Below are 44,268 nucleotides of genomic sequence, written 5' to 3' on the forward strand. Positions count from 1 at the left end.
TGCCCAACCCCAAGCAGCGGCTCGAGGGCTTCGCGCGGATCATCGGCTGCGAGTCGTGCGAGCGGACCCTGCGCACCCGGATGGTGTACCGCTACGTGCTGGACCGCCTTGCGGGCAAGGACAAGCTTGCTCGCAACCGGAAGGTCTCGCACCGCACGCTGAAGCTGTTCGAGCACGAGAACCGGGTCTTCGGTGCCGAGGTCGCCCGGGCCGGCGACGACCTGCAGGACGTCTGCGCGGCTGCCGGCGGGGGCGAGGCCTGTGAGGTGCTCGCGCGCTGGGACGGTCGTTCCGACATCGACAGCGTCGGCACGCACATCTTCCAGGAGTTCTGGAAGCGGGCGCAGAGCGTCACCGGGCTGTGGCAGGTCCCCTTCGACGCAGCCGACCCGGTCGGCACGCCGCGCGACCTCAACGAGGCCAACCCGTTGGTGGTGCAGGCGATGAGCGACGCGTTGGCGTTCCTCGAGGAGAAGGGCATCGCCCACGACGCGCCGTGGGGCTCGCTGCAGGTCGCCGGGGATGACGGCGCGCCGCCCATCCCGATCGGCGGCGGCGAGGGCTTCGCGGGCAACGCGAACGCCGTGTCCAGCAGGGGACCCTTGCCCGGCGCGAAGCGGGCGTACCCGGTCACCTACGGGTCGTCGCACATCCAGGCGGTGGCCTTCACCGACAGAGGCGTCGACGCCGACACGATCCTGACCTACGGGCAGTCGCTGAACCGGCGCTCACGCAACTCTCACGACCAGACCCGGCTGTTCAGCCAGGAGAAGTGGGTGGACTTCGCGTTCACGCCGGCGCAGATCCGGCGCGACCTGGTGCGCAGCTACCGGGTCTCCGGTCGCGGCTGAACCGATGCTTCGCCGGTGGTCTCCTGCTCCCAGCGGGCCCACCGGCGAAGCAGCTCGTCGCGCAGCTCCGGGTCGCACATGACCAGGTAGACCAGCCCGCAGGTCTCCGGTCCGCCCGCGCCGGGATGGCAGAGGGAACAGGGGTCGCCGATCCGGATCGGGCAGCGGGCCTCGTCGGTGGAAGCCATCGGCATCCCCCTTCGCAGACGTCGGGCGTCGCGGTGGTTCCCCCTGCAGTCAACTCGGCGCGCGCCGCGCGTGGCAGACACCACCGGCCCCTGGCCGCAGGGCCTTGGTCCCGAGGTCGGGGCCAGGTGGACGTGCACTCGCGGTGCTCCAGCGCGGCGAGCGCGCTCAGCGGCTCAGCGCCGTTCCGGCATCTGCACGTCGAAGTGGCCCCGGCGTCGCCGATCGGTCAGGCGGTCAGGGCGCGCTCGGCGTCCTCACGCTGGTAGCGACGCACCCGGTTGAGCTCTTCGCGCAGGTCGGGGTCCGACATCACGAGGTACACCAGGCCGCAGTCCTGAGGCCCGGTGGCGCCCGGCTGGCACAGGCTGCACGCGTCGCCGGGCCGGATCGGGCACTGGGCCTCCGGGAGGGTGCGGGTGCGGCTCATGGGCGGTCCTTCCTCGGTGCAGATGTCCACCTGGTCCAACCCCGATACCCCGCCCGGTGTTCCGGTCGGAGGTCCCGACCTCACCGGGACCTTGGTCCCGCGCGGACCGGGTTGCTCCGGAGGATCCGCCCGGACGGATCGTGGGGTCTCGAGCCGGCATGGCAGGCTGAGGGCATGGAACTGCGCGTCTTCACCGAACCCCAGCAGGGAGCCACCTACGACGACCTCCTCGCGGTCGCCCGCACCGCCGAGGACCTCGGCTACGGTGCGTTCTTCCGCTCCGACCACTACCTCGGCATGGGCACCGAGGGGCTGCCCGGACCCACCGACGCCTGGATCACGCTCGCGGGTCTCGCCCGCGACACCAGCAGCATCCGGCTCGGCACGCTGATGACCTCGGCGACCTTCCGCTACCCCGGGCCGCTGGCGATCTCGGTCGCCCAGGTGGACCAGATGAGCGGCGGGCGGGTCGAGCTCGGCATCGGCGCCGGGTGGTACGAAGCCGAGCACACCGCCTACGGCATCCCCTTCCCCGACACCCGCGAGCGCTTCGACCGGCTCGAGGAGTCGCTGGCGATCATCACCGGGCTGTGGACCACCCCGGAGGGTGAGCGGTTCGCCCACGACGGTGCGCACTACCAGCTCTCCGACTCGCCGGCGCTGCCCAAGCCGGTCCAGTCCCCGCGGCCGCCGGTGCTCATCGGCGGCAAGGGCAAGCGACGTACGCCGGCCCTGGCCGCCCGCTACGCCGACGAGTTCAACATCCCGTTCGAGAGCATCGAGGAGACCCGGGTGCTCTTCGAGCGGGTCCGTGAGGCCTGCTCGGCGGAGGGCCGTGAGCCGGCGACGGTGACCTACTCCAACGCGCTCGTGCTGTGCTGCGGGAAGGACGAGGCCGAGGTGGCGCGTCGCGCCGAGGCGATCGGGCGCGACGTCGACGAGCTCCGCGAGAACGGCCTGGCCGGCACCCCCGACGAGGTCGTCGACAAGATCGGGCGCTACGCCGAGGCCGGCTCGCAGCGCGTCTACCTGCAGCTGCTCGACCTGTCGGACCTCGACCACCTCGAGCTGGTCGCCGAGAAGGTCATGCCCCAGGTCTGACCGATCCGGGCCGTTCGTCCCCTCCGCGCCCGCCGTCGGGCACTGGGCGGCCACCTCCTCCGCGCGGTCGAATGGAGGTGGCGGGGGAGAACGACATCGAGGAGGGAAGATGGGCAAGCTCACCGGCAAGGTGGCCCTGGTCACCGGAGGGGCGCGAGGCATCGGTGCCGCGGTCACTCGGCTGTTCGCCGAGGAGGGCGCGAAGGTCGTGATCGCCGACGTGCTCACCCAGGAGGGTGAGGCACTGGCCGCGGAGGTCGTCGAGGCCGCGCGCTACGTCCACCTCGACGTCACCGACGAGACCCAGTGGCGGGAGGCGGTGGCCGTCGCGGAACGTGAGTTCGGACCGGTCGGCGTCCTGGTCAACAACGCCGGCATCGTCGACTTCGGCACGATCGAGCAGCAGGAGCCCAAGGCGTTCCAGCACGTCCTGGACGTGAACCTGGTCGGCCCGTGGCTGGGCATGCACGTGGCGGCTCAGTCGCTGCGCGAGGCCGGCGGCGGCGCGGTCGTCAACATCTCCTCGACCGCGGGCCTGATGGGCTACTCCAACCTCGGCGGTTACGTCGCCAGCAAGTGGGGCCTGCGCGGTCTCACGAAGACCGCCGCGCTGGAGATGGCCCCGGACAAGGTCCGCGTGTGCTCGGTGCATCCCGGTCCGATCCGCACACCGATGACGTCGCAGTTCGACGACTCGATGACCGCCGCCCAGCCGATCGCCCGGTTCGGTGAACCCGAGGAGGTCGCCCGGATGGTGCTGTTCGTGGCTGCGGATGCGACGTACTCCACCGGCACGGAGTTCGTGGTCGACGGTGGCGCGACCGTGGGCTCGCTCCTCGTCGAGGGTGCGGAGTAGTCGCCTGCGGATCTCGGGGGCGACCCCAGGGCGGCCGCGGGCGACCGGGGTGCCAGGCTTGGCGACCGTGACGTCCCGCTTCGATCCCGTGGCCGACCCTCGCCCGGCCGACCAGCCCTGGCCGGCGATGACTTGGCCGGTCGACCCCGAGGCCCGGCTCGCGGTCGGCCCGGTCGAGCTCCGGCTCGTCGACCCTGCGCGTGACGGTGCCGAGCTGTTCGCCGCGCTGGACCGCGAGCAGGTGTGGACGCACATCACCAGCCGGCCCGCCGCGGTCGAGGAGTACGTCGAGCACCTCGCCCGGTCGCTGGCGCTCGGCCGGCTGCCGTGGGTGGTCCGGCTGCGCGAGCCGGTGAACGGCCTGCCGGCGGGGAGCGTCGTTGGCACGTCGTCGTACCTCGAGGTGTCCGTCGCCGACGCCCGCCTCGAGATCGGCTCGACCGCCTACGCGCCCGCCGTGTGGGGGAGCGCGGTGAACCCGTCGGCGAAGCTGGCCCTGCTCGAGCACGCCTTCGAGGAGCTCCACGCGGGGCGGGTCCAGCTGAAGACCGACGTGCGCAACACCCGGTCCCAGCAGGCGATCGCGCGCCTCGGCGCACGCTACGAGGGGACGCTCCGGCGTTACCAGCGCCGAGCGGACGGGTCGGTCCGCGACACCGTCGTGTTCTCGGTGACGGCCGAGGAGTGGCCGACGGTGAAGGCAGGGCTGCACGCTCGGCTGGCTGGATGAGCCGATGCCGTTGCTTGCGTGACGCCGGTCCCGAGATGGCCTAGCCTCGGGCGGATGGACCAGATCGTCCTTCCTGTCGCTCCCTCCCGCGAGGACCCGCCGCTCTCCGCCGACGAACGCTCGGTGCTCGAGTCGTTCCTCGACTACCACCGGGCCACGCTGCTGAGGAAGTGCGCGGGGCTCACCGGGGAGCAGCTCGTGCAGCGGTCCGCGCCGCCGTCCTCGCTGAGCCTGCTCGGCCTCGTGCGCCACCTGACCGACGTGGAGCGGCACTGGTTCCGCCGGGTGCTGCACGCCGAGGACGCGCCGGCGCAGTACTGGCGCGAGGACAACCACGACGCCGACTTCGACGACGTCGACGCTGCGGGTGCAGCCCGCGACCTGGACCGCTTCCAGGAGGAGGTCGCCACCTGCCGCCGGACCGCTGCCGGGCACGCCGACCTGGACGGCCTGAGCGTCGGGGACAGTCACGGCCGGAAGGTCTCGCTGCGCTGGATCTACGTCCACATGCTCGAGGAGTACGCCCGGCACAACGGGCACGCGGACCTGATCCGGGAGCGGGTCGACGGGGCCACCGGCGAATGAGCCCGGTGGGGCACCGAGATGTGACGTTCTCCGCATCTTCGGCATTTCGCCCATCCCGCGCACCGGCAGGTGTGAGCATCCTCCGTCGGAGGGTGTGAGGGACACACCCGGGAGAGCCGGCCATGCCGGTGAGGGAGTGTGCCGTGGACGTCGTCGACCGTGCCGTGACCGTGAAGTTCTTCAATGACCACAAGGGTTTCGGCTTCGTCGAGGCGCCGGGCGTCGACGACGTGTTCGTGCACCGCTCGGCCCTTCCGGGCACCGGGTACCGGACGCTGGTGGCCGGCGAGCCGCTGCTCGTCGACATCGGCCGGGGTGAGCGCGGTCCGCAGGTGATGGCGGTGCGGCGGCCCCCGGAGCGTCGCTCGGGAACCGTCTCGTCCTTCGAGTTCGGCCGGGGCTTCGGCCGGATCCGCGGTGAGGACGGCACCGAGGTCTTCGTGCACTACAGCAACATCCTCACCGACGGCGGCAAGGCGGAGCTGACCGCCGGGGAACCGGTGGAGTACACGCTCAGCGAGACCGAGCGGGGCCTGCAGGCGCTGCTGGTCAAGCGGATCGACGCCCGGCCGCCGTACGACCGGTTCGGGTACGTGCCCGAGGAGAGCTACCACCGGCTGGCGGCCCTCGCGGAGCCCGAGGACTGGACGCTGCAGGACGACCTGACCCCCGGCCCCGAGCCGCGCCGGCTCTCGCTGCTGGAGAACTACCTGCGCTACACCTTCGCCCGGCTGACCGAGCAGGACCGGGTCGCCTACGGCGTGCAGCCCTCGGGGCAGCGGGTGGCGGCGTTCAACACCGGCCTGGTCACGCCGAACCAGGAGGAGATCTACGGCTTCTACTGTGCCGCGGAGGGCGCCGAGGACGGCCGCGAGTGGCGCTTCGTCGACTGGACCAAGGCCAGCGACAACCGGCTGTCGGGCGCCTTCGCGGAGCGCCCCCAGCTGGCCGGGTACTGGGACGACCCCGCGGTGCTGTTCTACGACGTCCGGCGCCCGCTGATCCTGGACTGGGACCACTTCGTGGCCGACAACCTGCACCGCTACCCCGACATCTTCCGCGACCAGCCGGCGCTGGCGCGGGCGGCGACGATGGCCGCCGTGGAGGTCGCCAAGCAGCGGGTCGCTCGCAACTACAAGACGGCGGTGCCGCAGTACCACCGCGGCGAGGTGCAGCTGCTGCTGCCGCTGAGCCTCGACGGCTCCGGCCAGGCCCAGCTCGCCCTGGTGGTGCGCCGCGCGGGGCACGAGTACGTCGGGGAGACGGTGCTCCCGCTCGCCGTGGCGATCAAGAACGCGCGGCTGCTCTCCCGGCCCGACCGGGACTGGCTGCAGGCCTGACCTCCGCCGGTCGCATCCTGTCGGCGCGGGCTGCCATACTCGGCCGGGTCCGACGCCGAGGCGAGGGGGATGCCGATGCCGCGAGCTGTGACCCGCACCGCGTTGCTGCTGGTGCTGGCCCTGCTCAGCAGCGCCTGCGGCCTGTTCGAGAGCGATGATCCGACCGACGACGCGGAGGCGTTCGCCAGGGCGCTGTCGCGCGGGGACCTGACCGCCGTACCCGTGGTGGAGGGGAGCGGGCAGCAGGCGCAGACGTGGTGGGAGACGGTCCGCGAGGGCATGGACGAGTCGGAGCTGCGGGTGCAGGTGGAGTCGGTCGAGGAGACCGACGACCGGGCGACCGCGCGGCTGGCCCACACCTGGGTGCTCGACGCCGACGGCACGTCGTGGTCCTACGACACCAGCGTCGACCTGGTCCGCCGCGACGACACCTGGGCGGTCGAGCTCCAGCCGTCGGCCGTCGCTCCCGACCTGGCGGAGGGGGAGCGGCTCCGGGTCACCTCGATCGCCGCCGAGCGCGCCGACATCCTCGGCGCCGGTGGCCGCGCCCTGGTGACCGACCGTCCCGTGGTCCGGTTCGGCGTCGACAAGACCCTCGTGCCGCCGGCACGGCAGGCTGCGTCCGCCCGAGCCCTCGCTAAGCTGCTCGACGTCGACGCCGACGACCTCGTGCAGCGGGTCGAGGCGTCAGGGGAGCGGGCCTTCGTCGAGGCCCTCGTGCTGCGTCAGGAGGATGTCACCGCTCGGATCGGCAGTGGCTACAAGGCGATCGAGGGCGCCCGGGGGATCCCCGACGAGATGCCGCTGGCCCCGACCCGGGAGTTCGCCCGGCCGATCCTCGGCACCGTCGGTCCGGTCACCGCGGAGATGGTCGAGGAGTCCGGTGGCGACTACGCCGCCGGGGACGTCGCCGGACTGAGCGGGCTCCAGCAGCGGTACGACGAACGCCTTCGCGGGACGCCCGGAGTCAAGGTCGAGGCGGTCACGGACGAGTCCGAGGCCCGGGTGCTGTTCGAGGAGGCGGCGACCGCGGGCAAGCCGCTGCGCACCACCCTCGACGTGGACGCCCAGGCGGCCGCGGAGCGGATCCTGGCGAAGGTCGGGCCGGCGAGCGCCGTCGTCGCGCTGCGTCCGTCGACGGGAGACCTCGCGGCAGCGGCCAGCGGCCCGGGCTCGGAGGGCTACTCCACGGCGACGCTCGGGCAGTACGCCCCGGGCTCCACGTTCAAGGTGGTGAGCGCGCTGGCGCTGCTCCGCGCCGGCACCTCGCCCGGCGACCCGGTGCCCTGCACGAGGACGACCAGCGTCGACGGCAAGCAGTTCAAGAACTACTCCGACTACCCCGCGTCCTCGCTCGGCAAGGTCCCGCTGCGCGAGGCGTTCGCCCAGTCGTGCAACACCGCCTTCGTGTCCCAGCACGCTCGGATCGAGCCCGCCCGGCTTCGCGAGGCGGCCGCGGCGCTCGGGCTGGGCCAGGACGCCGACCTCGGCTTCCCGGTGTACCTCGGGCAGGTCCCGGCCGACGGCTCGACGACCGAGCATGCCGCCGCCCTGATCGGACAGGGCCGGGTGCTCGCCTCGCCCATCGCGATGGCGTCCGTGGCGGGCTCGGTCGCGGCGGGGCGGACCGTCGTACCCCGTCTGCTCGTCGGCGAGGAGGCGACCGCAGCGCCGGAGCAGCCGCTGACCGAGCAGGAGGCCCGGACCCTGCAGCAGCTGATGGCCGCCGTGGTCACCGACGGCAGCGGCTCGGTGCTGGCCGACTTGCCCGGTCCGCAGGTGCTCGCCAAGACCGGCACCGCCGAGTTCGGCGAGGCCGAGCCGCCTCAGACGCACGCCTGGATGATCGCGGCGCAGGGGGACCTCGCGGTCGCGGTGTTCGTCGAGGTCGGCGAGTCCGGCTCGCGGACCGCCGGTCCGCTGCTGGAGGAGTTCCTGGCCACGGTCGACTGAGGGTGCCCTCAGGTCGGCCCCGATAGGGTGGGACAAACCCTCAAACCGGCCAGTTCGCCCTTCCCACCCGACCCGGAGGTGTCGTGAGCGTCGACGACCTGTACGTCGTGCTCATCGCCGGCACCCTGGTCGTCCTGGCAGCCTCCGTCGCCGCCCGGTTCTCCGCGCGCCTCGGGCTGCCCACCCTGCTGCTCTACCTCGGGATCGGCCTGGCCCTGGGGGAGTCGGGTCTCGGCCTGCAGTTCGAGGACGCCGACCTGACCATGGTGCTGAGCAGCGTCGCGCTCGCGATCATCCTGGCCGAAGGTGGTCTGACCACGCCGTGGCGGGCCACGAGGCCGGTGCTGCCGCAGGCGGTGCTGCTGGCGAGCGTCGGCGTGCTGGTCAGTGTCGTGGTCACCGCGGGGATCGCGCACCTGACCCTGGGCGTGGAGCCGCGCACCGCCCTGCTCATGGGCGCGGCCGTGTCGTCGACCGACGCGGCCGCAGTGTTCGCCGTGCTCCGGCGTCTCCCGGTGCCGATCCCACGCCCCCTGCGAGCCAAGCTCGAGGCCGAGTCAGGGTTCAACGACCCGCCGGTGATCATCCTGGTCACGATCGTCGCCTCCGACGCCTGGGAGAACGCCGGGCTGCTCGAGGGCGCCGGGATGATGCTCCAGCAGTTCGTCATCGCAGGCGTGGTGGGTCTGGCCGTGGCCTGGGTCGGCGCCGCGATGCTGGCCCGGGTGGCTCTGCCCGCGTCGGGGCTCTATCCGCTGGCGACGCTGGCGATCGCACTGCTGGCCTTCGCGCTGGCCGGGATGGCGGGCGGCTCCGGCTTCCTCGCGGTCTACATCGCCGGCCTGTGGCTGGGCAACGCCGCGCTTCCGCACCGTGGTGTGACGTTGGGCTTCGCTGAGGGGATGGCCTGGCTGTCGCAGATCGGCCTGTTCGTGCTGCTGGGCCTGCTGGCCAGCCCCAGCCGTCTTCCCGATGCCCTGCTCCCGGCCCTGGCCGTGGGTGGTGGCCTGCTGCTCGTGGCGCGACCGCTCTCGGTCGTCGTGTGCTCGGTGCCCTTCCGCGTGCCGTGGCGCGAGCAGGCGTTCATGTCCTGGGCCGGCCTGCGCGGGGCGGTGCCGATCGTGCTCGCCACGATCCCGCTCAGCGCCGGGCTGCCCGGTGCGACGAAGATCTTCGACGTGGTGTTCCTGCTCGTGGTCGTGTTCACCCTGGTGCAGGCGCCGATGCTGCCGTGGTTGGCGAGCAGGCTCGGGATCACCCAACCGCTCGACCCTCGAGGGGTGCACATCGAGTCCTCGCCGCTGGAGGACGTGGGCGGGACGCTGCTCCAGTTCGGTGTCCCGCCGAGGTCCCGCCTGGCCAACGTCACGATCGACGAGCTCCGCCTGCCCGAGGGTGCGGCGGTGACCCTGATCCTCCGGGAGGGCACCACGATGGTGCCCGACCCGAACACCACGATCGCCGCCGGCGACCACCTGCTCGTGGTGAGCACCGCCGAGGTCCAGGCGGCGGTCGAGCAGCGGCTGCGCAAGGTGAGCCAGGGTGGCCGGCTGGCCTCGTGGCACGACCCGGACTGACGCGGGCCCAGTCGCCCGACGGAGCGGACCCGGCGCCGGTCACTCCACGGGGTGGACGCCGCGGGCGCGGACCACGGCCACGGGACAGTGGGCGTGCTCGACGAGCGCCGTGCTCACCGACCGCAGCAGCAGGGCCCGGGGGCCCCTGAGCTCACGGGTGCCGACCACCACGAGCTTGGCGGTCTCCGACGCCTCGATCAGCGCCTCGGCCGGGTCGGTGGACCGGTGCACGTCGCGGTGCTCGACGTCCGGGAACTCCTGCGGCAGACCCGCGATCGTCTCGGCGATCGAGAGCTCCTCCTCTGCGGTGACGCCGCGTTCCTCCGCCTCTGTCAGCAGCCCGAGCACCGACGACCCGCGGGAGAGCCGCTCCCACGAGCCGTGCACGATGACCAGCGGCAGACCGGTCAACGAGGCGTACTCGAACGCGAACCTGGCTGCCTCCCGCGACTCCGCGCCGCCGTCGAGACCGAGCACGACGTGCTCGATCAGGGTTCCCGGTGTCCGGTGGCTCGGCGGGCGTACGACGACCAGGGGGCACGTCGCGTGCCGGGTCACCCCGAGACTGACCGAGCCGAACAGCCGCTTGAACGCCTCGGAGCGACGTGAGCCGACGACGAGCAGAGCGGCGTGACGGCCCTCCTCGAACAGGATGCTGGTGGGCTCGCCGATGTCGACGACGCCGCTCGCCTTCAGACCCGGATGGTTCTTCTGCGCACGCTCGACCGCTGCGTCGACGATCATCTGGCCTGCCTCGAGCGCGACCCGCTCCGCTTGCAGGAGGTCCTGGGCGTTCGGTCGCACGCCCACGAAGCCGGTGCCGTGCACGGCGAGCAGACGACGGTTCGTGGAGGCGGCATAGTCGGCCGCCCAGTCCACCGCTCGATCACTGTCCGGCGACCCGCTCACGCCGACGACGACCGGGCCCAGCGCTGCAGACGTACCCATGGCATCAGGCTCACCGACGAGCCGGGGCCTGTCTAGAGGCGCCGGACTCGCCCGACTGGGGACCTTCGGCCCCGGCAGTGGTGCAGCAACCGGGGAGTTTTACAAAAAGTCAAGTCTTGTCAATCAGGAATACAGGCTCTACCTTTCTGTAAACCCCGACGGCAGGAGCAATCCCATGGCGAGCGTGATCGACGGCACCGGGACGATTCCCGACGGATCGACCGAGACCTGGAAGGACAAGAAGCGGTACCTGTGGCTGATCGGTCTCGTGGTGCCCTCGCTGGCGTTCGCGGCGATCGGGCTGCATGCCGTGACCGGGTGGAGCGCGTGGTTCTGGCTCGGCCCGATCGTCGTGCTCGTCGTCGTACCCGTGCTCGACCTGGTGGCCGGGCTGGACCGCTCCAACCCCCCGGACGACGTGATCGAGGCGCTGGAGAACGACAAGTACTACCGGTGGATCACCTACCTGTTCCTGCCCATCCAGTACGCCGGGTTCCTCTTCGCGTTCTGGATGATCGGCACCGGCGATCTCTCGGTGGCCGACAAGATCGGTCTCGCCGCGACCATCGGCACCATCGGCGGCATCGGCATCAACACTGCCCATGAGCTGGGGCACAAGAAGGAGAGCCACGAGCGGTGGCTGTCCAAGATCGCGCTGGCGCAGAGCTTCTACGGCCACTTCTACATCGAGCACAACCGTGGTCACCACGTCCGCGTCGCGACGCCCGAGGACCCGGCGAGCAGCCGGGTCGGCGAGAGCTTCTACGCGTTCTGGCCCCGCACGGTGTCCGGCTCACTGAAGAGCGCGTGGGGCCTGGAGAAGCGTCGCTACGCCCGTCGCAACCAGCACCCGTTCCGGCTCGGCAACGACGTCCTCAACGCCTGGCTGATGTCGGCGGTGCTCTGGACCGCGATGGTCGCCTGGCTCGGTGTCGGCATCCTTCCGTTCCTGGTCCTCCAGGCGGTCGTGGGCTTCTCGCTTCTGGAGATCGTCAACTACATGGAGCACTACGGGATGCTGCGCCAGAAGGTCGGCACGCCCGGGCGGATGCGCTACGAGCGGGTCGATCCCAGCCACAGCTGGAACTCCAACAACATCGCGACCAACGTGCTGCTCTACCACCTGCAGCGTCACAGCGACCACCACGCCAACCCGACCCGGCGCTACCAGACCCTTCGCGACTTCGAGGAGTCCCCGGTGCTGCCGACCGGCTACGCCGGGATGATCATCCTCGCGCTGTTCCCGCCGCTGTGGCGCCGCGTGATGGACGCCCGCGTGCTGGCCCACTTCGACGGGGACATCACCCGCGCGAACATCCACCCGCGCAAGCGGGACGAGGTGCTGGCCCGCTACGGCACGAGCTCCCGCCCGGGCGGCCGGCGTGAGCAGCTGAGCGAGGTGACCGCCGAGGACGCCCGGATCGCTGCGCACGACATCGTCGGCGGCGAGTGCCCGGGCTGTGAGTACGTCTACGACGAGGCGGTCGGCGACGACCGCGAGGGCTTCCCGCCGGGCACCCCGTGGGCCTCGATCCCCGACGACTGGTGCTGCCCCGACTGCGGCGTCCGGGAGAAGGTCGACTTCGCCCCGCTGACCCGGCAGGCGACCCGATGAGGATCCACGCGGACCCGGCCACCTGCGAGGGCCTCGGCATGTGCGAGGCGATGGCCCCGGACTTCTTCGAGGTCGGCCGCGACGGCACGGTGCGGGTGCTCGAGGAGAGCCCTGCGGAGGAGCACCGCGCCGACCTGGCTGCGGCTGTCGACTCCTGCCCGGTGCTGGCGCTGAGCCTGCAGGGCTGAGCCGTGGAGCGACTCGTGGTGGTGGGCGCCTCTCTCGCGGGGCTTCGCGCGGTGGAGGCGGCCCGCCGCCTCGGCTACACCGGTCGGATCGCCCTGGTCGGTGCCGAGGCACGCCCGCCCTACGACCGGCCTCCGTTGTCGAAGAGCGTCCTGGCCCCGGACGGTCCCACCGATGTCGCGCCGCTGCGGAGCGAGCACGAGCTGGCCGAGCTCGGCGTCGAGCTGCTGCTCGGTGAGCCGGCCGAGGCGCTCGACACCGTGGACCGCGCCGTGCTCGTCGGTGGCCGGGCCGTCCGGTATGACGGTCTGGTGATCGCGACCGGAGCGGCACCCCGCGCGTTCCCCGGACTCGGCCAGATCGCCGGCGTCCACGCGCTTCGCACGCGCGACGACGCCGTCGCGGTCCGCCAGGCCCTCGATGCCGGGGCCCGGACCGTCGTGGTGGGCGCGGGGTTCATCGGCTCCGAGGTCGCCTCGGCCGCCCGCGCACGGGGTCTCCCGGTCACGGTGGTCGACGCGATGGCCCTCCCGCTGACCCGGTCGGTCGGCAGCGAGGTCGGCACGGTCTGCGCCGACCTGCACCGTGCGGCGGGCACCGACCTGCGGCTCGGGACCGGCGTCGCCGGCGTCGAGTCTGCCGAGGGGCGGGTGACCGGGGTGAGGCTCGACTCGGGTGAGCTGATCGCGGCCGAGCTGGTCGTGGTGGGCGTCGGCGTGGCACCCGCGACCGGGTGGCTCGAGGGCAGCGGGCTCTCCTTGCACGCGCGGGACCGGGGCGTGCTGTGCGACGCCACGCTGTGGACGGGCGTGCCGGGCGTCTATGCGGCCGGCGATGTCGCCCACGTCGTGAACCCGCTGTTCGACGGTGACCTGATGCGCCCGGAGCACTGGACGAACGCGGCCGAGCAGGGTGCTGCCGCGGTGAAGCACCTGCTGGATCCCGCCGGTGCGCGACCACTGGCGAGCGTGCCGTACTTCTGGTCAGACTGGTACTCCCGCCGGGTCCAGTTCGTCGGCACACCCCAGGCCGACGAGGTGCTCGTGGCACGTCCCGCCGAGGACGGCTTCGTGGCGCTCTACCGTCGCGCGGACCGGGTCGTCGGCGCGCTCACCGTGGACCGTCCGAGCGACATCATGAAGCTCCGCCGCCGGATCGCCGAGCGGGGGAGCTGGGTCGAGGCGGTCACCTTCGCCCAGGACGATCTGGCCGCCGTGCCGGCGTAGCGGGCTGCCAGACCCGGAGCCGGAGACTCTTCCTCGGTCTCCCCTCGCACCTCCCGTCGTTACACTCTGGCCGGGGCGAGTGAGGGAGTCGGGGTGGGCGCAGGAGACGTGCGGTTGCGCGCGCGGCTGGAGCCGCACGCGGCCTCCGCCGCGCACGCCCGCCGGCTGGTCCGGAAGGCACTCGTGGACGGCGAGCGCGAGGAGCTCCTCGACGCCGCCGAACTGGCTGTCAGCGAGCTGGTCACCAACGCCGTCGTCCACACCGGCCGACCCGTCGATGTGACCGTCGTGCTGCTGCCGGCCGGTCTGCGCGTCGAGGTCGCCGACGAGAGCAGCCACCTTCCCGCTCCGCGGGCGTACGGCCCGACAGCCGGCACCGGCCGGGGCCTGCTCATGGTGCAGCAGCTGGTGCATGCGTGGGGCGTCGATCGTCGGTCCGACGGGGTGCCGGGCAAGGTCGTCTGGTGCGAGCTCGGCCACGAGGACGTGGGTGAGCGGTCCGACCGAGCAGTCGAGCGCGCCGCCGGGAGCTACGTCGAGGTGCATCTGCTCAGCGTGCCGCTGCTCCTCCATGCCGCCTGGCAGCAGCACGTCGAGGCCCTGCTGAGGGAGCACCTGCTGGCCGACCTCGACCAAGCCCTCGACGACGCGCTGGCAGCGGCGGTCGAGGGCAGGTTCCTCACCCCTCGCACCCAGCCGGAGCTTCAGGTCTTCCGCCGGTGGGTGTGTCGTCAGGTCGAGCAACAGGCCCGCGGGCAGGAACCGGAGCCATGGATCGTCGACGACGGACTGGTGGCACCCGCCCCATACCGCTGGGACGAGGACCCGGTGACGGAGGCGGAGGCGCCCGTGCTCGCCTGCGACGACGGCAACACGATCGTCGCCGTCAGCCGCGCCGCGGCGGCGCTCCTGGGCTACGACGACCCGACACAGCTGGTCGGCAGGCGGCTGGTGAGCATCATCCCCGACCGCTATCGGCAGGCCCACCTGGCCGGGTTCACGCTCCACCTCTACACAGGGCGACGCGCCCTGCTCGACCATTCGGCGCGCGTGCCCCTGCTGACACGCGACGGAGCTGAAGTGCCCGTGGAGCTCGCCGTGCGGGCCGTCTCCCTCCCCGACGAGCGCACGGTCTATGTCGCCTCCCTGCAGGCGCACCACGGCGGCACCGCCCGGTAGCGGATGCCCGCCGGCACGAGCCCGCCGGGGGACTGAAGACCCTCCGGAGCGGTCCGGTACGCCCTGTCCCACGCACCTCCGCCTGCGCAGACTGGTGTCGAGGGGGCGAGGACCGTGGCTGCCCGGACCGGTATCCGAGGAGTGGGTGTCGCCCTGCTGTTAGTGGTCGCGCTTGCTTCCTGCGGCACGTCGGTCTCCCGGACCACCCCCGCCGACGCGCCCGCCGGGGAGGTGAAGTGCGTGTCCTGCGCTCAGGCATTGGGCGCCGGGACGCTGCACCTGCCGCGACGCACCGCGGCGGTTCGCGTTGTCCTCGCCGGCGACGTCCTGCTGCACAACGGCTTGTGGGCCACCGCGGCCAACGACGCCCGGAAGGACGGCAGGCCGGCCGGCGTGCTCGACTTCGGGCCTCTGTTCGGCCCGGTCCACCGGCTCGTCGCCGGCGCCGACCTTGCGGTGTGCCATCTCGAGACGCCGCTCGCGCCGCCTGGCGGACCGTTCAGCGGCTACCCGTTGTTCGCGGTGCCACCGCGGATCGCCGGTGGTCTGCGACAGGCCGGCTTCGACGTCTGCACGACGGCCTCCAACCACAGCCTCGACCAGGGACAGTCCGGCGTCCGTCGTACTCTGCGGGCCCTCGACCGGCAGGGGATCGCGCACACCGGCACGGCACGCACGCCCACCGAGCAGCGACGCCCGGAGCTGGTGGAGGTGCAGGGGGTCCTGGTGGCGGTCCTGAGCTACACCTACGGCACCAACGGTCTCGTGGCCACACCGGGCACGGAGTGGTCGGTGAACCTGGCCGATCCGGCGCGGATCCGTGCCGATGCCCGGCGGGCGAAGGAGCGGGGAGCCGACGTGGTGCTGGTCGCCCTGCACTGGGGCAACGAGTACCGACACGAGCCGAGCGCGGCTCAGCTGGAGCTCGCGCGCGCGGTGACGCGATCCCGCCACGTCGACCTGGTCTACGGCCACCACGCGCACGTAGTGCAGCCGGTGCGCCGGATCAACGGCACGTGGGTGATCTTCGGGCTCGGCAACCTCGTCGCCCAGCAGGACCCGGCGATCGTCGGCGTCTACGAGGGGATCGTCGCGCAGGTCGACCTGGTCGGACGACCGTCGGGCCGGGTGGCGGCGAGGTACGTCGGTTACCGGCCGACGTACATCTCGCGCTTCCCCAGCAGCGATCCGGCGATGCGCGTGATCGACATCGAGCGCGCGCTGCGTCGAGGCACCTTCCCGGCGCTGCGGGGCGAGCTGGTCGCCGCGCGCGACCGGATCGCAGCGATCATGCAGTGAGGTAGACCCGGGCCTCCCAGGGCTCGAGCGTGGCGCCGTCCGAGCCGGGGACGTTGCCGAGCAGGAGCGTGGCCTCGCGCCAGCGGTCGGCGAACCGCGCGGGCACCTCGGTGGGAGCGCCGGAGAAGTTCGCGACCACCAGCAGCTCCTCGTGCGCCAAGGTCCGGGTGAACGCGAACAGCCGGTCGTGGTCGTCGAGGTGGAGGGTGAAGTCGCCGTGCGCCACCACGGGATGCTCGTGGCGCAGCCGGATCAGAGCGCGGTAGTGCTCGAACACCGACTCCGGGTCGCAGACCTGCGCGGCGGCGTTGATCTCCTTGTGGTTCGGGTTCACCGCCAGCCACGGTTCGCCGGTGGTGAAGCCGGCGTTGGGGGAGTCGTCCCACTGCATCGGCGTGCGGGCGTTGTCGCGGCCCATCGCCCGCAGCGACGACAGCACCTCCTCCGGGTCCGCCCCGGCGCCCACCGCCTCGCGGTAGTGGTTGACCGCCTCGATGTCCTCGAAGTCCTCGATCCGCTCGAAGGGATGGTTCGTCATCCCGAGCTCCTCGCCCTGGTAGACGTACGGCGTCCCCCGCTGCATGTGCAGCACCGTGGCGAGCAGCTTCGCCGAACGCTCCCGATGCTCCCCGTCATCACCGAACCGCGACACCACCCGCGGCTGGTCGTGGTTGTCCCAGTAGAGGGAGTTCCAGCCGACGTCGGCGAGACCCTCCTGCCAGTCGGCGAGGTTGCGTCGCAGGCGGCGTACGTCGAAGGGCAGCACGTCCCACTTCGTGGTGCCCCGGTCGACGTCCATGTGCTCGAACTGGAAGACCATGTCGACCTCGGGGTGCGCCGGGTCGGTGTACTGGCGGGCCTCCGCGATCGTGACCCCGGGCGTCTCGCCGACCAGCAGCAGCGGACGGTCGACGCCACGGAACACCTCCCGGTGCATCTCCTGGAGGAACTCGTGCACCCGCGGGCCGTCGGTCGTCGCGAAGCCGTGCGGTGCCCAGGGTCTGCCCGGCGTCGTCGGCCCGTCCGGGAGGCTGGTGTCCTTGGAGATCAGGTTGATCACGTCCATGCGGAAGCCGTCGACCCCCCGGGCGACCCACCAGCGCATCATGTCGTAGATCGCGTGGCGGACCTGGGGGTTCTCCCAGTTCAGGTCCGGCTGCTTCTTGGAGAACAGGTGCAGGTAGTACTCGCCGCTGGCCTCGTCGTACTCCCAGGCGGGACCGGAGAAGAACGAGCCCCAGTTGTTCGGCTCCGCGCCCGGCTCACCGGGCACGGCACCCTCGCGCGGCGGCCGCCACCAGTACCAGTCCCGCTTCGGGCTGTCCGGCCCCGACCGCGACTCGACGAACCACGGGTGCTCGTCCGAGGTGTGGTTGACGACGAGGTCCATGACGAGCTTGATGCCGCGGTCGTGCAACGCTGCGGTCAGCTCGTCGAGGTCCTCGATCGTGCCGAACAGCGGGTCGACGTCCTGGTAGTCGCTGATGTCGTAGCCGTTGTCGTCCATCGGCGAGCGGTAGATCGGCGAGAGCCACACCACGTCCACACCCAGTCGCGCGAGATGGTCGACGTGCTGGAGGACGCCCCGCAGGTCACCGACCCCGTCCCCGTCCGAGTCCGCGAAGCTGCGCGGGTAGATCTGGTACACGACCGCTGACTGCCACCACTGAGGTTCCACGACGTCCAGGTTGCCCGATTCCCGTCGCGGCTATGCGGGCAGGGGGCTCAGGCGGTCGCCGTGCCAGGCGCGGCCAGGGCCTCCATCTCGGCGCGGTAGGACCCCGACCGGGCGGCCGAGTTGAGCCGCGCCCGATGCAGCAGCGCCGCCTGCGCCGCCGCACGGTTGCTCTCCTCGCCGGCCCAGGCGCGCAGCACCGGTGCCTGCAGCGCGCGGCCGAACGAGAAGCTGAGCTGCCACGGTTGCGGGCCCTGCTGGTTGAGCGCGTTCAGTCGCGCGGTCGCGTCCTCGTCGGACATTCCGCCGGAGAGGAAGACGATCCCGGGTACGGCGGCCGGCACGGCCTCGCGAAGGACCCTGATCGTCGCTGCGGCGATCTCGTCGTGGGTCTGCTGTGTCGGGCAGTCCTTGCCGGGGAGGACCATGTTCGGCTTCAACAGGGTCGCCTCGAGCACCACCCGGTGCCGGGCGAGCTGGTCGTAGACGGTCCGCAAGGCGGCCACCGTGACCTCACCGCACCGCTCGAGGGTGTGGTCGCCGTCCATGAGCACCTCGGGCTCGACGATCGGAACCAGGCCGGCCTCCTGGGTGAGGGCGGCGTAGCGCGCCAGCGCGTGGGCGTTCGACTCGAGACAGGTGGTGGTCGGTCGTCCGTCACCGATGCGGATCACCGCGCGCCACTTGGCGAAACGAGCACCGAGCGCGGCGTACTCCTGGAGCCGCACGCGCAGGCCGTCGAGCCCCTCGGTCACGACCTCGTCGGGGAAGCCGGCCAGCGGCTTGGTCCCGCCGTCGACCTTGATGCCGGGGATGATGCCCTGCCGGGTGAGCAGCTCCGGCAGGGGAATGCCGTCGGCGGCACGCTGGCGGATCGTCTCGTCGAAGAGGATCACGCCGCTGATGGACTCCCCGAGCCGCTTGGTGCTGAACAGGATCTCGCGGTAGGCCCGGCGGCGCTCCTCGGTCGAGTCGAGCCCGATGCCCGCCAGGCGTTTCGCCATCGTCGGGTTGCTCTCGTCCGCGGCGAGGATGCCCTTGCCCGGTGCCACCATCGCCTGTGCTGTCTGGGTCATGAGGTCGAGCTGCACGACCGCCACCTTCTCTCTGCGCGGCAGGTGTAGTGCTTCCAGTACAAGCCGGCAGGGGGCGCGGGACCAGAGCCGAACGGCCCGAGGGGATCTAGCGTCGTTCGGGCCGCAGCCACTGACCGAGCTCGGCGTCGGTGAGCAGCTCGCGAGCCTCGGTCTCACGCTCGTCGGGCACGAGGATCCTGACCTGGATCGCGGTGATCGAGCCCTCGAGGACGCTCATGTTGCGGTCGGCGACCTGGTAGGGGAGGCCTGCTCCGGCCAGGAGACCCTCGATCACGGAGATGATCCCGGGGTCGTTGGTGCGGACCAGCTCCGCCATGTCGCATCCTCCGTTCGGTCGCCGACGTGATCAGCGTAGTGTCTCGATCGCTCACTCATTCCATGGAAACATGTATTGTTTCCTGGTCGTCGAAAGAGGTGGGGCAGATGAGCGCGGTCGGTGCGGGCAGAGACCGGCCTCCGGTCCGGCTGGGGCTGCGGGCCAACGCCGCCCAGTTCACGATCCTGGTGGCGATCAACGCGCTGGTCGGTGGCATGGTCGGCCAGCAGCAGACGGTGCTGCCGCTGCTCGCCGAGGACGAGTTCGGGCTGACCGGCTACACCTTCATGTTCACCTACGTCGTCGCCTTCGGCATCACCAAGGCGGCGGCGAACTACTTCGCCGGGACCTGGTCGGACCGCTACGGCCGCAAGCCGGTGCTGGTCGCCGGATGGCTGTTCGCGATCCCGGTGCCGCTGATGCTGATCTGGGCGCCGAGCTGGGGCTGGGTGGTGGCGGCCAACGTGCTGCTGGGCATCAACCAGGGCCTGACCTGGTCGACCACGGTGATCATGAAGATCGACCTGGTCGGCCCGAAGCAGCGCGGCCTGGCGATGGGGCTGAACGAGGCCGCCGGCTACGGCGCGGTCGCGCTCACCTCGATGGCAGCCGGCTACCTGGCCGCTGAGTACGGCCTCCGGCCGGCGCCGTTCCTGCTCGGCCTGAGCTACACCGCTCTCGCTCTGGGACTCTCCACGCTCGCGGTCCGGGAGACCCACCACCATGCGAAGGTCGAGGCAGCCGGCCACGTGGCGCGCGCCGACGGTCGGCACGACCATCTGCATGGTGAGCTGAGCAACCGGGAGGTGTTCCTGCAGGCCAGCATCAGGGAGCCGGCGCTGTCCTCGGCCAGCCAGGCGGGCCTGGTGAACAACCTGAACTTCGGCCTGTCGTGGGGGCTCTTCCCCCTGCTGTTCGCGAGCTCAGGGCTGGCGGTGGGCCAGATCGGAGTGCTCTTCGCGCTCTACCCCGGCGTGTGGGGGATCGGCCAGCTCTTCACCGGCGCCCTCTCGGACCGATGGGGGCGCAAGCATCTGATCACCTTCGGCATGTTCACCCAAGCCACCGCGCTCGCCGTGGTCGCCTCGGCCGACTCGTTCGGGCTCTGGGCCGTCGGCACCGCGCTGCTCGGCGCCGGGACCGCGATGGTCTACCCGACCCTGCTCGCCGCGATCGGGGACGTGGCGCACCCCGCGTGGCGAGGTCGGGCTGTCGGTGTCTACCGGGTGTGGCGGGACCTCGGGTACGCCGTCGGTGCGCTGATGGGCGGTGTGGTGGCCGACCTGTGGAGTCTGCGCACCGCAGTATGGGTGGCAGCGGCCGTCAGCGTCGTCTCGGCGCTCGTCGTGGCGTTCCGGATGTACGAGACCCACCATCGGCCCGCCGGCACCGTTCCCGAAGGAGCAGAGCATGAGTGACCGATCCAGCAAGGAGGCGTTGTTCGCCGAGTTCGCCGCGGTCGGCAAGGTCCTCGGCAACCCCAAGCGGCTCGAGCTCCTCGACCTGCTCGCCCAGGGCGCGCGCAGTGTCGAGGACCTCGCCGCGTCCGCCGCGGTCGGGATGAGCACCTGCTCCGCGCACCTGCAGACGCTGCGTGAGGCCGGGCTGGTCGAGACCCGCCGTGAGGGCAAGCGCGTCTACTACTCCCTGGCCGGCGAGGACGTCGCCGGGCTGTGGGAGCACCTGCGACGGGTCGCGCAGGCACATCGTCCGCACACCGAGCTCGCCCGGCGCGCCTACCTCGGTCCCGAGGACACCGAGGCGGTGGACAGCGAGGAGCTGCTCCGCCGCATCGACACCGGGGAGGCCGTCGTACTCGATGTCCGTCCGGAGCCCGAGTACGCCGGCGGGCACCTCCCCGGAGCGCTCCACATCCCGCTCGAGGAGCTCCCCGACCGGCTCGCGGAGCTACCGCGGGACCGGGAGATCGTCGCCTACTGTCGCGGGCAGTACTGCGTCCTGGCCCACGACGCGGTTCGGCTGCTCAACGCCCACGGCCTGAACGCGCGACGGGCCACCGACGGCGTCCTCGAGTGGCGCCTGGCCGGACTGCCTGTCGAGACCGGCGCCGCCTGAGCCCCGGAAGACACGGAGAGGACGAACAAGATGTCGCACGCCCAGCTGCCGCCGTGGCGCTCGGTGCTCGTGGTCGTTGCACACCCTGACGACGAGTCGTTCGCGCTCGGCGCGCTCCTGGCCGCGTTCGCCGAGGCGGGCGCTCGGGTGTCGGTCCTCTGCCTGACCCGGGGAGAGGCCTCCACGCTGCACGGCGTCGAGGGAGACCTCACCGAGCTCCGGGCCGACGAGCTCGCCGCGGCCGCCGAGGTGCTCGGTCTGCACGACGTCACGCTGCTGGCCTATCCGGACGGTCGACTGACCGAGGTGCCGCTCGACGAGCTCGCCGCGGAGGTGCTCACCGTCGCTCGCGACATCGGTGCTGACGGCGTGATCGGGTTCGACTTGACCGGAGTCACCGGCCACCCCGACCACGCCCATGCCACCGCCGCCGCCGTCAGCGCGGCGGAGATGCTCGACCTTCCGGTGCTCGGCTGGACCGTCCCCGACACCGTCGCCGCGCAGCTGCGGGCCGAGCACGGTGCCGCTTTCGACGGCCACAGCGAGGCCGAGATCGACCTCACCGTGACCGTCGACCGCACGCTGCAGCTCAAGGCGGTCGGCTGCCACCCGAGTCAGGCAGTGCCCGGCAGCGTCCTGTGGCGACGGATCGAGCTGCTGGGCGACCAGGAGCACCTGCGGTGGCTGAGGTCGCCACAGGTGCCGTGATCTGGGGCTTTCGTCCCTTGGTGATGCCGTGCCGCCCCAGGACCATCGAGCCATGAAGAAGATCCTGCTCATCATCAACGGTCCGGCGTACGGCGCGGACGAGACCTTCAACGCCGTACGGCTGGCCGTCGCACTCAGCAAGCGCGACGACGCGGAGGTGAAGGTCTTCCTCATGGGCGACGCCGTGACCTGTGCGGTCTCCGGCCAGAAGACGCCCGACGGCTACTACTCCCTCGACCGGATGCTCAAGGGCTTCCTCCGCCACGGTGGGCACATCGCGTGCTGCGGCACGTGCCTGGACGCCCGCGGAATCAGCGAGGAGCGCCTCATCGAGGGTGCCCCACGCTCCACCATGGAGGAGCTTGCAGCCTGGACCGTCGAGGCCGACGACGTCCTCACGTTCTGAGATCAGCTGCCCGGCACGTCGCGCAGCGCCGACCCGTCCCCTGCCTGTTGCTGGGTGACGACGCTGATGGTGCCGTCGGTCTCGAGGACGGCAGCCCGGACCATGTCGAGGCCACCGGCGCCGGAGGACCGGACTGCCTGCAATACCTCGCTCTCGGTCATTCGCTGGTCCCGCAGGGCCGAGTGGAGCACACGCCCTCGCTCCACCACCAAGGTCGGGCTCGCAGTCACCACGGCCCGACCGCCGAACCTGGTCGTGAGAGTGGCGACCAGGAACTGGAGCACGGCCAGGGTCGCGAGCGCGACAGCCCCTTGTGCCCAGGTCACCTTCTTGTCAAGGAAGATGGTCGCCAGCGTGGAGCCGAGTGCGACCGTGACGACGAGGTCGAAGGCGTTGAGCTTGGCCAGCGTCCGCTTCCCCGAGGTTCGCAGGATGAGGACGAGGGTGACGTAGGCGGCAGCCCCCACGAGCAGGATGCGGGCCAGGTCGGACCAGGTTGAGAACCACATGTGAGTCGCCTACCCATGCGCCGTGTCGCTCAACCACGCACCGCTGGCCGACCATCGAAGCTCTCGGTGGTCAGACGCCGGTAGAGCATCCGGCCGGGCGACGAGGTGAGCCCGTGGGCAATCGTGCTCGCGACGACGATCATGATCCCGGCGCCCATCACCGAATCCGGAAGGTGGAGCTCCTTCGCCTCCAGGGTCAGGTAGAACACCGCCGAGACGCCGACCGGCCCGAACCAGCCCAGATAGAGCGCGTCGGCCCAGTCCAGCTGGAGCGGCCGCCGGAGCAGGAGCAGGACAGGGATCCGGCGCAGTCCGAGCACGGCGAGGGACAGCGCAATGGCAACCCATCCGATGTCCCGCCACAGACCCCACGGGATGGTCGCACCGAGCAGGACGAACAACGGCAGCACCGCGAACCGGTTGACTGCTTCATCGATCTCGACCTCCGTTGTCCGCTCCCTGCCCGTGCTCGTCAGGTTGAAGGTGAGGCTCGCGAGGAACGCTGCCAGGACGCCGTCGAGCCGCAACGCGCCGGAGAGACCGAGGACGAGGAGAGCCAGCAGGACGGTGAAGAGCAGCATGGGGCCGTGCGCCGTCGCGCCGTGCTTCTCCCCGGCCTGGAGCGCCCGACCGCCGAGCCAGCCGGCGAGGACGCCGAGCGCGACCGCGCCCACAACCTGCCGCAGGATGTCTCCGGTCGCCTGGCCGGCCGTCATGGGGCCTGCCAACGCGACGGCGGCCAGCACCAGCGGAAGGGCGAGTCCGTCGTTGGCGCCCGACTCGAGGGACAGGATCTCCCGATCACGTGCCGGAAGGTCCTCCTCCGCCGGCTTCCCGGTGACGACGCTCGAGGCGAGCACCGGGTCCGTGGGGCAGACGGCGGTCCCCAGCAGGAGTGCCGAGGTCAACGTGACACCGAGGATTCCCGCGGCCAGTCCGGTGGAGGTCAGGGCCATGAGCGGCATGGCGACCAGGAGCAGGATCGTGACCGGTCGCCATCGCGCGCGCACGGAGCCGAACGGATACCGCAACCCCACGCCCATCACCGAGATCGCAAGGAGTATCCGGGAGGCGTCATGAACGGTCGTGTGTTCCTGGGTGATCGGTGGAACTCGTAGCGCGCCGAGCACCTCCGGCCCGACGAGCACGCCGACCAGGAGTGCGAGCAACGGTTCGGAGATCGGCAGCCGGCGGATGCGCGCGGAGAGCGCCGCCACCAGGACGCCGAGGGCACCGACCGCGACAAGCAGGACGTCGAGGGTCATGTCTGTGTCCTGCCCGCGACACGGGCCATCATGCGCGTGAGCCGAACCCGTGGTCGGCGGCGTAGAGGGAGATCACCGCCCGCGGATCCGAGCCGGTCCTGAGGTAGCTGTCGTCCAGGCGCCGCGCCAGGCTGCGCACCGCTGCGTCGAGCACGTCCGCTGCGTGGCGGACCTCCCGGGAGGGGGAGTGGCTGCCGGCTTCTGCCAGCTCGAGGGCATAGGGCAGTGTGGCGGGCAGTGACAGCGCCTCGTCCTCCTCGAGGAAGTAGTACGACTCGGCGTACTGCAGGAAGTCGGTCTCCACCTGGATCAGGCCCTCGGTCACCGTCTCCAGGACCCGAGTGGCCACGCATGCCTCTCCGCCGGCCACGATTTCGGTCGAGTCCTTCGCCTGGAGGATGCTGAGGCGCTTGGCCACCGACCGACGCCGGCCCAGCGCGGGGTAGACCTGCAGGACCCATGAGATGGCCGCGGTGAGCAGGACGAAGCCCAACAGCGCCTCGAACGGTGTGAGGAGTCGCAGGACCGGGTCCGCGGGCATGATGTCACCGAACCCGAGGGTGGCCACGGTGACCAACGACAGGTACAGCGCCGTGATCGAGTCGGAGGACTGCTGCGGCTGAAGGGCCGAACCGAAGTAGAACCCGTCGGGCATGTGGGGCAGGTAGACCAGCGCCCAGCCGATGACCACGAGAGCGGTCCACGAGACCACCGTGCCGAGGACGCCGATCGGACCGGCCAGCTGACGGGTGCGCCCGGGTCGCACACGCTTGGTAGCCCACCAGACGCCCTGGAACGTCCACCGCGCGATCCGGCCGAATCCTTCGGGGTGCCAGAGAGTGTGGAAGATGTCCCAGAGCGCCACCAAGACGACGAGCAAGCCTGCTGCACCGATCAGCCATCCCATCCAGGGAACTGTAGGCCACCCGGGAACATTGACGGTTCAACTTTGTTGGAGTGACTGTGAAGAACATCGGATTCCTGTCCTTCGGCCACTGGACGCCGTCGCCGCACTCGCAGACCCGGTCGGCCGCCGACGCGCTGACCCAGTCCATCGAGCTCGCGGTCGCCGCCGAGGAGCTCGGCGTGGACGGCGCGTACTTCCGCGTGCACCACTTCGCCCGCCAGCTGGCGTCGCCGTTCCCGCTGCTGGCCGCGATCGGGGCGCGCACCAGCCGCATCGAGATCGGCACCGGCGTGATCGACATGCGTTACGAGAACCCGCTCTACATGGCGGAGGACGCCGGCGCCGCCGACCTGATCTCCGGTGGCCGGCTGCAGCTGGGCATCAGCCGGGGATCACCGGAGCAGGTCGTCGACGGCTTCCGGTACTTCGGTCACGTGCCCGCCGAGGGGTCCGACCATGCCGACATGGCCCGCGAGCACACCCGGATCTTCCTGGAGGTGCTCAAGGGGGAGGGGTTCGCCGAGCCGAACCCCAGGCCGATGTTCCCCAACCCGCCCGGTCTGCTGCGCGTCGAGCCGCACTCGGCCGGCCTCCGTCGCCGGATCTGGTGGGGCGCCGGCTCCCGTCGTACGGCGGAGTGGGCAGCCGAGCAGGGCATGAACCTGATGAGCTCGACGCTGCTCACCGAGGACACCGGGGTGCCGTTCCACCAGCTCCAGGCCGAGCAGATCCAGCGGTTCCGCGAGGCCTGGAGGGCCGCGGGCCACGACTTCGAGCCGCGGGTGTCGGTCAGCCGCAGCATCTTCCCGCTGGTCAGCGACGAGGACCGGGCGTACTTCGGCCACGACCGGAGCAGCCAGGACCAGGTCGGTTTCCTCGAGGGCGGGCCGGCCCGCTTCGGCAAGAGCTACGCGGGCGAACCGGACCAGCTGGTCAAGGAGCTGGCCGAGGACGAGGCGATCGCCGCGGCCGACACGCTGCTCCTGACGATCCCCAACCAGCTCGGAGTCGACTACAACGCGCACGTCCTCGAGGCGGTGCTTCAGCACCTCGCGCCCGAGCTCGGCTGGCGCTGACGGCCCGAAAGGGCCACAACGACGTGCAATCGGCGCGCTCCGGGGCCGCTGTCACGCTCAGCGGTCCGGCGTCGCGGGCCCGAGTGCACGTCCGAATGGCCCCAGCGCTCGCCGGCCGGCCTCGAAGATCCCGTCAGAGGAGCCCGAGGTCGGCGCGGGCGCCGAGGAGACGGGCGAGTGTGCGGAAAGTCGGATTGGCGCCACACGTCATGATGCTGTGGCCGGCTCGACCGGCTCTCCTGGCGAAGAGCGTCAGTCGGCGCATCGTGGCGACGTCGACGAAGTCCAGCGCGGTGACGTGGAGGTGCACGGACTCGGCTCCGTCGAGCTCGACATGGTCGAGGGCGGTGCCGAGGTCTTCGAGGGTCGCGATGTCGGCCTCGCCCTGGAGGATGACCCAGGTGATGCTGTTGCCCCTGCGGAAGTCGATGCCGAGCCTGGGTACGCCGTCGGTGTTGGTCAGGCTGATCATGTGTGTTACCGGTTCCACGAAGCAGCCGTGCAACGACACGGGCTTCGGATAGTTCATACGCCGGGAACGGTGCCGTCCTGGATGACGACGCTCGAGTAACTCTCGGTGCGTCGACGCTACGCCGGTCCAGGGCAGAAAGCCAGGGGATGGGCACGCGGCCTCGAGGTGCCGTCGGCACGGTAGGCGCGAACCCTCGGGTGCGGTTCCGTCAGGCGGAAGAAGGCGCTTGCTGCCGAGGCGGACCCTGTGGTTGAACTGGCAGCGTGATCCCTCGTCAGAACGCCCAGGTGAACCAGTACGGCGCCGACGTCCGTTCGTCGATACCGGCCGCGTCGGACGTGCTCGGAGTCGTCCGGCTGCCGGAGCGTCACGAAGCGATCTGGCGGCTGGCCGAACCACATCTGAAAGTGCGCGACAACGACGGACACACGATCTACGCCTACGGACTCGCCCAGGCTCTGGTCGAGCTGCATCCCGAGGCGGACCCCGAGGTGGTGCTCCCGGCGATCATCCTGCACGACACGGGGTGGTCCACCGTGCCGGAAGAGGAGATCCTGTCCGCCATCGCGCCCGGCGGCGGCCGTCCGGACCTGGTCCTGCAGCACGAGAAGGAAGGTGCGCGGATCGCCGGGGACATCCTCGCCGAGGTGGGATGGGACTCGGGACGCACCGAACGGATCCTGGCGATCATCGATGGCCACGACTCCCGGCGAGAGGCGATCTCGCTCGACGACGCCCTCATGAAGGACGCGGACAAGCTGTGGCGGCTCACGCCACACGGTGTGGACACGGTCATGGACTGGTTCGGCCTCACTCGCGACGAGGCTCATCGGCTGATCGCCAGTCGGGTGCACGGCCATCTGCTCACCGACGCCGGCCGGACCATGGCACGTGGCCTCGCGGCGGTCGCCTCGATCGACGTCGCACCGCAACGCCTCGTTCTCGGCTGACGGTCGCTCCAGCGGCGACCGTCACACCGCCTCCTGGGTCCAGACGGAGAGTGGAGGAGCGGCGTTGGCCGGCGCGCGTACCCTCGTGCTGTCACGTCTGAGGTTCGGGTGCGCCCACCCGACGAGGAGGAACGCTGCGAGGTGATGGCCGCACCGTCACCTCGAAGGTCCTGGCGATGCTGTCGGCCTTCGAGGGTGGTTCCGGCGCGCTCACCCTCAGCGACCTCGCCGACCACGCCGGGATCCCACTGCCCACCGCGCACCGGCTCGCCGCGGAGCTGGTCGAGTGGGGTGCGCTCGAGCGTGATGCGCGCGGGCGGTACGTCGTGGGTCTCCGGCTGTGGGAGGTCGCCCAGAGCGCCGGCCGCCAGCTGCGGGACACCGCCCGGCCGTTCCTCCAGGACCTGTTCTCGCTGACCCAGGAGACGGCGCACCTCGCCGTCCGCGAAGGCCACGAGGCCCTGTACATCGACAGGGTGTACAGCTCGAAGCGAGTGCCGCGCGCCTCCCGCGTCGGTGGCCGCCTGCCTTTGCACGCCACGGCCGTCGGCAAGGTCCTCCTGGCCTATGAGGAGGACTGGTTCCGGGAGGCCTACCTGGAGCGTCCCTTGGAGCCGGCGACCAGGAGCACTCACGTGAACCCCCGTCGGCTTGCCCAGGAGCTCACCCAGGTCCGCGAGCAGGGATACGCGACCACGCTCGAAGAGGTGCGGGCCGGCTCCTGCTCGATCGCGGTGCCCGTCCGCACCGAGATCGGTGACGCGGCGATCGGGCTGGTGATGCTCTCCACCCAGGCGTCGCAGATGACCCGATACCTCCCCACACTCCTCGGCGTCGCCCGCAGGATCGAGGCTGCCGCCGCGCGGCCCCAACCGCCCCTGGTGCGCAGGCCGCGGCGCCGGAGCGGATCCACTTCCGCTCAACGGAAGTCGGCAATAGACCCGCGGACGTGACGCGGGCCACGCTGGTCAGGTGCCGAACCGCTCGGCACGTCCGCTCAGATGGAGGTCGGATGTCGTCCACCCAGATCACATCGGACTCGGGAACCGCGCAGGGCTGCCCGGTGCATCACGGCTTCGAGCCGTTCGATCTCAACGACCCGTTCCCGGCGTACGCACGGCTGCGCGCCGAGGAGCCGGTCATGTACGACGAGCGCATCGGTTACTGGGTCGTCAGCAGGTACGAGGACGTCAAGGCGGTCTTCGACGACTGGGAGACCTTCAGCAGCGAGAACGCCCAGGCGCCCGTCCGGGAGCGCGGCGCGGAGGCCAAGCGGATCATGGGGGAGGGCGGGTTCACCGCCTACTCCGGTCTCTCGGCCCGCGTGCCCCCGGACCACACCCGGATCCGCAAGGTGGTGCAGAAGCAGTTCACCCCGCGGCGCTACAAGGTCCTCGAGCCGGAGATCCGCGCGACCGTCGTACGGATGCTCGAAGACATGCTGGCGCGGCCGGACCGCAGGGGCGACCTGCTGCGGGACCTGGCCTACGACGTGCCGACGAACACCATCCTGACCCTGATCGGCGAGGACCTCTCGATGGTGCCCACCTTCAAGAGGTGGTCGGACTCCCGCGCGGCGATGACGTGGGGCGACCTCACCGACGAGGAGCAGATTCCCCACGCGCACAACCTCGTGGACTACTGGCAGGAGTGTCTGCGGCTCGTCGCCGAGGCGCACGAGACCGAGAAGGACAGCCTGGTCGGTGACCTGGTGCGGGCCCAGCAGTCCGGAGAGCCGATCACCGACCACGAGATCGCCTCGGTGTGCTACAGCCTGCTCTTCGCCGGCCACGAGACCACGACGACGTTGATCTCCAACGCGCTCGGCGTCCTGCTCCGGCACCGCGAGCAGTGGGACGAGCTGGTCGCCGACCCGAAGAAGATCTCAGGCGCCATCGAAGAGGTGCTGCGATTCAGCCCCTCGATCGTGGCCTGGCGGCGCAAGGCCACGAAGGCCGCCACGATCGGCGGTGTCGAGGTCCCCGAGGGCGCCAACATCCTGCTGGTCATGGGCTCGGCGAACCGTGACGAGAGCCGTTTCGAGGACGCCGAGCAGTTCGACATCCACCGCGCCAACGCTCGTGAGCACCTCTCGTTCGGCTTCGGGATCCACTACTGCCTGGGCAACATGCTGGCCAAGCTGCAGGCCAAGGTGGCGGTCGAGGAGGTCGCACGGATCTGTCCGGGCCTCCGGCTGCAGAGCGATGCACCGCTCCAGTACGGCGAGAACCTGTCCTTCCGCCCGCCCCTGGCGGTACCGGTCACCTGGGAGGGTTGAGATGACCTTCAACAACGACTACGTCCAGTTCTTCGACGCCGGGCCGGAGCCCAAGCACGAGCTGCTCGGCGGGAAGTGCGCCTCCCTGGTCTCGATGACGGCGGCCGGCATGCCGGTGCCGCCAGGGTTCGCGGTGACCACCGCCAGCTACGACGCGTTCATCGACCAGACCGGGATCCACGCCGAGATCACCTCCAAGCTCGAGCGGCTCGATCCCGAGAACGTCAGGGCTGTCGACTCGGTGTCCGCGACGATCCGCGACCACATCACCTCTCGGCCCGTCCCTCAGGACGTTCGGGAGTCGCTGTTCGCGGCCTACGAGGCGCTGCAGTCACGATTCGACGCCCCGGTGCCCGTGGCGGTCCGGTCCTCGGCAACCGCGGAGGACCTCCCGGGCGCCAGCTTCGCCGGGCAGCAGGACACCTACCTCTGGCTCACCTCGTGCGAGTCCGTCACCCATCACATCCGGGAGTGCTGGGCCTCCCTCTACACCAGCCGGGCGATCCTCTACCGGCTCAAGAACGGCATCTCCGACGAGGGGCTCTCGATGGCCGTCGCCGTCCAGAAGATGGTCAACTCTAAGGTCTCCGGTGTCGCGATCACGATGAACCCCGCCACCGGTGATCGCTCCAAGATCACGGTGGACGCGTCGTACGGCGTGGGGGAGATGGTGGTCAGCGGACAGGTGACGCCGGACAACATCGTGCTCGACAAGGTGATGTTGACGCTGGTCTCGGAGACGATCGGCGACAAGCACGCCGAGCTGGTCCCGGACACCTCTGCCGGAGAGCTCGTGGAGCGGGAGGTCGAGCCCGACCGGCGCAAGCGACGGTGTCTCACCGACGAGGAGCTCCGAGCCCTGGCCGAGATGGCCAAGCGCGCCGAGAAGCACTACGGCTGCCCCCAGGACATCGAGTGGGCGCTCGACGCCGACCTCCCCGACGGCGCGAACCTCCTCCTGCTGCAGTCCCGTCCCGAGACCGTGCACAGCTCCAAGGCACCTGCGCCCGTTGCCGCCAGCGGCGCCGCGCTCTCCCCGCCGTCTCCGTCGGCCCCGTCCATCTCCGGTTTGCTCTCCGGCATCACCGCCGGCCTCACGAACAGGATCAGCTCATGACCGTCACGTCGTCCCCTCCGAACGCCCCCATGAAGTCCTTCCCCAAGCCGTCGGAGCTCGCCGTCCCCGAGGGGGCCGAGGGCTGGGAGGAGCTCTATCCCTACAACCTCCGGTTCAGCCAGACCCCGGGCGCCGACGACAAGTTCTGGTTCTGCGACAGCCAGCACTGGCCGACGGTGTTCAAGCCGTTCGAGACCATCGGCGGAGAGTTCGCAGTGAAGTGCCTGGGGCAGTACAACACCCGGCACCTGCTCATCCCGCCGGCCAACGGCATCGAGTTCAAGATCCACCTCGGCTACCTCTACATGTCGCCGGTCGGTGTCCCGCCGGAGGAGATCCCGGCCAGGGTGCCGGAGTTCGAGCGTCGAGCCGGCCACTACTTCCAGAACTGGGACTCGCTCCTCGACGCCTGGCGCGCGAAGGTTCGCGGGACCATCGACGAGATGGAGGCGCTGCGGTTCGAAGCGCTGCCCGACGCCGTGCCGTTCGAGGACATCGTGACCGGCAAGGCCAAGGACGGCTCCGAGGTCCTGATGGAGAACTACGACCGGCTGATCCAGCTCTGCTACCAGAACTGGCAGTACCACTTCGAGTTCCTCAACCTCGGCTACCTCGCCTACCTCGACTTCTTCGGGTTCTGCAAGGAGGTCTTCCCCGGCATCCCCGACCAGGCCATCGCGAAGATGGTCCAGGGCGTCGACATGGAGCTGTTCCGCCCGGACGACGAGCTGAAGAAGCTGGCGGCCCTCGCCGTGGAGAAGGGGCTGCAGAGTGCCTTCACCGACACCCACGACGTCGAGGGGACGCTCCAGCGGATCGCTGCCGCTGAGGGGGGCCAGGAGTGGCTGGCCCAGTACGACGCCGCCAAGGATCCCTGGTTCAACTTCACGGTCGGCAACGGCTTCTACGGGCACGACAAGTACTGGCTGGAGCACCAGGAGATCCCGCTCGGCTACATCAAGGACTACATCCGCCGGCTCGAGGAGGGGCACCAGATCATGCGCCCCGTGGAGGAGCTGGTGGCCGAGCGCGACCGCATCGTCGAGGAGTACCGCGAGCTGCTCCACGGAGACAACGTCGCGCTGTTCGACGCCAAGCGCGGACTGGCAGCGACGGCCTACCCCTACGTGGAGAACCACAACTTCTACATCGAGCACTGGACCATGGGCGTCTTCTGGCGCAAGGTCCGCGAGCTCGGCGGTGTGTTCGCCGACGCAGGGTTCTGGAGCGACCCCAGCGACATGCTCTACCTGACTCGCGGTGAGGTGCGCGACGCGCTGTTCGACCTCGTCACGGGGTGGGCTGTCGGGTCCGAGGCATCCGGTCCGCACTACTGGCCGTCCGAGATCGAGCGGCGCCGCAAGATCATCGACGCGTTGTCCAGCCAGCGCCCGCAGCCTGCCCTGAACACGCCCCCGACGGAGATCACCGAACCGTTCACGATGATGCTCTACGGCATCACCACCGAGCAGGTCCAGCAGTGGCTCGCCGGGGACGACGAGGACAGCGACGGCGCGATCACGGGCATGGCCGCCTCACCCGGTGTCGTCGAGGGCGTGGCCCGGGTCGTGCACGACGCCGACCAGCTCGATGACGTGCAGGACGGCGACATCCTCGTGGCGACGATCACGGCACCGTCCTGGGGCCCGATCTTCGGCAAGATCAAGGCGACCGTCACCGACATCGGCGGGATGATGAGCCACGCCGCGATCGTGTGCCGGGAGTACGGCCTGCCCGCTGTCACCGGCACCGGGAACGGCTCCACCACGATCAGGAGCGGTCAGCGGATCCGGGTCGACGGCAACAGCGGTCGCGTCGAGATCCTGGACTGACCGATGACCGAGACCGTCCGCGAGGGCTCCGGTCGCACCGTGCTCGTCACCGGTGCGGCCGGCGGCCTCGGCCGCAGCTTCGCACTCGGCTTCGCCGCCCGGGGCTACCGGGTCGCCGTGGCTGACATCGACGAGGCCGGGGCCGAGGAGACCGCACGCCTGGTCAAGGACGCCGGGAGTGCGTCGTGGTCCGGGCCCGTCGACGTCACGTCGCCGGAGTCCACCACGGTGCTGGCCGAGGCCGTCGCCGACTTCGGCGGGGGCGCGATCGACGTACTCGTCAACAATGCGGCGATCTACGGCACGGTCACCCGCTCGCCGCTGGAGGAGATCGACCCGGCCGAGTGGGACCTCGTGATGGGGGTGAACCTCAAGGGTCCGTGGCTGATGACCCGGGCCTGCAGCCGCTACCTGCCAGAAGGTGGCCGGGTGGTGAACCTCTCCTCCGCCACGGTGTTCTCGGGCTCGGAGAACTGGGCCCACTACGTCGCCTCCAAGGGAGGCGTCATCGCACTCACCCGGGTGATGGCCAAGGAGCTCGGGCGGCGCTCGATCAACGTCAACGCCATCGCGCCGGGCTTCACGCTCACCGAAGCGAGCAAGTCCCTGATCGACGACGCCGAGCGGTACGGCGTCGACAGGGGGTCCCTGCGCCGCTCCAGCCAACCCGAGGACGTCGTCGGTGCGGCGCTGTTCCTCGCCGGCCCCGAGTCCGGCTTCATCACCGGCCAGACCCTGGTCGTCGACGGTGGCCGCCAGTTCATCTGAGCCGACGTCGATCCCGACAGCAGCAGATCAGCCCGTCCATCCCACAGGAGCACCCATGCCCAAGATCACCTACACCGAGGCCAACGGGGAGTCCCGCACCGTCGAGGCGAACGTCGGCGACTCCGTGATGGAGACCGCGGTGCGCAACGGCGTCCCCGGCATCGTCGCGGAGTGCGGCGGCTCGCTGTCGTGCGCGACCTGCCACGTGTTCGTGGACGAGGCGGAGCTTCCCCAGCTCCCACCGATGGAGGAGATGGAGGACGAGATGCTCTGGGGCGCGGCCGTCGACCGCCAGGACAACTCGCGGCTCTCCTGCCAGATCAAGGTGACCGACGAGATGGACCTCCACGTCACCACACCGGAAACGCAGGTCTGAGATGTCCGGTCACGGTCTGCTCATCATCGGTGCGTCACAGGCGGGCGTGCAGCTCGCCGTGTCGCTGCGCGCGCTCGGGTACGCCGACCCGATCACCCTGCTGGGCGATGAGAACCACCGCCCGTACCAACGGCCGGCGCTGTCCAAGGAGTTCCTGCAGGGCTCCATCACCAAGGAGTCGTTGATCTACCGCACCCAGGAGTACTGGGACGAGCACGCCATCACCGTGGTCAAGAACGAGCGGATCATCCGCATCGACAAGCGTGACGACGGCAGCGGGATCGCCTACTCGATGTCGGGCGCGGAGATCCCGTTCGACCGGTTGGCACTCACCGTGGGTGCGCGTGCCCGGAAGCTTCTCGTCGAGGGCGTCGACCTGCCGGGCGTGCTCTACCTGCGCAACGCCGACGACGCGCTGGAGCTGAAAGCACGCGTGCCGATGGTGAAGGACGTGGTCGTGATCGGCGGCGGCTTCATCGGCATCGAGGCTGCCGCGAGCCTGCACAAGATGGGCCGCACGGTCACCCTCGTCGAGGCCGGCCCGCGCCTTGTGGGACGAGCCGTGGGGGAGGAGACGTCCGGCTACCTCCACGACCATCACCGGCAGCAGGGCCTGGCCATCAAGCTGGGCACCCAGGTCACGCGGATCGTTGCCGGTGGTGACCGGGTGAGTGGTGTCGAGCTGTCCGACGGAACCACCGTGCCGGCCGATCTCGTGCTGATCGGTGTCGGAGTGATCCCGAACACCGAGCTGGCCGAGTCGATCGGCCTGAAGTGCGACAACGGCATCGTGGTGGACCGCTACTCCGTGGCTTCCGACGGGGTGACCGTCGCCGTGGGCGACGTGGCGAACCTGCCCAACCCGGTGCCGGGCGCTCCCGAGGGTGACCGGGTCCGCTTCGAGAGCGTCAACAACGCGGTCGAGCAGGCCAAGGTGGCGGCGTACGCGATCGTCGGCCGGCACGAGGAGTACGCCGGCATCCCCTGGTTCTGGTCCAACCAGGCCGAGCTCAAGCTCCAGATCGCGGGGCTCTCGGCCGGTCACGACAGGACGCTGGTCCGTCGCGACGACGCCAAGCAGAAGTTCTCCGTCCTGTACTACCGCGGTGACAGGATCCTCGCCGCCGACTGCGTCAACGCGCCCCTGGACTTCATGGCGGTGAAGGCCGCCCTCGCCAAGGGCGCCTCGATCCCCTTCGACCAGGCCAACGACCCCGACGTGCAGCTGAAGTCGATCACGGTCGCTTCCTGACCCCCACCGAGAAAGAGACAGCCATGCTGACCCACGAGCTGCCCGCCACCCCGGTTCCGGCGAACGGCCCCGTCGACGTGTCCCCGATCGCCCTGTCCCCGGGGCGGGACACGGACCTGGACCCGATCTGGAAGTCCGTCGTGCCCGAGTCGCGCGCGCGGAGCAACGACATCCACCTGCCGATCTCGCTGGCCTACGCCGAGCGCCTCTGCGACGCGCACCCGGAGGCCAACCGGCTCCTGGTCCGCGTGGCGATCATGCTCCACGACACCGGGTGGGGCCGGGTCGACGAGGACCGGATCATCTCCGAGGGATTCGGCAAGAACTGGCGCAAGGCCGCCGTCCGCTTCGAGCACGAGCGCCAGGGCTGCATCATCGCCCGCGAGGTGCTGCCGCCGCTCGGCTACGACGAAGACTTCGTCGAGGCCGTCACGACCATCATCGACGGCCACGACACCCGCAAGGAGGCCAAGTCGCTGGAGGACGCCCTCGTCCGGGATGCCGACCGGCTCTGGCGCTTCGACCACGCCGGGATCGCCCTCGCCTCCGGTTGGTTCGGCATGGACCCCGCGACGTACTGCGACCGGCTGGCGGCAGAGATCGTCCCCGAGCTGCTCACCCAGGCGGCGATCTCCATGGCCACCGCCGACCTCGAGCGCTCCAACGACCTGCTCAAGACCGCGGTGCTGAGATGAGCGACCCTCGTGCCCGGCTCGACCTGCCCTGGACGCATGTCGACGACCTGTACGTCGACGGCGCGTGGCGGCCTGCCTCGGGGCCGGCCCGCCGGCCGGTGCTCGACCCGGCCACCGCCGAGCAGTGGGGGTCTGTCCCCGAGGCCACCGCGGAGGACGTCGACGCGGCCATGGCCGCCGCCGACCGAGCTTTCCGCCAGGGACCGTGGCCGCGGCTGACGCCCTCCGAGCGAGCCGGGCACCTGCTGCGGATGGCCGACGAGGTCGAGAAGCGCGCGGAGCCGCTGGCCTGGACGAACACCCGCGAGAACGGCACGCCGGTGTCGGAGACCTTGGGGGCCGCCGCGAACGCCGCCGGGATCCTGCGCTACTTCGCCTCGCTGGCCGGCTACCTCGAGCAAGAGGATGTGCGACCGTTCCCTGCCGGGGGAGCGGAGTCCGTCGTACGCCGTGACCCCGTCGGTCCGTGCGCGCTGATCGCCCCCTGGAACTTCCCGATCAACCTCGTGGTGATCAAGCTGGCGCCCGCGCTGCTGGCCGGGTGCACCGCCGTGATCAAGCCGGCCGAGACGACGCCGTTGTCGATCCGGTTCGTCGTCGAGGCAGCCGAGGCCGCCGGCATCCCGGCCGGCGTGGTGAACCTGGTGACCGGGGGAGGCGACACCGGTGATGCGCTGGTCCGGCACCCACTCACGGCCAAGGTGGCCTTCACGGGATCGACGCCTGTGGGACGCAGAATCGCCGCCGCCTGCGGTGAGCTGCTGCGGCCCGTCACCCTGGAGCTGGGCGGCAAGTCCTCGGCCCTGGTGCTGCCGGACGCCGACCTCGACCAGATGGCGGGTGTGCTGCTCCGTTCCTGCATGCGCAACACCGGGCAGACCTGCTACATCTCCACGCGCATCCTCGCGCCGGCACAGCGCTACGCCGAGGTCGTCGACATGGTGACCGAGGTGGTCTCTGCAGCCAAGCAGGGCGATCCGTTCGACGAGGACACCGTCTTCGGGCCGATGGCGTCCGAGGCTCAGCTCGGGGTCGTGCTCGGCTTCCTGGAGTCGGCGCGTGCCGAGGGTGCCCGCGTCACCACGGGCGGGCGTCGAGCGGACCGCGAGGGCTTCTTCGTCGAGCCGACCGTCCTGGCCGACGTCACCCCGGAGATGGAGGTGGCACGCGAGGAGATCTTCGGGCCGGTCATCACCGTGCTGCGCTACGAGACCCTCGAGGAGGCGATCGAGATCGCGAACTCGACGGCCTACGGTCTCGGCGGGATCGTCTTCTCGCGGGACCCGGACGCCGCTCTGGCGGTGGCCGAGCAGCTCGACACCGGGTCCGTCGGGATCAACTTCTTCGCCTCGAACCACGCTGCACCGTTCGGTGGCCGCCACGACTCCGGCCTCGGCGTGGAGTACGGCGTGGAGGGCCTCAACGCATACCTGACCTACAAGTCGATCCATCGCCGGACCGCCGGCTGAGCCCGGACCGAGCGATGACGGAGCCGAAGAGAGCCGCAGCATGAGCGCGACCCAGTTTGTCGCGACGGCCAAGGAGGCGGTCGCGGACGTGCCTGATGGTGCGACGGTGATGATCGGTGGGTTCGGGATCGCCGGTCAGCCGGTGGAGCTGATCGAGGCGTTGATCGAGTCCGGTGCCAGGGACCTGACGGTGGTGAACAACAACGCCGGCAACGGTGAGGTGGGGCTGGCCGGGCTGATCCGTGAGGGGCGGGTGCGCAAGATCATCTGCTCGTTCCCGCGGCAGGCCGACTCCCACCACTTCGACGCGGCCTACCGGGCCGGTGAGATCGAGCTCGAGCTCGTCGCGCAGGGCAACCTCGCCGAGCGGATCCGCGCCGCCGGTGCCGGGATCGGGGCGTTCTTCACCCCTACCGGCTACGGCACCCCGCTGGCCGAGGGCAAGGACACCCGGGTCATCGACGGCCGCGGGCACGTCCTGGAACACCCGATCCACGCCGACGTGGCCCTGGTCAAGGCCCACGCCGCCGACACCCTGGGCAACCTGGTGTACCGCAAGACCGCCCGCAACTTCGGCCCGGTCATGGCCACCGCCGCGGCCACCACGATCGTGCAGGTCCACCAGGTCCGGCCGCTCGGCGGGATCGACCCCGAGCACGTGGTCACCCCCTCGATCTACGTCGACCGGGTGGTCGAGATCCCCGACCCCCACCTCACAGCCCGGGAGGAGCAGTCGTGACGATCACCCTCGAGCGCATGGACACCGACCAGCTCGCCGCCCTGGTCGCCGCCGACATCCCGGCCGGGTCGTTCGTGAACCTCGGCATCGGCCAGCCCACCAAGGTCGCCAACTACCTCGACCCGGCCGCCGGGATCATCCTGCACACCGAGAACGGCATGCTCGGCATGGGCCCCGAGGCCCACGGCGCCGCCGTCGACCTCGACCTGCTCAACGCCGGCAAGGTGCCCGTGACCGAGCTGCCGGGTGCGTCGTACTTCCACCACGCCGACTCGTTCGCGATGATGCGCGGCGGCCACCTCGACCACTGCGTCCTCGGCGCGTTCCAGGTCTCCGCCCGAGGGGACCTTGCCAACTGGCACACCGGCCAACCCGAGGCGATCCCCGCCGTCGGCGGTGCGATGGACCTGGCCACCGGAGCGAAACAGACCTTCGTGATGATGACCCTGCTCACCCGCGACGGCCGCCCCAAGCTCGTCCCCGAGTGCACCATGCCACTCACCGGAGTGCAGTGCGTGTCCCGGATCTACACCGACCACGCCGTGTTCCTCATCGAACCCGACCGCGTCGCGGTCCGCGACCTGTTCGGCATCACCTTCCCCGACCTCCAGGACCTCCTCGAGGTTCCGCTCACAGACAGGACGGACTCCTGATGGCAGTCACCCGAACGCAGGTCGGCATCGTCGGTGGGGGACCGGCGGGCCTGATGCTGTCGCACCTGCTGCACCTGGCCGGGATCGACTCGGTTGTCGTGGACAGCCGGCCCCGCAAGCTCATCGAGGACACGCACCGCGCGGGGATCCTCGAGCGGGACAGCGTGCGCATGCTTCTCGACACCGGCGTCTCGGACAGGGTGCTGCGCGACGGGCACGAGCACGAGGGCATCGACCTGAGGTTCGGCGGCGTCAGCCATCGCATCGACTTCCAGGAGCTTGTCGGTGCCTCCTGCTGGCTCTACCCGCAGACCGACGTGTTCATCGACCTCGCCGACGCTCGGGACCGCGATGGCGGCGACGTCCGCTTCGGGATCAGCGACGCCCGGGTCGTCGATCTCACCTCCGACCGCCCGGGGATCCTCTTCACCGACGCGGCAGGGTCCGAGCAGGAGGTCCGGTGCGACGTCGTCGTGGGTGCGGACGGCTCGAGGAGCATGACACGACGCGAGATCCCCGACCGCAAGCAGTACTTCCGCGAGTACCCGTTCGCCTGGTTCGGCATCCTCTGTGAGGCTCCGCCGAGCGCGCCAGAGCTGATCTACTGCCGCTCACCCCGGGGTTTCGCGCTCATCTCCCAGCGCACCGAGTCGATCCAGCGGATGTACTTCCAGTGCTCGCCGACCGAGTCGGTCGACGACTGGTCGGAGGATCGCATCTGGGAGGAGCTGCAGGCACGGGTCTCCGGAGAGGACGGGTTCCGGCTCACCGAGGGGCGCATCTTCGAGAAGACCGTCCTGCCGTTCCGCTCCTTCGTGTGTGAGCCGATGCGGCACGGCAACCTTCTCCTGGCCGGCGACGCGGCGCACACCGTGCCGCCCACGGGCGCCAAGGGGCTCAACCTCGCACTGGCCGACGTGCGCGTCCTCGCCGAGGTCCTCGAGCGCGCGATCGGGAAGGGTGAGCCCGAGGCGCTCGACGAGTACACGGCGCGAGCCCTCGGCCGGGTGTGGAAGGCACAGCACTTCTCGTACTGGATGACCTCGATGCTGCACCAGGCCGAGGGGGCGTCGGACTTCGACGAGCGTCGCCAGCTGGGCGAGCTCGACTCGGTCGTCGCCTCGCGGCACGGGGCGTCGTACCTCGCCGAGGCCTACACCGGCTGGCCCTCGTGAGCCACGAGTGGTCGGAAACGCACCAGGTCAGCAGCCGTGCGGGCTGCTGACCTGGTTCTTGTGCGCCATCAGGGACTCGAACCCCGAACCCGCTGATTAAGAGTCAGCTGCTCTGCCAATTGAGCTAATGGCGCGCGTGAAGCGAGTGGAACTCTAGCAACACAGGTGCCGCACCACGAAATCGGCGGGGTGTGACGGCGGGCACCGCCGGTAAGCGAGCCGCAGGCGCGACTGCACGGATTCCCGACCCATCCACAAGACCGTCGCCGACGAACTACAGTCGCAGCCCAACGGTTGCGCCCATTCACCGTCTGTCCAGGAGGCGCGATGCCCGAGCCCGAGCTGAGGTTGGTGTCCCCGCGGGGCCCGGCTGACGTCGACGACCTCATGCGCCGTGCGGCGCGCGGGGACGCACAGGCCTTCGAGGAGCTGTACGACGAGCTGTCCCCGGCCGTCTACGGGCTAGCGCGGCGAGTCGTGCGGGACCCGGCTCGCGCCGAGGACGTGACGCAGGAGGTGTTCCTCGACGTGTGGCGCAAGGCGACGCGGTTCGACGTCGAGCGAGGCAAGGCGAAGACGTGGGTGATGACCATCGCCCACCGCAGGGCCGTGGACGCCGTACGTCGCAGCGAGGCACAGAAGCGGCAGGACCACCAGGGCGCGCCCGAGGAGGTCTCGCACGACGAGCCGGCCGACGCGCTGATCACGGCCGAGGAGCACGGCGCGGTGCGCGAGTGCCTTGAGACGCTGACCGACCTGCAGCTGGAGTCGGTGCGGCTGGCGTACTTCAACGGATACACCTACGGGGAGGTGGCGACCTTGCTCGACAAGCCGCTACCGACGATCAAGACGAGAATGAGAGACGGCCTGATCCGTCTCCGCGACTGCCTGGAGGGGGCACGATGAGCACCGAGCTCCACACGCTGTCCGGCGCCTATGCCCTCAACGCGCTCAGCGCTGAGGAGGCCGAGCAGTTCCGTCGGCACCTCGACGAGTGCACCGCCTGCCGCCAGGAGGTGCGCGAGCTGCAGGCGGCTGCGGCCTCGATGGGCAGCAGCGAGGCGATCGCCCCGCCCGAGCACCTCAAGGCGCGGGTGCTCGACGCCGTCGACCGCACGCCGCAGCTGCCGCCTCGCGACAAGGGCGGCGTCGTGGTCGACGTACCCCCGCACCGTTGGGGCCGGCGGTTCCTGGTCGCCGCCGCGGCGGCTGTGATCGTGGTGGGCGCTGCCATCGGGCTCTCCCAGCTCCAGGACGACGAGCAGCAGAGCCTGCTCGCGCAGGAGGTGGTCCAGGTCTTCGAGGCCGAGGACGCCCACACCGCGACGATGGAGACCGCGAACGGCGGCAAGATCTCGGTGGCGACCTCACCGACCCGCGGTGAGATGGCCGTCGACACCGACGAGCTGCCGGCGCTCGACGAGGAGCACGTCTACCAGCTCTGGGCGATCCAGGGCGGGGCGATCTCGTCGGTCGGCATCCTGGAGCCGGAGAAGGGTGCGGCGATGGAGATGCCCGAGCCGGACGTGGAGGTCGCGATCACGGTCGAGCCGGCCGGCGGGTCGGCGCAGCCCACGACCGAGCCGATCATGCGGGTCAACCCCAGCGAGGTCTGACACCCGTCTTCCCACGCGTTGTGGACGGATCACACGCGATACACCGCGTGTGGTCCGTCCATAACCCCGCATTACTTGAGGCGGCGGAGCGTACGGCGGTCAGCCGGCGCGGTGTGCCTCGAGCACAGCCTGGGCGGCGTTGTGCCCACCGATCCCGCTGACCGCCCCGCCGCGCCGGGCGCCGGAGCCGCAGATCAGCACGTTCGCGACATCGGTGGCGACACCCCAGCGCTGGGCGGGGGTCTCGAGCCGGGACCGGTTCGGCGACCACGGCCAGGACAGGTCGCCGTGGAAGATGTGCCCGCCGGGCATCGCGAGCGCGTGGTCGATGTCCTGCGGGGCCTTGGCCTCCAGGCACGGCCGGTCGTGCGCGTCGAGTGCGAGGCAGCTCTCGATCGGCTCCTCGAGGTGCTCGTTGATCGCGTCGAGCACGCGGTGGACCGCCTCGTCGCGACGGCCGTCCACATCGCCGTCGAACAGCTGCGCGGGCATGTGCACCCCGAAGTAGGTGAGCGTGTGCTTGCCGGCGCCGGCGAGGCTGCCGAGGATCGACGGGTCGGTCAGCGAGTGGCAGTACAGCTCGCCGGGCGGCAGCGTCGGGATCGTGCCGGCCGCCGCCTCGGTGTAGGCGGTCTCCAGCTGGCTGTAGTCCTCGGCGACGTGGAACGTCCCCGCGAAGGCGACCTCCGGGTCAGCGCCCGACTTCAGCCGCGGCAGCCGGTCGAGCAGCAGGTTCACCTTCAGCTGGGAGCCGACGGGCGGCTCGCCGGGCTCCTCGCCGAGCAGGATCTGCAGCACCCAGGGCGCGACGTTCGACAGCACCCAGCGGCACTCGACGTTGTGGGTCAGCTGCCCGTCGTGCCACAGGATGTTCGCGTTCTCGCCGTCGGCCTCGATCCTGCTGACCCCGGCGCCGGTGACGATCTCCGCGCCGGCCTTGCGAGCGGCGTCTGCGAGGGCGTCGGTGACCGCACCCATGCCGCCGACGGGCACCCGCCACTCACCGGTGCCGTTGCCGACCACGTGGTAGAGGAAGCACCGGTTCTGGATCAGCGAGGGGTCGTTCATCGACGTGAACGTGCCGATCAGCGCGTCGGTGGCGACCACGCCGCGGACCGTGTCGTCGCGGAAGCGCTGCTCGATCACCGCACCGAGCGGGTTGGCGACGAGTGCGTCCCACGTGTCGGGCTCGACCAGCTCGCGCATCTCCTTCTCGGTGCGCAGGGGTTCGAGCAGGGTCGGCGCGACGGCCTGGGCGAAGTCGGTGACCTCGGCGTAGAACGCGCGCCAGGCGTCGTACTCCTCGTCGGAGCCGGTCAGCGCCCGGAAGGACTCCGCGGTCAGCTCGGCCTCGGGACGCTCGACGAGCAGGCCGGTGTGCTGCCCGTCGCGCACCACGGGCGTGTAGGAGGCAGTGCGGCGGGAGCGGAGCTCGAGGTCGAGCCCGAGGTCGGTGATGATCTGCTCCGGCAGCAGGCTGACCAGGTAGGAGTAGCGCGACAGGCGGGCGTCCAGCCCGGGGAAGGCCTCGGCGCTGATGGCGGCGCCGCCGGTGTGGGGGAGCCGTTCGAGCACGAGCACGGAGAGACCGGCCTGGGCGAGGTAGGTCGCGGACACGAGCCCGTTGTGGCCCCCGCCGACGATGACGACGTCGTACCTGCTCTGCATGCTCCCTGAAGTCACGGGTGCACGCTACCCCGGACCGAACCACCTCAACCGACCCTGGCAAACTGTTGAATCTTGAACTAAACTTCCTGCATGCCAGCACTCACCGTCGACGACCTCACCGTTCTTCCGCGCATCGCGAGCCCGGGGCTGGGAGACACCGTCCGTCCCGTCGTCCAGGTCACGGAGGCCCCGCGCGGCTTCGAGGGCGAGGGGTTCCCGGTACGCCGGGCGTTCGCCGGCGTGGATCACAGCCTCCTCGACCCGTTCATCCACATGGACCAGATGGGCGAGGTGGAGTACGCCCCCGGCGAGCCCAAGGGCACGCCGTGGCACCCGCACCGCGGCTTCGAGACCGTGACCTACATGATCGACGGTCTTCTCGACCACCAGGACTCCAACGGTGGCGGGGGATCGATCACCGACGGCGACACCCAGTGGATGACCGCCGGCTCCGGGCTGCTGCACATCGAGGCGCCGCCGGAGTGGCTGGTGCAGAAGGGCGGCCTGTTCCACGGCGTCCAGCTGTGGGTGAACCTGCCTCGCGCCCAGAAGATGGCCGCCCCCCGCTACCAGGACCTCCGAGCCGGCCAGGTCGGGCTGGCCACCAGCGCCGACGCCGGTGCACTGGTCCGGGTGATCGCCGGCGAGGTCGCCGGGCAGAAGGGCCCCGGCTCGACGCACACGCCGATGACGATGGTGCACGCCACCCTCGCCCCCACGGCGTCCCTCGACATGCCGTGGGACCCGGAGTTCAACGCGCTGGTCTACGTGCTCAACGGTGAGGGCACCGTCGGCACCGAGCACCGGCCGGTCCGCGCGGGCAACCTTGCGGTCCTCGGCCGCGGCGACTTCGTCAGCCTGGCCGCGAACCGCACCCAGGAGAGCCGCAGCCCGTCGCTGGACGTGCTCGTCCTCGGCGGTCGACCGATCCGCGAGCCGCTCGCCTGGGCCGGCCCGTTCGTGATGAACACCAAGGCCGAGGTGATGCAGGCCTTCGAGGACTTCCAGGCCGGCCGGCTCGGCACGATGCCGGCCGTGCACGGTCTCTGACCCGATCTCGCAGTTAGCCGCTGGGGCCTTGGCGCCAGGCGGCTTGGACGAGGGTGACGAG

At 70.6% G+C, this 44,268-nt stretch carries 45 protein-coding genes and 1 tRNA gene (1 of these 46 running past the window's edge); 34 read left to right on the forward strand and 12 right to left on the reverse strand.

Annotated elements, in window-relative coordinates; genetic code table 11:
• On the forward strand, positions 1 to 851 hold the end of the coding sequence (locus ACYVIH_RS15505) for a penicillin acylase family protein (protein WP_460870372.1). The gene continues 1,615 nt to the left of window position 1, outside the view; 851 of the gene's 2,466 nt are visible here — the last part of the coding sequence; its start codon lies off the left edge, out of view; the stop codon is at positions 849 to 851.
• Here the strand turns inward: ACYVIH_RS15505 and ACYVIH_RS15510 are convergent.
• Positions 827 to 1,039 (reverse strand): DUF6767 domain-containing protein, encoded by a 213-nt coding sequence (locus ACYVIH_RS15510; RefSeq protein WP_460870373.1) that lies wholly within the window; start codon positions 1,037 to 1,039, stop codon positions 827 to 829. The two genes, ACYVIH_RS15505 and ACYVIH_RS15510, sit on opposite strands and share 25 nt — an antisense overlap.
• Before the next feature lie 227 nt (positions 1,040 to 1,266).
• Positions 1,267 to 1,467 (reverse strand): DUF6767 domain-containing protein, encoded by a 201-nt coding sequence (locus ACYVIH_RS15515; RefSeq protein WP_460870374.1) that lies wholly within the window; start codon positions 1,465 to 1,467, stop codon positions 1,267 to 1,269.
• A gap of 174 nt (positions 1,468 to 1,641) precedes the next feature.
• On the opposite strand from ACYVIH_RS15515, the gene ACYVIH_RS15520 reads away from it, so the two are divergent.
• The 7 genes from ACYVIH_RS15520 to ACYVIH_RS15550 all read left to right on the forward strand — a co-directional run bounded on the left by ACYVIH_RS15520 (position 1,642) and on the right by ACYVIH_RS15550 (position 9,609).
• Positions 1,642 to 2,568, forward strand: coding sequence for an LLM class F420-dependent oxidoreductase (locus ACYVIH_RS15520; protein WP_460870375.1), 927 nt, complete (start codon positions 1,642 to 1,644; stop codon positions 2,566 to 2,568).
• A 109-nt stretch (positions 2,569 to 2,677) separates the two neighbouring features.
• Positions 2,678 to 3,424: an SDR family NAD(P)-dependent oxidoreductase gene (locus ACYVIH_RS15525; RefSeq protein WP_460870376.1), complete on the forward strand. Its 747-nt coding sequence runs from the start codon at positions 2,678 to 2,680 to the stop codon at positions 3,422 to 3,424.
• Positions 3,425 to 3,551: 127 nt separating this feature from the next.
• Complete coding sequence (locus ACYVIH_RS15530) at positions 3,552 to 4,154, forward strand: GNAT family N-acetyltransferase (RefSeq protein ID WP_460870377.1); 603 nt, start codon at positions 3,552 to 3,554, stop codon at positions 4,152 to 4,154.
• A 54-nt stretch (positions 4,155 to 4,208) separates the two neighbouring features.
• The gene (locus ACYVIH_RS15535) at positions 4,209 to 4,739 is read left to right on the forward strand and encodes a DinB family protein (RefSeq protein ID WP_460870378.1); all 531 of its coding nucleotides are present in this window, start codon (positions 4,209 to 4,211) and stop codon (positions 4,737 to 4,739) included.
• A 143-nt stretch (positions 4,740 to 4,882) separates the two neighbouring features.
• The gene (locus ACYVIH_RS15540) at positions 4,883 to 6,079 is read left to right on the forward strand and encodes a DUF3825 domain-containing protein (RefSeq protein WP_460870379.1); all 1,197 of its coding nucleotides are present in this window, start codon (positions 4,883 to 4,885) and stop codon (positions 6,077 to 6,079) included.
• Positions 6,080 to 6,154: 75 nt separating this feature from the next.
• Positions 6,155 to 8,032, forward strand: a complete 1,878-nt coding sequence (locus ACYVIH_RS15545) for a penicillin-binding transpeptidase domain-containing protein (RefSeq protein ID WP_460870380.1) — start codon at positions 6,155 to 6,157, stop codon at positions 8,030 to 8,032.
• Between the two features lie 83 nt (positions 8,033 to 8,115).
• Entirely contained in the window at positions 8,116 to 9,609 is a 1,494-nt protein-coding gene (locus ACYVIH_RS15550; RefSeq protein WP_460870382.1) for a potassium/proton antiporter, read from the forward strand.
• A gap of 39 nt (positions 9,610 to 9,648) precedes the next feature.
• Here ACYVIH_RS15550 and ACYVIH_RS15555 read toward each other — a convergent pair whose 3' ends face one another.
• Positions 9,649 to 10,557 (reverse strand): universal stress protein, encoded by a 909-nt coding sequence (locus ACYVIH_RS15555; RefSeq protein WP_460870383.1) that lies wholly within the window; start codon positions 10,555 to 10,557, stop codon positions 9,649 to 9,651.
• Positions 10,558 to 10,732: 175 nt separating this feature from the next.
• Between ACYVIH_RS15555 and ACYVIH_RS15560 the strand changes: the two genes are divergently transcribed.
• The 5 genes from ACYVIH_RS15560 to ACYVIH_RS15580 all read left to right on the forward strand — a co-directional run bounded on the left by ACYVIH_RS15560 (position 10,733) and on the right by ACYVIH_RS15580 (position 16,062).
• The gene (locus tag ACYVIH_RS15560; protein WP_460870384.1) at positions 10,733 to 12,172 is read left to right on the forward strand and encodes a fatty acid desaturase; all 1,440 of its coding nucleotides are present in this window, start codon (positions 10,733 to 10,735) and stop codon (positions 12,170 to 12,172) included.
• The gene (locus tag ACYVIH_RS15565; protein ID WP_460870385.1) at positions 12,169 to 12,360 is read left to right on the forward strand and encodes a ferredoxin; all 192 of its coding nucleotides are present in this window, start codon (positions 12,169 to 12,171) and stop codon (positions 12,358 to 12,360) included. The genes ACYVIH_RS15560 and ACYVIH_RS15565 overlap by 4 nt, the downstream gene beginning before the upstream one ends.
• Positions 12,361 to 12,363: 3 nt before the next feature.
• Entirely contained in the window at positions 12,364 to 13,584 is a 1,221-nt protein-coding gene (locus tag ACYVIH_RS15570) for an NAD(P)/FAD-dependent oxidoreductase (RefSeq protein ID WP_460870386.1), read from the forward strand.
• Positions 13,585 to 13,677: 93 nt separating this feature from the next.
• On the forward strand, positions 13,678 to 14,763 hold the full coding sequence (locus tag ACYVIH_RS15575; RefSeq protein WP_460870388.1) for a PAS domain S-box protein: 1,086 nt from the start codon (positions 13,678 to 13,680) through the stop codon (positions 14,761 to 14,763).
• Between the two features lie 114 nt (positions 14,764 to 14,877).
• Positions 14,878 to 16,062, forward strand: coding sequence for a CapA family protein (locus tag ACYVIH_RS15580; RefSeq protein ID WP_460870389.1), 1,185 nt, complete (start codon positions 14,878 to 14,880; stop codon positions 16,060 to 16,062).
• On the opposite strand, the gene ACYVIH_RS15585 is transcribed toward ACYVIH_RS15580, so the two are convergent.
• From ACYVIH_RS15585 to ACYVIH_RS15595, 3 genes are all read right to left on the reverse strand, one after another.
• Positions 16,052 to 17,740 carry an alpha-glucosidase gene (locus ACYVIH_RS15585; RefSeq protein ID WP_460870390.1) on the reverse strand — a complete coding sequence of 563 codons (1,689 nt, stop codon included), beginning with the start codon at positions 17,738 to 17,740 and terminating at the stop codon, positions 16,052 to 16,054. The genes ACYVIH_RS15580 and ACYVIH_RS15585 overlap by 11 nt on opposite strands.
• A gap of 47 nt (positions 17,741 to 17,787) precedes the next feature.
• Entirely contained in the window at positions 17,788 to 18,828 is a 1,041-nt protein-coding gene (locus ACYVIH_RS15590; protein WP_460870391.1) for a class I fructose-bisphosphate aldolase, read from the reverse strand.
• A 91-nt stretch (positions 18,829 to 18,919) separates the two neighbouring features.
• Positions 18,920 to 19,150, reverse strand: coding sequence for a putative signal transducing protein (locus ACYVIH_RS15595; protein WP_460870392.1), 231 nt, complete (start codon positions 19,148 to 19,150; stop codon positions 18,920 to 18,922).
• A 107-nt stretch (positions 19,151 to 19,257) separates the two neighbouring features.
• Between ACYVIH_RS15595 and ACYVIH_RS15600 the strand changes: the two genes are divergently transcribed.
• The 4 genes from ACYVIH_RS15600 to ACYVIH_RS15615 are packed head-to-tail and all read left to right on the forward strand — an operon-like array spanning position 19,258 to position 22,340.
• On the forward strand, positions 19,258 to 20,568 hold the full coding sequence (locus ACYVIH_RS15600) for an MFS transporter (protein WP_460870393.1): 1,311 nt from the start codon (positions 19,258 to 19,260) through the stop codon (positions 20,566 to 20,568).
• The gene (locus ACYVIH_RS15605; RefSeq protein ID WP_460870394.1) at positions 20,561 to 21,226 is read left to right on the forward strand and encodes an ArsR/SmtB family transcription factor; all 666 of its coding nucleotides are present in this window, start codon (positions 20,561 to 20,563) and stop codon (positions 21,224 to 21,226) included. The genes ACYVIH_RS15600 and ACYVIH_RS15605 overlap by 8 nt, the downstream gene beginning before the upstream one ends.
• Before the next feature lie 30 nt (positions 21,227 to 21,256).
• Positions 21,257 to 21,934: a PIG-L family deacetylase gene (locus ACYVIH_RS15610; protein WP_460870395.1), complete on the forward strand. Its 678-nt coding sequence runs from the start codon at positions 21,257 to 21,259 to the stop codon at positions 21,932 to 21,934.
• 52 nt (positions 21,935 to 21,986) lie between these two features.
• Positions 21,987 to 22,340 (forward strand): DsrE/DsrF/TusD sulfur relay family protein, encoded by a 354-nt coding sequence (locus ACYVIH_RS15615; RefSeq protein ID WP_460870396.1) that lies wholly within the window; start codon positions 21,987 to 21,989, stop codon positions 22,338 to 22,340.
• Positions 22,341 to 22,342: 2 nt separating this feature from the next.
• Here the strand turns inward: ACYVIH_RS15615 and ACYVIH_RS15620 are convergent, their stop codons facing one another.
• Genes ACYVIH_RS15620 through ACYVIH_RS15630 form a run of 3 tightly spaced genes read right to left on the reverse strand, consistent with a single transcriptional unit; the run spans position 22,343 to position 25,021 of the window.
• Complete coding sequence (locus ACYVIH_RS15620; RefSeq protein WP_460870397.1) at positions 22,343 to 22,849, reverse strand: DUF421 domain-containing protein; 507 nt, start codon at positions 22,847 to 22,849, stop codon at positions 22,343 to 22,345.
• A gap of 29 nt (positions 22,850 to 22,878) precedes the next feature.
• Positions 22,879 to 24,114: a cation:proton antiporter domain-containing protein gene (locus tag ACYVIH_RS15625; protein WP_460870398.1), complete on the reverse strand. Its 1,236-nt coding sequence runs from the start codon at positions 24,112 to 24,114 to the stop codon at positions 22,879 to 22,881.
• Between the two features lie 28 nt (positions 24,115 to 24,142).
• Complete coding sequence (locus ACYVIH_RS15630; protein WP_460870400.1) at positions 24,143 to 25,021, reverse strand: potassium channel family protein; 879 nt, start codon at positions 25,019 to 25,021, stop codon at positions 24,143 to 24,145.
• Between the two features lie 56 nt (positions 25,022 to 25,077).
• Between ACYVIH_RS15630 and ACYVIH_RS15635 the strand changes: the two genes are divergently transcribed.
• Positions 25,078 to 26,097 (forward strand): LLM class flavin-dependent oxidoreductase, encoded by a 1,020-nt coding sequence (locus ACYVIH_RS15635; RefSeq protein WP_460870401.1) that lies wholly within the window; start codon positions 25,078 to 25,080, stop codon positions 26,095 to 26,097.
• A 133-nt stretch (positions 26,098 to 26,230) separates the two neighbouring features.
• Here the strand turns inward: ACYVIH_RS15635 and ACYVIH_RS15640 are convergent, their stop codons facing one another.
• Positions 26,231 to 26,569, reverse strand: coding sequence for an STAS domain-containing protein (locus ACYVIH_RS15640; RefSeq protein WP_460870402.1), 339 nt, complete (start codon positions 26,567 to 26,569; stop codon positions 26,231 to 26,233).
• Between the two features lie 263 nt (positions 26,570 to 26,832).
• On the opposite strand from ACYVIH_RS15640, the gene ACYVIH_RS15645 reads away from it, so the two are divergent.
• The 13 genes from ACYVIH_RS15645 (at position 26,833) to ACYVIH_RS15705 (ending at position 39,873) form a co-directional block, all read left to right on the forward strand.
• Positions 26,833 to 27,519 carry an HD domain-containing protein gene (locus ACYVIH_RS15645; protein ID WP_460870403.1) on the forward strand — a complete coding sequence of 229 codons (687 nt, stop codon included), beginning with the start codon at positions 26,833 to 26,835 and terminating at the stop codon, positions 27,517 to 27,519.
• Positions 27,520 to 27,653: 134 nt separating this feature from the next.
• Positions 27,654 to 28,472 carry an IclR family transcriptional regulator gene (locus ACYVIH_RS15650; RefSeq protein ID WP_460870421.1) on the forward strand — a complete coding sequence of 273 codons (819 nt, stop codon included), beginning with the start codon at positions 27,654 to 27,656 and terminating at the stop codon, positions 28,470 to 28,472.
• 59 nt (positions 28,473 to 28,531) lie between these two features.
• A complete protein-coding gene (locus ACYVIH_RS15655) occupies positions 28,532 to 29,797 on the forward strand; it encodes a cytochrome P450 (protein WP_460870404.1) in 1,266 nt (421 codons plus the stop codon).
• Between the two features lies 1 nt (position 29,798).
• Positions 29,799 to 30,914, forward strand: a complete 1,116-nt coding sequence (locus ACYVIH_RS15660; protein WP_460870405.1) for a PEP/pyruvate-binding domain-containing protein — start codon at positions 29,799 to 29,801, stop codon at positions 30,912 to 30,914.
• On the forward strand, positions 30,911 to 32,746 hold the full coding sequence (locus tag ACYVIH_RS15665; protein WP_460870406.1) for a PEP-utilizing enzyme: 1,836 nt from the start codon (positions 30,911 to 30,913) through the stop codon (positions 32,744 to 32,746). Before ACYVIH_RS15660 ends, ACYVIH_RS15665 begins: the two co-directional genes overlap by 4 nt.
• A 3-nt stretch (positions 32,747 to 32,749) precedes the next feature.
• Positions 32,750 to 33,514 (forward strand): SDR family NAD(P)-dependent oxidoreductase, encoded by a 765-nt coding sequence (locus ACYVIH_RS15670; protein WP_460870407.1) that lies wholly within the window; start codon positions 32,750 to 32,752, stop codon positions 33,512 to 33,514.
• A gap of 55 nt (positions 33,515 to 33,569) precedes the next feature.
• Positions 33,570 to 33,890 (forward strand): 2Fe-2S iron-sulfur cluster-binding protein, encoded by a 321-nt coding sequence (locus tag ACYVIH_RS15675; RefSeq protein ID WP_460870408.1) that lies wholly within the window; start codon positions 33,570 to 33,572, stop codon positions 33,888 to 33,890.
• Position 33,891: 1 nt separating this feature from the next.
• Positions 33,892 to 35,142: an NAD(P)/FAD-dependent oxidoreductase gene (locus ACYVIH_RS15680; protein ID WP_460870409.1), complete on the forward strand. Its 1,251-nt coding sequence runs from the start codon at positions 33,892 to 33,894 to the stop codon at positions 35,140 to 35,142.
• Positions 35,143 to 35,165: 23 nt separating this feature from the next.
• The gene (locus ACYVIH_RS15685) at positions 35,166 to 35,837 is read left to right on the forward strand and encodes an HD domain-containing protein (RefSeq protein ID WP_460870410.1); all 672 of its coding nucleotides are present in this window, start codon (positions 35,166 to 35,168) and stop codon (positions 35,835 to 35,837) included.
• A complete protein-coding gene (locus tag ACYVIH_RS15690) occupies positions 35,834 to 37,306 on the forward strand; it encodes an aldehyde dehydrogenase family protein (RefSeq protein WP_460870411.1) in 1,473 nt (490 codons plus the stop codon). The genes ACYVIH_RS15685 and ACYVIH_RS15690 overlap by 4 nt, the downstream gene beginning before the upstream one ends.
• Positions 37,307 to 37,346: 40 nt before the next feature.
• On the forward strand, positions 37,347 to 38,045 hold the full coding sequence (locus ACYVIH_RS15695; RefSeq protein WP_460870412.1) for a 3-oxoacid CoA-transferase subunit A: 699 nt from the start codon (positions 37,347 to 37,349) through the stop codon (positions 38,043 to 38,045).
• A complete protein-coding gene (locus tag ACYVIH_RS15700) occupies positions 38,042 to 38,698 on the forward strand; it encodes a 3-oxoacid CoA-transferase subunit B (RefSeq protein ID WP_460870413.1) in 657 nt (218 codons plus the stop codon). The genes ACYVIH_RS15695 and ACYVIH_RS15700 overlap by 4 nt, the downstream gene beginning before the upstream one ends.
• A complete protein-coding gene (locus tag ACYVIH_RS15705; protein WP_460870414.1) occupies positions 38,698 to 39,873 on the forward strand; it encodes a 4-hydroxybenzoate 3-monooxygenase in 1,176 nt (391 codons plus the stop codon). Before ACYVIH_RS15700 ends, ACYVIH_RS15705 begins: the two co-directional genes overlap by 1 nt.
• 61 nt (positions 39,874 to 39,934) lie before the next feature.
• Here the strand turns inward: ACYVIH_RS15705 and ACYVIH_RS15710 are convergent.
• A tRNA-Lys gene (locus ACYVIH_RS15710) sits at positions 39,935 to 40,007 on the reverse strand.
• Positions 40,008 to 40,200: 193 nt separating this feature from the next.
• On the opposite strand from ACYVIH_RS15710, the gene sigK reads away from it, so the two are divergent.
• Both sigK and ACYVIH_RS15720 read left to right on the forward strand, forming a co-directional pair.
• Positions 40,201 to 40,779: an ECF RNA polymerase sigma factor SigK gene (sigK, locus tag ACYVIH_RS15715; protein WP_460870415.1), complete on the forward strand. Its 579-nt coding sequence runs from the start codon at positions 40,201 to 40,203 to the stop codon at positions 40,777 to 40,779.
• Positions 40,776 to 41,489 carry an anti-sigma factor gene (locus ACYVIH_RS15720; RefSeq protein ID WP_460870416.1) on the forward strand — a complete coding sequence of 238 codons (714 nt, stop codon included), beginning with the start codon at positions 40,776 to 40,778 and terminating at the stop codon, positions 41,487 to 41,489. Before sigK ends, ACYVIH_RS15720 begins: the two co-directional genes overlap by 4 nt.
• 99 nt (positions 41,490 to 41,588) lie before the next feature.
• Here ACYVIH_RS15720 and ACYVIH_RS15725 read toward each other — a convergent pair whose 3' ends face one another.
• Positions 41,589 to 43,157: a phytoene desaturase family protein gene (locus ACYVIH_RS15725; protein ID WP_460870422.1), complete on the reverse strand. Its 1,569-nt coding sequence runs from the start codon at positions 43,155 to 43,157 to the stop codon at positions 41,589 to 41,591.
• 90 nt (positions 43,158 to 43,247) lie between these two features.
• Here ACYVIH_RS15725 and ACYVIH_RS15730 point away from each other — a divergent pair, with 90 nt between their 5' ends.
• Complete coding sequence (locus ACYVIH_RS15730) at positions 43,248 to 44,207, forward strand: pirin family protein (protein WP_460870417.1); 960 nt, start codon at positions 43,248 to 43,250, stop codon at positions 44,205 to 44,207.
• Positions 44,208 to 44,268 lie beyond the last annotated feature (61 nt).

Source organism: Nocardioides pakistanensis (assembly GCF_054781215.1).

Excerpts from the sequence above, each read along its gene's own strand:
- ACYVIH_RS15695 (WP_460870412.1), top strand. The coding sequence starts at position 37,347 with ATGAGCGCGACCCAGTTTGTCGCGACGGCCAAGGAGGCGGTCGCGGAC.
- ACYVIH_RS15555 (WP_460870383.1), bottom strand. The coding sequence starts at position 10,557 with ATGGGTACGTCTGCAGCGCTGGGCCCGGTCGTCGTCGGCGTGAGCGGG.
- ACYVIH_RS15610 (WP_460870395.1), top strand. The coding sequence starts at position 21,257 with ATGTCGCACGCCCAGCTGCCGCCGTGGCGCTCGGTGCTCGTGGTCGTT.
- ACYVIH_RS15685 (WP_460870410.1), top strand. The coding sequence starts at position 35,166 with ATGCTGACCCACGAGCTGCCCGCCACCCCGGTTCCGGCGAACGGCCCC.
- ACYVIH_RS15680 (WP_460870409.1), top strand. The coding sequence starts at position 33,892 with ATGTCCGGTCACGGTCTGCTCATCATCGGTGCGTCACAGGCGGGCGTG.
- ACYVIH_RS15690 (WP_460870411.1), top strand. The coding sequence starts at position 35,834 with ATGAGCGACCCTCGTGCCCGGCTCGACCTGCCCTGGACGCATGTCGAC.
- ACYVIH_RS15615 (WP_460870396.1), top strand. The coding sequence starts at position 21,987 with ATGAAGAAGATCCTGCTCATCATCAACGGTCCGGCGTACGGCGCGGAC.
- ACYVIH_RS15725 (WP_460870422.1), bottom strand. The coding sequence starts at position 43,157 with ATGCAGAGCAGGTACGACGTCGTCATCGTCGGCGGGGGCCACAACGGG.
- ACYVIH_RS15545 (WP_460870380.1), top strand. The coding sequence starts at position 6,155 with ATGCCGCGAGCTGTGACCCGCACCGCGTTGCTGCTGGTGCTGGCCCTG.
- ACYVIH_RS15530 (WP_460870377.1), top strand. The coding sequence starts at position 3,552 with ATGACTTGGCCGGTCGACCCCGAGGCCCGGCTCGCGGTCGGCCCGGTC.
- ACYVIH_RS15515 (WP_460870374.1), bottom strand. The coding sequence starts at position 1,467 with ATGAGCCGCACCCGCACCCTCCCGGAGGCCCAGTGCCCGATCCGGCCC.
- ACYVIH_RS15565 (WP_460870385.1), top strand. The coding sequence starts at position 12,169 with ATGAGGATCCACGCGGACCCGGCCACCTGCGAGGGCCTCGGCATGTGC.
- ACYVIH_RS15730 (WP_460870417.1), top strand. The coding sequence starts at position 43,248 with ATGCCAGCACTCACCGTCGACGACCTCACCGTTCTTCCGCGCATCGCG.
- ACYVIH_RS15600 (WP_460870393.1), top strand. The coding sequence starts at position 19,258 with ATGAGCGCGGTCGGTGCGGGCAGAGACCGGCCTCCGGTCCGGCTGGGG.
- ACYVIH_RS15660 (WP_460870405.1), top strand. The coding sequence starts at position 29,799 with ATGACCTTCAACAACGACTACGTCCAGTTCTTCGACGCCGGGCCGGAG.
- ACYVIH_RS15560 (WP_460870384.1), top strand. The coding sequence starts at position 10,733 with ATGGCGAGCGTGATCGACGGCACCGGGACGATTCCCGACGGATCGACC.
- ACYVIH_RS15535 (WP_460870378.1), top strand. The coding sequence starts at position 4,209 with ATGGACCAGATCGTCCTTCCTGTCGCTCCCTCCCGCGAGGACCCGCCG.
- ACYVIH_RS15670 (WP_460870407.1), top strand. The coding sequence starts at position 32,750 with ATGACCGAGACCGTCCGCGAGGGCTCCGGTCGCACCGTGCTCGTCACC.
- ACYVIH_RS15520 (WP_460870375.1), top strand. The coding sequence starts at position 1,642 with ATGGAACTGCGCGTCTTCACCGAACCCCAGCAGGGAGCCACCTACGAC.
- ACYVIH_RS15625 (WP_460870398.1), bottom strand. The coding sequence starts at position 24,114 with ATGACCCTCGACGTCCTGCTTGTCGCGGTCGGTGCCCTCGGCGTCCTG.
- ACYVIH_RS15640 (WP_460870402.1), bottom strand. The coding sequence starts at position 26,569 with ATGATCAGCCTGACCAACACCGACGGCGTACCCAGGCTCGGCATCGAC.
- ACYVIH_RS15705 (WP_460870414.1), top strand. The coding sequence starts at position 38,698 with ATGGCAGTCACCCGAACGCAGGTCGGCATCGTCGGTGGGGGACCGGCG.
- ACYVIH_RS15720 (WP_460870416.1), top strand. The coding sequence starts at position 40,776 with ATGAGCACCGAGCTCCACACGCTGTCCGGCGCCTATGCCCTCAACGCG.
- ACYVIH_RS15510 (WP_460870373.1), bottom strand. The coding sequence starts at position 1,039 with ATGGCTTCCACCGACGAGGCCCGCTGCCCGATCCGGATCGGCGACCCC.
- ACYVIH_RS15525 (WP_460870376.1), top strand. The coding sequence starts at position 2,678 with ATGGGCAAGCTCACCGGCAAGGTGGCCCTGGTCACCGGAGGGGCGCGA.
- ACYVIH_RS15665 (WP_460870406.1), top strand. The coding sequence starts at position 30,911 with ATGACCGTCACGTCGTCCCCTCCGAACGCCCCCATGAAGTCCTTCCCC.
- sigK (WP_460870415.1), top strand. The coding sequence starts at position 40,201 with ATGCCCGAGCCCGAGCTGAGGTTGGTGTCCCCGCGGGGCCCGGCTGAC.
- ACYVIH_RS15595 (WP_460870392.1), bottom strand. The coding sequence starts at position 19,150 with ATGGCGGAGCTGGTCCGCACCAACGACCCCGGGATCATCTCCGTGATC.
- ACYVIH_RS15630 (WP_460870400.1), bottom strand. The coding sequence starts at position 25,021 with ATGGGATGGCTGATCGGTGCAGCAGGCTTGCTCGTCGTCTTGGTGGCG.
- ACYVIH_RS15605 (WP_460870394.1), top strand. The coding sequence starts at position 20,561 with ATGAGTGACCGATCCAGCAAGGAGGCGTTGTTCGCCGAGTTCGCCGCG.
- ACYVIH_RS15655 (WP_460870404.1), top strand. The coding sequence starts at position 28,532 with ATGTCGTCCACCCAGATCACATCGGACTCGGGAACCGCGCAGGGCTGC.
- ACYVIH_RS15675 (WP_460870408.1), top strand. The coding sequence starts at position 33,570 with ATGCCCAAGATCACCTACACCGAGGCCAACGGGGAGTCCCGCACCGTC.
- ACYVIH_RS15620 (WP_460870397.1), bottom strand. The coding sequence starts at position 22,849 with ATGTGGTTCTCAACCTGGTCCGACCTGGCCCGCATCCTGCTCGTGGGG.